This window comes from Acidovorax sp. SRB_24, assembly GCF_012931925.1.
In genome coordinates this window covers 1-51,807 of the sequence record NZ_MWOM01000028.1, presented here as the reverse complement: position 1 = coordinate 51,807, position 51,807 = coordinate 1, and the positions used below count along the sequence as shown (strand labels likewise).

Sequence of the window (51,807 nt, the reverse complement as noted above, 5' to 3'; positions counted from 1 at the left end):
CTGCCTACATTCAGACTTGGCGCGGCTATGGCCGCTGCCACCACTACCGGTCACTGAACATCTTGCGGTCTGAACGTCCGTTGCACTGCCAGGACCGGCGACCCTGTAGAGCTCTTTCTTAGAGCGATCAAGGGCCGAGGCACCGCGCCGGTCAAAGTCAGCTTTCATAGACTGCAAACTGGCGGCGCCGACCCATAGCTGACTTTCGCTTCTTGGGCGGAACAGGTAGGCGGTTCAGGGCGGTTCAGCTTGGTGAACAGATTAAAACAATAGCTACAGTTTCGGCAGTTTGACTTGAGATAAAGTCTGCCTCAGATTCGCTCGCACTCTGAATACTGGCCCTGATTTACTAAAGTACTGACGCAACTTCGTTGACTAGATTAAGGTCACCTACCTGAGATGTCGCAGATGCCCAGTCTCCAGTGTCTCTTCTGCCAGCATCTCAATCCGTCGGATGCAGTATTTTGCAATAATTGTGGCGGACAGTTAAACCTGCAATCCTGTGACCGGTGTGGCGCGGTTGACCTCCGAACTGCTACCAACTGCTACAAATGTGGCGCCGAATTCTCTCTGCCTATAGCACCGGGAGTTGACTTCCCGTTCACGCCAGCGATCGCTGACAAAGAATTCACCTACCCAACATCAACAGATCCTGGAGTTGCGGATTCTGAGGCTGAGCACCTCAATGCTGGTCTGACTTACTCGCACCCTGAACGGCAACCGGTCGACGAAGCCCTTCCGCCGGAAACGTCTGCTACCGCGACCAGTTGGCGACGCGGCACACCTTTTGCGATCCCGGCAATATTGCTCCTGTTGATAACAACTGCTGTGTCAGTGTATTTATACCTTGGTCATACTGCACAACCCGCGCAGACGCAGGGCCAAAAGCAGGAAGTCACTGACGTATCCGGCGCGCGTAAGCCCGGCGACTCTGCACCATCAAATGGGGCAGCAGGAATGGATGCTGCTTTGAAACCAATAGACACGGTTAAAACACCCCCAGCCAGTGCGAATAACCCTGAAAAAACGCCCTCGCTTACGCCACCTAGTGCTGACGCCGCGCTGGCTGCTCGCCCATTGCCGGCGACTGATGCCGAAACAAAGACCCTACAAGACCCATCGGTAGTTGAAAAATGTCCACCAGCCGTCGCAACGCTAGGGCTCTGCAATATGAATACTCAACAGGAGAAGCCCTAAAATGAAAAAATTCATACTGAGCACGCTGCTGATGGCGGGGATGCTCTTCCATATCTCGGCGCTCGCGGCGGTGGAATACAAAATAGTCACGGCTTCCGAGCGGGGAACCTATATCAAGATCGGGCACGATCTCGCCCAGTTTGTTGCGCCTTCTGCGGACATCAAACTCCACGTCTTGCCTTCAGCCGGATCGGCGGAAAATGTTCGGCGCTTGCGTTACGAGTCGGGCGTCAAACTGGCCTTGGTGCAATCGGATGTCTATCAGGCCTTTCTCGACATTGCCGCTGGCGGAAATGTGGAAGCCCGCGACATGATCCGGCCATTGCGGGTGGTCATGCCGCTCTATAACGAGGAAATCTATTTTATCGTTCGGGCTGACTCGGAGCTGAACTATATCCACGAGATCAAGAATGCAAAGATCAGTGCAGGCGAGTCAGGGAGCGGAACAGCGCTTACCTCGGCAACGCTCTACCGCTTGATGTTTGGCGAACCCATGCCGCAGGCAGGCACAAGTTACTTGTCCAACGAGGAGGCGCTGAGCAAGTTGGTGACTGATAAGACTATTGACGTGGTCGCGGTCGTCGCCGGTCAGCCCGCCAAACTGCTCGTTGACATGAAACCTGAATCGCGCAAACTCATCAAACTGCTCAAGTTTGACCCCCATCATTCGACCAGTGCAGCGGTTCTCAAGACCTATTTTGCAGCCAGTGTTCTGGCCAGCAATTATCCCAACCTGCTTACAACAGATATCCCGGCAGTGGCGGTCAAGGCGTTTCTTGTTACCTATGATTTTCAACTCAAGGATACCGAGAACCACCTGCGCAATATGACGCGTTCGCTGTGTCAGAACTTCTCGACGCTTCAAGAAAAAGGACACCCGAAGTGGCGAGAGGTTGAGATAGCGCTTCCGGATCTCGGTCGCGGTTGGTTCTACTATCCACCGACGACGCGTGAGATCCGCTCCTGTATCGCCGGAAAGGCGAAGCTGGGAACGCCTGTGAAATCAAAACCTGCGAAGGACTGCTCGCAGCAGGAACAGATCCTTGGTCTGTGCAGTCCTGTCTAGCCGCAGTAGCGTGGACAAACCGCTTCAGCCGAAAAAAATCGCGCCCGGACTTTCCGCGTCACTGCGCTTTTATTCGTTAGCCATCCGCAGCCACGGATACAGCCTTGTCCAACGAGGTATGAGCCTGAACGACTCCTGTATTTCCACCCAGAAATGAGCCTGAAGGGTCGAATTTGAGATTGAAATGCGGCCGGCTTGACCATCGCAAGGATGTTGATCAACAAGGACGAGACAAAGCTGCGTACCATTGCGCAACTGTAGGAGTTTCTAGACGCAACTCCCGAGGTAAGTTTCTCAAGCCCTGCAGGCAATGGAGACACCCAGCGCTACGAGCACATCAGCCGCGTACTGAGGCGCTGTGACTCCCCCCAGCACAGCAAGCAAGAGCGTGGCGTGGTGCTGGTCGCACCAGCGACTACAGCCGCCGCCAGTACACCAAGCCGCCCTCCATAAGCGCCTGCTTCTCCTGGCCGAGAACGCAAGTTCGCCGCTGCCCCAGGAAGCCGCCAACCGGCGAGCGAACCATTAGTTACCCAATGTCAGTTTCGGGGACAACGCTGAAATCACACTACCGGCCATAACCGGACCTAGACCTTTTTCCTTCGCAGAGCGCCGCGCCATCGAGACGTGAGCAGCTTGGTGATAATCAATGCATCGGCCCGCCGAGCCGTTTGCTCGCCCTTGATATCGCGTAGTTCACCAGGCAGTAAAGCAGCGCTACAACGAGGTACACCGGCACCAGCGCGTGGTAGTTGGCGATGAGCACCTTGGCGTTCTGCATGAGCTCACCGTAGGTGACGACGTAGCCGAAGGTGGTGTCCTTGACCACGATGACCAGTTGCGCGACCAGCGCCGGGACAATGTAGCGAAGGGCCTGGGGGAAGACGACGAGGAAGAACACCTGGGCTTCGGACATCCCGAGGCTTCGCGCAGCATCGGTCTGGCCGCGGGGAACAGCGAGCACGCCCGCGCGGTAAACCTCGGCCACCACCGCGGCCGTGCTCAGGCCGACGGGCAAGGTCAGCATCCAGTAGGTGCTCAGCTTGATCCCGGCCTGCGGAAGAACCAGAAAACACACATAGATGAGCAGCAACGTCGGCGTGCCACGCAGAAACTCGATGACCGCGATGCTCGGCCAACGCACGAACGGCAGCCGCGCCAGGCGCCCCACCAACAGCACCAGCCCGAGGGTCAACGCGATGACGGCGGCCATCGCCGCCGATGCAAGCGTGCCTAGGAAGCCTGCAGCCAGGAAGGCCCAGGTCGTCGGCCAGGCGAAGAATTCCCAGAATCGGGCGTCGAGCTGCCCTGCGGTATGGAACCGGAACACGACACCTGCAGCCAGCAGGAGCAGCAAGGCCGCTGCGACCACACTAACCGCCCGCATGACGGTTTGGGCCTGGGGGCCCGGATTACGAAACAGAATCTCTTCCAAAGGGCGGCTCATCGCAGTATCCGCACCTTCTTTTCCAAGGTGGCACCAGCCCACGCGATGAGCAACCCAGTCACCACGTACATCGCAGCTGCCACCGCGAAGGCGGGAATGCCGGCGGCGGAGTCGTTGGCGATCTTGGACACGAGCGCGGTGAGCTCCCGGCCCGGAGACGGCACCTGCGACGCCAGCGAGGTCGATAACATCAGCGCAATGAGCAGGGAGGTCATCGGCTGCACCACCGCACGCAGTGCCTGCGGCAATACCACCGCAGTGATGACGCGCATCGGCCGCATGCCCAGGCTGAGTGCGGCCTCAATCTGGCCACCGGGGATGGTGTTGATGCCTGAGCGCAGGTAGTCCGCCGTGAACGCGGAGCAGACCAGCGCCAAGGTCAGGATCACGCTGGGCTCATAGTCGATCAGGACGTTGAGATCGGGCAGCGCAAACACGATGAAGATCAGCAGCGCTACGCTGGGAATGTTGCGGAAGATCTCGACGTAGCCGGTCAGGACGAAGCGCAGAGGTGGCAGCGGGAGGAGCCGAAGCACCGACACGACCATGCCCAGCAAGAAGCCGGGCACGAACGACACCACTGTGAGCTTCCATGTCAGCAAAAGGGCCTGCCCGAAGGCAGGCCGATAGTCGGCCAGGAGCCTTGAAACCTCGCCCATCCGTTATGGGAGAGCGGGCGGTGTCGGAACGGCTGTGCTGCCGGTGCGCTGTCCGATGGATATGGTCCAAAGTTTGGCCCAGGTGCCGTCGGCTTCCACCTTCTTCAGGAAGGCATTGACGAAGGCCACGCCGTCCGAGCCCTTGGGCAGTCCGACGCCGTAGGGGTCCTGCGCACCAAAGGGCGCGCCCGCCAGCTTCGCGTCGCCGGTTCCGAGGCTCAGGGCGTTGAGCAGCAGCGTGTGGTCGGTTACGTAGGCATCCACGCGTCCCTGGCGCAGTGCGTCAAGGGCTTCCTGGTGCGTCTGGAACTCTTGTACGACCGCCTTGGGCGCGTACTGCGCCAGTATCGCGGGTCCCGTGGAGCCAGCCTGCGTGGCGACCTTCTTGCCGGCCAGATCGTTGTACGACTGGATCGTCTTGTTGTTCGCCTTAACCAGTACCGCGGCCTGCGAGGTGTAATAGGGACCGGCGAACGAGATCTTCTCGGTGCGGGCGGGGGTGATGGAGTAGGTGGCGAACACCATGTCCACCTGGTCGTTGATGAGCACCTGCTCGCGCGTGGACGAGGTCACCTGCGTGAACTGGACCTTGGCCCCATCGCCCAGGATGTAGCGCGTGATGAGTTGGGCCAGACCTGCGTCGAAGCCGCGGATCTTGCCGTCTTTCTCGTTGAGCAGCGAGAAAAGATTCGAGGTTTGCGTGCCGCCGAGGCGCAGCGTGCCGGCCTGCTTGATCTTGCTGGCCCAGGTGCTCGATGCGATGGTCGCAGCGTCGGCGACGGGGCCCTGCGCGACCAGCGCGTCAAACGCCGCTGTATTGATGGGCGTGCCCTGGGCGAAAAGCGGCCCACCGGTCACAATCGCCAGTGACACCACGGTGGATTTCAGAATGGTTTTGATCGACATGCATTACTTTTGGAGGGTGTGACACAAACCAATATATAGCAGTTATGGAGTGCGCAGACTGCTCGTCCGGTTCGTCCACCGTTGTGCACGCGATGCACCATCCTCTCATTCATGGCCGCCCTGCCGCCACGGCTCGACGTGTTGGAGCTGTTCCGCGTATTCCCCTCCATCGCGCCAGTTAGCAGCGGCCTTGCCAAAGCTTGCCCGCAGCTCACCATAGGCCAGGAGCGGGTATTGGCGAGCTGCGGCCTCGGGGCGCACCATGAACGATGGCACTTCTCGCTTGTACAGCCGGTTTGCGCAAATGTGGCCATTCGACCGCTGAAGCTGAATGGCTGCATGCAGCTTCAGAGCTGCTGGTCGGGCTCACGAACCGGAGGACCGCAACCGCTGGAGGCTGTGTGAAAACCCTCTCACAGCTTGACGCATGAGCCGGTAGAGTTCTCTGGCTCAAGCAGGTATCCAACACGCAGATCGGCCGGGGGCTTTTTGACTCCCAAGTGGTGCAGTGGCGCGGCACGCTGGACGCCTCATCCAGCCCAGCCATACGCGAGGCATGGACCCATCTTGAGGAGTGGGGCACGGGGTGACACAAGAACGCATGCTGGCTTGCCTGGATCGCCTGTAGGCGTGTCTCGTGGTTCAATCGTCACTGGCTGACGGTATTTATTGGCTAATCCCGCTGGCTGAAGCCGAGGCAATCTATATCGGAAATTCGCCGGCCATGCCATTCGGGCCTGACTCGCACCAACCAGCCTTCGTGAAAGCCGGGACGATTCACTCCGACAACGGGTTCATCTAGTGTGAGTGCGTGCGGTCGAGAAAGATGCGGCGCTCGAATGAGTCAGTAAAAATCATCTTGGTGGTGTCGCCGATGTCGAGTTTGTCATCGCTTCGCGGTGATGCTGAGGGTTGCGATTAAGTGTTTACGACTTTAGCTAGATGCTGTTTCAGTTGACCACCCCAAAAACCCGCATGAATAATCCTAGGCCGACGTTTACGACTTTATTTGCCCAGAATAGCAAGGGCTGTTTGCGTGATTAAAGTCATAAGCCTGCAGATAAAGTTGTAAATCCGCTTCAGGCCCTGGCGTGGGGTTACAGCGAGAGGCGTTGTAAGTTCCAAGTCATCACCCTGATGACGTGGCGAAATTGGCGTGCACGCCAGGTTGGTTTGAGCGCACTATCTTGATGGGCGGCCTGGACTGTGCGCTGCCGGCTGAAAGCGGTCGCCTGGCTGTCCGGTTCTGCACCCGTAAATTCGGATTCGCCTGCTGCGGATGGGGTTGGGCGAAGTTCCGTTGACCGGGAGGGGTACATCAGGGTCGGGGTTCGTGTGCGCGAACGCGACCGTGCGCTGGAGGCATGGAAAGGCTCATCCGGATGAACCACCAGCGCCTGCGGCGACGGGTGAGGATGGGGAGATTTATCCCAAGGCCTGTGCGAGCGAGACACCTGCCCGCCGGAGCCAACCGACCTCCTTCGACCCATGCGGCCAGCAAGCCCGAGATGGTGCCTTTTGAGACTGCCCTTGCGCGGGCAGCGTATTCGCCGAAAGGATCGCAATCAGTGATCGACTGCCGGTACCACCTCTCAACACGATCCACCTGAGTGAAGCACGCAGCACCGCGCACGATGCAGGCCTGCCCGGGCGACCCTCGCCGCCGAGGGAAGTGGGGCGCGTTACGGCCAAGGGGCACAGCTTCTGGGGATGAATGGAGAACGCCATGAATACTACGCACCGCAAGGCACGGGAAGCCTCCACCAGGCTCTGCCGTGCGATCACGGTCCGGTGCTCGCCGGCGATGAAGGTCGCAACCGCAGCGCTGATCGTCACCGGCGTGGCAGGCGGTTCTGCGCCGAGCCGCGCGCAAGCAACCATCGACGTCGAATTGCGTCTGGATGAGCTCGAGAAGGCCTTCTGGGTCTGCGACTACGCGGCGACGATCGACCTTGTCGACATTGGCAACGCGATCGCCTGCGGCAGCCTCACCGAGGCGCTGCGGCAGCGCAAATTCGGTGGCGATTTCAATGCCATGCTGGCTTGGTGGCAGCAGCACAAGGAGGCCGAGCACCTGGAATTTTCCAAGGGGGGCGGCACACCGTTTCCGCGCTTGGTGCCGAGCCTACCACCCTGACCGGACACTTCGCGACTTCTGGCCTGCCGCCGTCCACGAGAGGGCTCGGTGGCGTGGTCGATGCGCCCCGCGTGGATGCCGGAACAGTGGAGCCGACGGGCCAGTGACCCCGCTGGCGGTTTTTTCCAAGACGGCAGGGTTTCCGCCGGGATCCGTTGCCTTGGAGAAAGAGAAGGGGAGCTGCCGGGCCGCTGCAAGTCTGCACCGCAGTAGGCTTGGATTTGCGCCTTATTTACCGAGAGTAATAGCGCCGTCCTACAACGCGGCAGGCACGAAACCGACATGGGTCCACGGCCGACAGCCGCACCATGCAATCTCCTCTGTGGGAGTCATAGCATGAATGAAAACATAGTGCCTGGTCCAAGGAGCGCTGGCCCAGGGTCCACGGTTCCATATCTGCCAAATCCGGTGCCCCCGGCCAGTGCGGTTTCTTGGGCGGCCATCCTTGCAGGTGCCGCTGGCGCTGCAGCGCTGTCGCTGATTCTGCTTATCCTGGGGGTGGGTCTGGGCTTGTCGGCCGTATCGCCCTGGTCGGGACAAGGCGCGGCGGCCGACACTTTTGGCGTCGCCACGATTGTGTGGATTTCATTCACTCAGCTTGCAGCGGCAGGCTTGGGCGGCTATCTGGCCGGGCGCCTGCGCACACGCTGGGCAGGACTCGATACGGACGAGGTCTACTTTCGGGACACGGCCCACGGGTTTCTTGCCTGGGCAGTTGCCACGTTGGTGACGGCAGGCCTGTTGACATCGGCCATCGGAGGCATCGTCCATGGCAGTGTGCAAGCCGGCGCGCAAATGACGTCTGGCGCCGCAAGCGCCGCATCCAGCGCAGCCATGCCGGCTGTGGCCGCAGGCGCCATGAAGGACGGTGCCTTGCCAGACCAGGGCTATTTTGTTGACGCACTCTTTCGGAAGAATGCCGAGGCTTCCTCGTCCGCGCCGGATGTGGTGGCGACTGTTCCCACCGTTGAGGGTTCCAATAACACCCCATCTGCAACTGCAAGCGCACCGGTGTCCGCATCCGTGTCCGCGCCTGGGTCTCCATCTGCATCGGCAGAAGCTGGACGCATCTTCGCCAATGCGATGGGCAAGGGGACCTTGCCGAGCGGCGATGCAAAGTACCTGGGTCAGCTGGTCGCCCAGCGCACCGGGATGCCCCAGGCAGATGCAGAAAAGCGGGTCACCCAAGTGTTTGGACAATTGCAGGCGAGTGCCAAGGAGGCAGAAACGGCCGCGCGCAATGCCGCCGACAAAGCAAGAAAAGCCTCTGCCTACAGTGCCTTGTGGTTGTTCGTGTCCCTGTTGATTGGCGCCTTCTTTGCCAGCCTGGCGGCGACTTTTGGCGGACGCCAGCGCGACCTGTTTTAACACCAGCCAAGGAGAAATCGTATGCGTTCGCTGCTGTTGTTCTTTCTGGGAGTTCCCATTCCCATCATCATTCTGCTGGCCCTTTTCTTGCATTGACCGGCCTATTGCTTCACTGCCTATTGCTTCACTGAAGAAAACCACTGGAGGAATCACACCATGGCGACCCCACCCAAGGCGAAAACCACAACGGCCCCTTCGAAACACCCAGAGGCGACTGCCATGCTGCGAGCCGATCACCAGCGTGTCAGCGGGCTGTTCGAACAATATGAAAAAACCCGTTCACCGGCCAAGAAGAAGGATCTGGTCACCACGATCTGTAACGAGTTGAGCGTTCACGCGCAGATCGAGGAAGAGATTTTTTATCCTGCGGTCAAAAAGGCCCTGCGCGATAAAGAGCTCGTCCCCGAAGCCACGGTGGAGCATGCGACGTTGAAAAGCCTGATCGCCCAAGTGGAAGGGGCCGAGCCCGATGGTGAAATGTTCGATGCCAAAATCAAAGTGCTGTCTGAATATGTCAAGCACCATGTGAAGGAGGAGCAGACACAAATGTTCCCTCAAGCAAAGAAGACCGCCCTGGACATGCGCGCATTGGGAGCTCAGATGGCGTTGCGCAAGGATGAGTTGTTGGCTTCCCGGCATACGCTCTGAACCACACCGGCCGTATCACGGGCAGCGCACAGAGACCGCCAACCGACAGCGGAAAGGGCCTGCTTACACGGCCTGGCCAACAGGGCCGATGCGTACTCAGACCATGAAGGTTTGGCAAGTGCGTGCATGTTGTTGTCTCAAACGGCAGGGGTTTCGTTCCAAAGAGCGACAACCCGTGTTGCCGGGTGGTTGGAAGCGTGGCCCAGCACGCTCACAGACGCGGGAAACAGCGCGAAATGTTGGCCTGTATCCAATGGCAGCCCTATCCAACGGACCGCCAGCGCAGCGCCAAATTGGGCATGGGAGAACAGCGCGACCCTGCCCTGCAGGGTGCACAGCCGCGCAATGAGCCGGTTGGCACGGATAGAGACGTGGGCAGGCATTTCGCCGTGCGGACATCCGTCGCGCCACACGTTCCAGTCAGGGCGTGCCTTGCGAATGTCTTCGGAGCGCAGGCCCTCGTAATCGCCGTAGTCCCATTCGGCCAAGTCCGGTTCTATTTCGCTCGCTGCCGCGCAGCCTGCCAGAGCGCAGGTCTGGCGCGCACGCAGGCGGGGACTCACCAGGATGTGCGTGAACACAGTTTCACCCAGGCGCTGCGCCAGTGCCCGCGCCTGGGACTCGCCATGCTCGGTCAGAGGCACTTCGGTGTGGCCGGTGTGTTGGCCGCTGAGCGACCAAGCCGTTTCGCCATGTCGGACGAGGTAGATTTCTAGCAAGGCAGTCACTGGTTTTCCATGCCAGGGTCGTACGCACCCCGCAGGGCAGCGCCATTGCAGCGGGCACGGTGCAGCAGCGCTTGCTGGGCCGCCGCGCGGTTCGCGGGCGCGCTGGCCCAGAGGTGCAGTGCCGGCTGCTGCAGCGCGCGAGCGAACGAGAAGGTCAGCGGCCAAGGGGGCAGTGCCGATCCGCTCCGTCGAAGATGCATGGCGTTGAGCCGTGCCGAAGCCAGCTCGCTCGATTGCCCGCCCGACAGAAAGGCGATGCCGGCCACTGCAGCCGGCACGGCACGGCGCAGACACGCCACCGTGGCCTCGGCCACTTCGTCCACCGAGGAGGGCGTGGAGCACTCCAAACCCGGCAACACCATGTTGGGCTTCAGTACCAGCGCCTCCAGCACCACGCCCTGGGTGTGCAGTTGGTCGAAGACTTGGTGCAATACCGTGTCGGTGACCGCCTGGCAGCGCGCCAAAGTGTGGCTGCCCTCCATGAGCACCTCTGGCTCAACAATGGGCACCAGTTCCGCTTCTTGGCACAGGGCCGCATAGCGCGCCAAGTCATGCGCGTTGGCTTCGATGCAAGCTGCAGTGGGCAAGCCTGCGCCGATGGTGAATACCGCGCGCCATTTGGCGAAACGCGCGCCCGCAGCGGCGTAATCCTTCAGGCGTTCGCGCAGGCCATCAAGCCCCTCCGTCGCGCGCTCAGCAGGGAGGCCTGCCAGGTCCACGGTGCCTTGATCGACCTTGATCCCTGGAAGGATGCCTGCCGCCATAAGCACCTGCACCAAAGGCGTTCCGTTCTGCGTCTTTTGGACCAAGGTCTCTTCATGAAGGATCGCGCCGCTGATGTAGTCGCCTAGACCAGGCGTTGTGACAAGCAGCTCGCGGTAGGCGCGGCGCGTTTCGCTGCTGGGCGCCAAGCCGACACTGGCAAAGCGCTTCGTGCAGGTGCCAATGCTCTCGTCCATGGCGAGCAAGCCCTTGCCGGCGGCCACGAGGGCCTGCGCTGTGGCGTGCAGGCTGGTCATGGCAAGGGCGCGCCCGGCAGAGCGGGCTCGATGCGGCCCGGGGTCGTCTGGCGAAGCACCAGCACCATCAGCGGGCCTGCCATGTCTGCGTCCACGTCGGGTACACGCCGCTTGAAGGCGGCGCGGTATTTGTCGACATCCGCCCGGTGCGCACCCAATTTACACCGTTCCATTTGTGCCATGGCATACCTCCTTCAAGGCGCGGGAGCGTTCGGCCTTCCAACCGCAATCTTTGGCAGAGCTTGGCCGTGTTGCTCGATCGGTTTGTAGTGTGCCTTCTGCGCACGGTGGCATGTCGGCCGACGCACCAGCCACGAATGGTCATCAAAACCGAAATTGAGGGGCTTGTCCAGTGTGAGCGGCATGTTGCAGTCCTTGTCGCTCGGACCCGGGGTCCAGGGTGGAACTCCTTCGCATAGAAATGCGCGCAACAGGCTGTATTTTTATATCGCCAGAAGGTACTTTTGCAAAAGCAGTATCGGGTGTAGTCTGTGTTACCGCACCCACATGGCGATCAGCCTTGGTCCGTGCGCGGCGCAGTGGTGCGTGAAATAGCGTGCAGACCCGACAACGCACCACTCTGGGCTCAGGTAGCCACGCCCTTTTGCCAGCCGGTCTGCTCCTGGAACCGCACACATGGTTGCCTTTCATACCGCGCGGTCGTTTCACACGGCCCCCTTGCCGGAGGTGCAGTTGCTGTCGAATGGTCGCTACCACGCAGTAGTTTCGCGGGCGGGCGGCGGATACAGCCACTGGAAGGGTGTGGCGCTGACGCGCTGGCGCGAAGACGCGACCTGTGACCCTTGGGGAAGTTTTTGTTATCTCCGCGACCGCACGAGCGGCCACATCTGGTCGGCGACCCTCCAGCCCACACTGCAGCAGGCCGACGTCTCTGAAGCCACCTTCTCGGTGGGACAAGCAACATTTCGCCGCCGCGACCATGGCATCGAGGTGGAAACCGAGATCGCCGTGGCTGGCGACGACGATGTGGAGGTGCGCCGAATCCGCATCACCAACCATTCGCGCCAGCAGCGGTTGCTGGACGTCACCAGCTATGCAGAGGTCGTGTTGGCGACTGCCGCGGCCGATGTGGCGCATCCAGCGTTTGAAAAGCTCTTCGTCGAAACCGAGATCCTGCCCGCATCGCGGGCCATTGTGTGCACCCGCCGTGCGCGCGCGCCGGGCGAAGCGACGCCATGCCTGTTCCACCTGCTGGCCCTGTCCAGGCCCAGCGCAGCAGCCGTGTCTTACGAGACCGACCGGGCCCGCTTTATCGGGCGTGGCCGCAGCACCGCCGATCCACAGGCGTTGGACAACCATGCGCCGCTGTCGGGCAGCGCTGGTGCCGTGCTCGATCCTGTGGTGGCGATCCGTTGCCCCATTTTTCTGGGCCCTGGCGCAAGCACCACCATCGCCTGGGTCAGCGGCGTTGCAGACACCCGCGACGCTTGCGCAAGTCTGGTTCAAAGGTACCAGGATCAGCGCATGGCCGACCATGCCCTGGCTTCTGCGCCAACACATGCGCAGGCGCTTCTGGACGGGCTGCATGTGAGCGCTGCCGACGCGCGACGTTATGCCGCCCTGGCCGCTGCGGTGCTGTATGCCAACGCCGTTCTGAGGGCCCGGCCCGCCGTGCTCTCCAGTAACCGACAAGGCCAGTCCAGCCTGTGGCGCTATGGCATTTCAGGCGATTGGCCCATCGTGCTGCTGCAGATCTGTGACCCGGGCCATCTGGAACTCGTGCGCCAGCTCGTGCAGGCACATGCGTACTGGCGCATGTCGGGCTTGCGTGTGGATTTGGTGGTGCTGGCGGAAAATCCGCAGCTGGAGAGCTCTGACCTGGCGCAGCAGGTGGTGGCGCTGGTCGCCGCCGAGGATGCAGCGGCCGCCATCGACAGGCCGGGCGGCATTTTTGTGCGTGCCAGCGCCGCCCTCCCGGAGGCAGATGCCGTTTTGCTGAAAACGGTGGCGCGCATCGTGCTCGATGGCCGTGGCGGGGCACTGGCGCAGCAACTTGCACAGCGCCTCCCGAGATCACCTGTCCCGCAGAGCACACACCATTTTCCCACCCTGAAACCTCCCCTATCCCAGCCGCAGGATGCGGCGTCAGAACAGGCGCTGATTTTTCCCAATGGCCTGGGGGGTTTCACAGCGGACGGGAACGAGTACGTCGTCACGCTCACGCCAGAGCGTATGGCGCCCATGCCCTGGATCAACATTCTGGCCAACCCCTTTTTTGGCAGTTTTGTCTCCGAGAGCGGCAGTGCACACACTTGGAGCGAAAACGCCCAGACATTTCGCCTGACACCCTGGTCCAACGACCCGGTCATCGATCCCAATACCGAGGCGTTCTATTTGCGCGACGAAGACAGCGGCCATTACTGGTCCCCCACCGTGCTGCCCAGCCCCATCCCGGGCGCGTCGTACGTGGCGCGCCACGGCTTTGGCTACAGCGTTTTCGAGCACAGCCAAGGTGACATCCACTCTGAGCTGACGGTGTTTGTCGCCCAAGACGCGCCGGTCAAGTTCGCACGGTTGCAGCTGTGCAATCGCTCGGAGCATGAGCGGCGTCTCTCGGTCACCGGCTATGTCGAATGGGTTCTGGGCGAGGAGCGCACCAAGACCGCCATGCACATTGGTACCGAGCGGGATGCGGACAGCGGCGCACTGTTGGCCTGCAACCCATACCACACGGATTTCACGGGCCGCACCGCGTTCTTTGATGTCGATGGCGCCGCTGATGCAGCTGCCAGCGCGTGTGGTGATCGCCGTGCGTTTCTGGGAATGCACGGCAACCTGCGGCGCCCGGCGGCAATGCAGCAGCTTCGGCTCTGCGGCAGCGTTGGGGTGGCGCTGGACCCGTGCGCCGCCCTGCGCGTCCCGTTCGTGCTGGCACCAGGGCAAACGCACGAAATCATTTTTCGCCTGGGGGCGGGCGCAACGCCCGAAGAAGCGCGCAGCCTGGTGCAACGCTGGCGCGGCCCGGCTTCAGCGCACGCAGCGCTGGATTCGGTACGGCAGTACTGGCGACACACGCTCGGTGCGGTGCAAATTCAAACACCAGACCGCGCGCTGGACCTTCTGGCCAATGGCTGGCTGCTGTACCAGACCCTGGCGTGCAGGCTCTGGGCACGCACCGCGTTCTACCAGGCCAGCGGCGCCTTCGGCTTTCGTGACCAGCTGCAGGATGCGATGGCCCTGGTGCATGCGACACCCGCTCGCGTGCGTGCGCACCTGCTGCTTTGCGCGTCGCGCCAGTTTCCGGAAGGCGATGTGCAGCACTGGTGGCATCCGCCCTCGGGCCGCGGTGTGCGCACGCGCTGTTCGGACGACTACTTGTGGCTGCCGCTGGCGGTGTGCCGGTATGTCGCAGTCACGGGCGACATGGGCGTGCTCACGGAACAGGTGGCCTTTCTGGAGGGCAGGGCACTGCAAGAGCACGAAGGTTCTTACTACGATCTGCCCACGCGCTCCGAGACCACCGCCAGCCTATACCGACACTGCATGTGCGCGCTCGAGCACGGCCTGCGTTTCGGCGCGCACGGCCTGCCCTTGATGGGCACCGGCGATTGGAACGATGGCATGAACCTTGTTGGCGCCGAGGGCAAAGGCGAGAGCGTCTGGCTGGGGTTCTTTCTGTGCCAGGTGCTGGCGCAGTTCGCGGCCCTGGCGCGGCGGCACGGCGATGCGGCATTCGCGCAGCGCTGCCAGGCCGAGGCGGCGCAGCTGCGTGGAGCGATCGAGCACAGTGCGTGGGACGGCGTTTGGTACCAGCGCGGCTGGTTCGACGATGGTTCGCCCCTGGGCACTGCAGGCAACGCGGAGTGCCGCATCGACTCGATCGCGCAAAGCTGGGCGGTGCTGTCTGGCGCAGCAGACGCCCAGCGCGCGCGCCAGGCGATGGACGCCGTCGATGCGCAGCTCGTGCACCGCGGCGCGGCGCTGGTCCAATTGCTCGATCCGCCGTTCAACCATTCGGCCCCCAGCCCCGGCTACATCCAGGGCTATGTGCCCGGCGTGCGCGAGAACGGCGGCCAGTACACCCACGCCGCGGTCTGGGCAGGCATGGCCTTTGCGGCACTGGGCGATGCAAAGCGCGCGTGGGAGCTGTGCACGATGCTCAACCCCCTCCACCATGCGGACTCCCCCCAAGCGCTTGCGGTCTACCAGACCGAACCCTACGTGATCGCCTCGGACGTGTATGCGCTGCCACCGCACACCGGGCGCGGCGGCTGGACCTGGTACACGGGCTCGGCCGGATGGATGTGGCGCTTCATTCTGGAGTCGCTGTTGGGCTTGCGCGTGGAATCGGACACGCTGCGCATCGTGCCGTGCCTGCCAGCGCACTGGGGCGCGTTCCAGGTGAACTATCGCTACCGCGCAACGCTCTACCTGATCGAGGTGCGGCAGACGCCCAAGCTACAGACCGGGCCGGCAGTCACTTTGGACGGCGCCGAGCTCCCTGGCCCGGCGGTCCCTTTGGTGGACGATGGCCGTGAACACGCAGTGGTTGTGCAAGTCCACACGACAGGAGACTCGCAATGCAAATCGGCATGATTGGATTGGGGCGCATGGGGGCCAGCATGGCCACCCGGCTGCTGCGCGGCGGCCACGATTGCGTCGTCCACGACCAGAATCCGCAGGCCGTCCAGAGCCTGGAGGCGCTGGGTGCGACCGGCGCCGCCTCTCTGCAGCAACTGGTTTCCACGCTGTCGCAGCCGCGCGCCCTCTGGCTGATGGTGCCAGCGGCTGTCGTCGATGCCCTGCTGGCGCAGTTGACGCCGCTGCTGGACGCTGGCGACAGCGTTATTGATGGAGGCAATTCGCACTACCACGACGATCTGCGCCGAGCCGCCGCCTTGCAGCCCCTCGGCATCCATTACGTGGACGTGGGGACGAGCGGCGGCATTGCCGGCCTGGAGCGCGGTTACTGCCTGATGGTCGGTGGCGACGAGGCCGTGCAGCAGCTTGCCCCGGTGTTCGAGACGCTGGCACCGGGCGCGGGAGTTTCGGCACCGACACCGGGGCGCGCCTCGGCTGCCAGCACGGCAGACCGGGGCTGGCTGCATTGCGGGCCGCACGGTGCGGGGCACTTTGTCAAGATGGTGCACAACGGGATCGAGTACGGCCTCATGGCCGCGTATGCCGAGGGCTTGAACATCCTGCACCACGCCGATGTTGGCAAGCACGCCCAGTCTTCGGACGCCGAAACGGCGCCGCTGCGGCACCCGGAGCGCTACCAGTATGAGATGGACCTGCCCGAGATCGCCGAAGTCTGGCGGCGTGGCAGCGTGATCGGCTCCTGGCTGCTCGACCTGACAGCGGTGGCACTGGCCGCCGATTCCACGCTTGCCGGTTTTGAGGGCCGCGTGTCCGATTCCGGCGAGGGCCGCTGGACGGTCCAGGCCGCCATCGACGAAGCCGTGCCGGTGCCGGTGCTGAGCGCGGCGCTCTATGCACGCTTTGCGTCACGCGGCGCATCCGACTTTGCCAACCGTTTGCAGTCGGCCATGCGGCATGAATTCGGCGGCCATGTCGAAAAACCGGTCGCCGATCCACCACCCAAGGATTGACATGGCACCCGACCTGACGCACCCGGCAGCACCCTGCGACGCGCTGGTGCTGTTTGGCGCCACAGGCGACCTGGCCCACAAGAAGGTCTTGCCAGCGCTCTATGCCATGCACCAGCACGGCACGCTGACCGTGCCAGTGATCGGCGTAGCGTCATCCCCGTGGACCCTGGAGCAGCTTCGCGCGCACGCCAAGAACAGCATTGAAGAGTCCGGTGCGGATGGCCATCCGGACCGGCTCGATTCGTTTCTTTCGCTGTTGCGTTACGTGAGCGGCGACTACCAGGACAGCGCCACCTTCGAAGCGCTCAAGCAGGCGCTGGGCACTGCGCGGCGACCGGCCCACTACCTGGCCATTCCGCCGGCCCTGTTTCCGACGGTCATTCGGGGTCTGGGCGCGACCGCTTTGGCGGCAGATGCCCGCGTCATCGTCGAAAAGCCGTTCGGCCGCGACCTCGCCTCGGCGCGCGCACTCAACCGTGTCGCGCTGGAGGTGTTTCCTGAGAGCGCCATCTTCCGCATCGATCACTTTCTGGGCAAGGAAGCGATCATGAATTTGCTTTATTTCCGCTTCGCCAACTCATTCCTGGAGCCGATCTGGAACCGCAACCACGTCGCGAGCGTGCAGATCACGCTGGCCGAGCAATTCGGCGTGCAGGGCCGGGGCAGCTTCTACGAAACGGCAGGCTGCCTGCGCGATGTGGTGCAGAACCACCTGTTCCAGATCGTTGCATTGCTGGCCATGGAGCCACCCGCTGGCCGGCATTTTTCCGCCGTCGATGCCGAAAAGCTCAAGGTGTTCCATGCGATGCGGCCGCTGTGCTCCAGCGCCCTGGTGCGCGGGCAGTACGCGGGCTACCGGCGCGAACCCCAGGTCAGCGATTGCTCGGAAGTGGAAACCTACTGTGCGCTGCGGCTGCACATCGACTCCTGGCGCTGGTCCGGCGTGCCCTGGTATCTGCGCGCGGGCAAGTGCCTGCCGGCCACGGCGTGTGAAGTGCTGGTGCGCCTGGAGTCCCCTCCGTTGCGGCTCTTCGCAGATGCCGTGGCCCCAGGAGAAGAGGGCAACTACCTGCGCTTTCGCCTGTCACCACACTCGCTGATTGCGCTGGCCGCGCGCGTCAAGCAGGCCGGCAAGGCCTTCGTGGGCGAACAACATGAGCTGGTGCTGATCGAGGAAGAAGCGGGTGAGCAGGCGCCCTACGAGCGCCTGCTCACCGATGCCATGGGGGGCGACCCGGCGCTGTTCGCGCGTGAAGACGCCGTGGAGGCTGCGTGGCGCGTGGTGGATCCGGTGCTCATCGCGCATGCACCGGCTCTTCCTTATGCGCCCGGCAGCTGGGGACCACCGGCCGCCGATGCGCTGATCGCCGAGCACGGCGGTTGGCACAACGCCATGGGGTGAAGCCACATACGGACCCGTTGAATTCAAGGAGCCATCATGAACAAAGCACAGGCATTGCACGATCTTGGCCAAAGTCTTTGGCTCGACAACATCACCCGCCCGATGCTCGACAGCGGCACCCTGGAGCGCTACATCCGCGAATTCGCGATCACCGGGCTGACCTCGAACCCGACGATCTTCGAGCATGCGATCGGCCAATCCGACGCCTATGACGAAGCCATTCGCAAAAAAACGCAGCAAGGCCACTCGGGCGAGGCACTGTTTTTTGAACTTGCGCTGGAGGATCTCAGGCGCGCGGCCGACCTGTTCAGGCCGGTGTTCGATGCCACCGATGGCGTCGACGGCTGGGTCTCGCTGGAGGTTTCGCCCTTGCTGGCCCACGATGCAGTCCAGACCATTGCGGCGGTAACGCACCTGCATGCGCTTGCCGAGCGCCCGAACGTGTACATCAAGATTCCCGGCACGCCCGAGGGCGTGGTGGCGATCGAGGAGTCGATCTTCGCGGGCATCCCCATCAACGTCACGCTGTTGTTTTCGCCAGCGCAATACCAGGCTGCGGTCGAGGCCTACCTGCGCGGCATCGCTCGCCGCATCGCGGCTGGGCTGAACCCGCGCGTCCATTCGGTGGCCTCGCTGTTTGTCAGCCGCTGGGACGTGGCGGCCAATCAAACGCTGCCCGCGCATCTGCACAACCGGCTGGGCATTGCCGTGGCGGCGCAGACATACCAGGCCTACCGGACGCTGTTGGATTCGGCGCGCTGGCACAAAATGGCTGCTGCCGGCGCCTGTACGCAGCGCTTGCTGTGGGCGAGCACCGGCACCAAGGACCCATCGGCCCCCGATACGCTCTACATCGATGCGCTGGCCGCTCCCGACACCATCAACACCATGCCCGAGAAGACGCTGCTCGCTTTTGCAGAGCACGGCCGGGCACAGCAGGCCCTGGCGGGCGACGGCAACGGCGCGGATGCCGTGATGGCTGCGTGCCGCCAGGCAGGTATCGACCCCGACGCGCTCGCCGAGCGATTGCAAGATGACGGTGCGCAAGCGTTCTCGTCCTCATGGAGCAGCTTGCTGGAGCACATCGCACACAAGGCACTTGCATTCACGCAAGCGGCTGTGCGATGAGCCGCATCGCTGTGCGGGGGGGCGCCGCCCTGCCGCCCTTGACCAGCCGGCCGGCCTGGCAGGCGCTGGTGGAACACCACCAGCTCATCGGCCATCGGCACCTGCGGCAGTTTTTTGCCGAAGATGCCCGGCGTGGCGAACGCCTCCATGCCGATGCGGCTGGCTGGTACCTCGACTATTCCAAGCAGCGCATCAACGACCAGACCCTGCGCCTGTTGCTCGGCCTGGCGGAGAGCAGCGGTCTGCGCGAACGCATCGACGCGATGTTCCGCGGCGACCCGATCAATGCGACCGAAAAGCGCGCATCGCTGCACACCGCATTGCGTGCGCCGGCGGGCGCACACCTGCTGGTGCAGGGGGTCGATGTGATTCCGGAAGTGCATGCTGTGCTGGACCGCATGGCCGCGTTCGCCGACGCACTGCGCAGCGGCCAATGGAGGGGCTACAGCGGCAAGCCCATGCGCAACATCGTCAACATCGGTATCGGTGGCTCCGATCTCGGCCCTGTCATGGCCTATGAGGCGCTGCGCCACTACAGCCAGCGCGACCTGCGCTGTCGTTTTGTCTCCAATGTCGATGCCACTGCGCTGGTCGAGGCTACCCGCGACCTCGATGCCGCTGAGACGCTGTTCATCGTCTGCTCCAAAACCTTTACGACGTTGGAGACCCTCACCAATGCCCACGCGGCGCGTGCCTGGTGCGTGGCGCAGTTGGGCGACGAGCGGGCGGTTGCCCGGCATTTTGTCGCGGTGTCCACGAACGCCGAGGGCGTGGCAGAGTTCGGCATTTCCCCGGCCCACATGTTTGGCTTCTGGGACTGGGTCGGCGGACGTTATTCGATGGATTCGGCAATCGGCCTGTCGTTGATGGTTGCCATTGGCGCCGAGCACTTTCGCGCGATGCTGGTCGGCTTTCATGCCATGGACGGGCATTTCCAAAGCGCGCCGTTTGGTAAGAATTTGCCGCTGCTGATGGGGCTGCTGGCGGTCTGGAACATCGATTTTCACCATGCCCAGACGCAGGCCGTGCTGCCCTACGAGCAGTACCTGACGCGCTTTCCGGCCTACCTGCAGCAGTTGACCATGGAGAGCAATGGCAAACATGTCACGCTCGCTGGCACGCGTGTGAACTACGCCACCTCCCCGATTGTCTGGGGCGAGCCCGGCACGAACGGACAGCACTCGTTCTACCAACTGCTGCACCAGGGCACGCCTCTGGTGCCGTGCGACTTCATCGGCTTCTGCCAGAGCCTGAACCCGCTCGGACACGACGCCAGCCAAACCGATGGGCAGCACAACCTGTTAATGGCCAGTTTTTTCGCGCAGACCGAGGCGCTGGCCTTTGGCAAGACGGCCGAAGAAGTGCGCACCGAAGGCACGGCAGAGACGCTGGTGCCGCACCGCGTGTTCGAAGGCAACCGCCCCAGCAACACCCTGCTGGCGCAGCGCTTGACGCCGCATGCGCTGGGCGCGCTGGTGGCGTTGTACGAGCACAGTGTATTTACCCAGGGCGCGATCTGGAACATCGATTCTTTCGACCAATGGGGGGTCGAGCTGGGCAAGGCCCTGGCGGGAAAGACAGCCGCTGAACTTTCCAGCGCCGACGCGCCTGTGTTAGCCCACGACAGCTCCACCAACACACTGATGCGCCGCTACCGGCAACTGCGCAAGGATCCGCCATGACCTCTGGTGATGAGAACACCCTCGACCTGCTGTGCATCAATACCTTGCGCACCCTCGCCATGGACATGGTGCAGAAGGCGAGCTCCGGCCACCCGGGTACGCCCATGGGGGCGGCGCCGACCGCCTACTGCCTGTGGCAACGCTTCTTGCGCTACGACCCGGGCGCCCCCGCGTGGCCGAACCGCGACCGCTTCGTGCTGTCGGCAGGCCACGCCTGCGCCTTGCTTTACGGGCTGCTTTATCTGGCTGGGGTGAGGGCGGCCTCGGGCAACGCCGGCAACACCACCGCTGCGCAGCCTGTTTCCATGGACGATCTGCAGAGCTTTCGCCAGGCGGGCAGCCGCTGCACCGGCCACCCCGAGCATGGCTGGACCGTAGGGGTCGAGACCACCACCGGGCCGCTGGGCCAGGGCGTGGCGACCAGTGTGGGCATGGCGATGGCGCAAGCCTGGCTGGCCGCCACCTACAACCGCCCCGGCTTCACGCTTTTCGACCACAAGGTCTACGCGCTGGCCAGCGACGGCGACATGATGGAGGGCGTCAGCGCCGAAGCCGCTTCACTCGCGGGCCATCTGGGTCTGGGCAAGCTGTGCTGGATCTATGACTGCAACCACATCAGCATCGAAGGCTCCACGGCCATCACCTTCACCGAAGACGTGGGCGCGCGCTTTGAGGCCTATGGGTGGCGGGTGCTGCATGTCGAGGATGCCAATGACATCGAACAGCTCACGGGCTGCTTGCAGCGGTTCTGCGAGGCCCAGGACCTGCCCACGTTGATCATCGTGCAAAGCCACATCGGCTACGGCGCACCGCACAAGCAGGACACCAAGGAAGCGCACGGCGAGCCGCTTGGCGCCGAAGAAGTGCGTCTGGCCAAGGAGTTCTATGGCTTCGACCCGAATGCACAATTCGCCGTGCCGCCCGGCGTGCAGGCGCATTTCAGCGCCCACCTGGGACAGCGCGGCGCCGACGCGCACGCTGCATGGCAAGCGCTTTACGCTGCGTACCAGGTGCAATACCCGGACCTGGCCGAGCAACTCGCTGCCATGCAGCAGGGCCGCCTGCCCGAAGGCTGGGACGCTGCGCTGCCCCGTTTCATGACCGATGCCAAAGGCATGGCCTCAAGGGACGCGGCCGGGCAAGTGCTCAATGCCATTGCCGCACGGATGCCCTGGCTGTTGGGAGGCGCCGCCGACCTGTCTCCGTCCACCAAAACGCACTTGGGCTTTGAATTTGCTGGCGCTTTCGAGGCGCCCGGCATCGCAGGCGATGCCAGCCCTGTGGGCAGCTATGCGGGAAGAAACTTCCATTTCGGTATCCGTGAGCATGCCATGTGCGCCGCCGCCAGCGGGATGGCGCTGGCGGGGCTGCGCCCATTTGCCGCCAGCTTTCTGGTCTTCACCGACTATGCCCGCGGCGCGATCCGGCTGGCCGCCATGATGGGTCTGCCCGTCATCTATGTCTGGACCCACGACTCGATCGCCATGGGGGAAGACGGGCCCACGCACCAGCCGATCGAACAGCTGGCATCGCTGCGCGCCATGCCCGGCATGGTGCTGCTGCGCCCCGCCGACGCCAACGAGGTGGTCGAGGCCTGGCGTGTGGCCATGCAGCTCACCGACCGCCCGGCCAGCCTGGTGCTCTCGCGCCAAGCCCTGCCTACGCTGGACCGCAGCCGCTATGCCAGTGCCGCCGGCGTGGCGCGCGGCGCCTACGTGCTCGCTGACACCACGGACGGCCCGCCCGAGGTGCTGTTGCTTGCCAGCGGCAGCGAGGTGGCGTTGTGCATCGCCGCGTACGAGCAGCTGCGCAGCGAAGGCATCCGGGCGCGCGTGGTCAGCATGCCGTCGTGGGAGCTGTTCGAGCGCCAGGACGGGGCCTACCGCGAGAGCGTTCTTCCCGAGGCGGTGCGGGCGCGTGTCTCGGTCGAGGCGGCGGCGGCGCTGGGCTGGGAGCGCTATGTCGGACGCCATGGCGCCATCCTGGCCATGCGCTCGTTCGGCGTGTCTGCCCCTGGCGCGGTGGCGCAAGCCCATTTTGGCTTCAATGCCGCGCATGTCGTCGCTGCTGCCCGGGAGCAGCTGGCCCGGCATGCGACTGCCACTTGAGAGGGAGCATCACTATGGGCACCCACCTCAGTCCTTTGGCCGGACAGCCGGCCCCGCCGGCCTCGTTGGTCGACGTGGACAAGCTCGTCGCAGCGTATTTTTCGGAACAACCCGACCCCACGGTGGCGGCGCAGCGCGTCGCTTTCGGTACCTCGGGCCACCGGGGGTCGGCGTTCGACGCGACGTTCAACGAAGCGCATGTGCTGGCCATCACACAGGCGATCTGCGACCACCGCCGGGCCCAAGGCACCACGGGGCCGCTGTTCCTTGGCATCGACACGCACGCCCTGTCGCCGCCCGCTTGCGCCAGTGCCCTCGAAGTGCTCGCCGCCAATGGCGTGGACGTGATGCTGGCTCCCCGCGGCGAATTCACACCGACACCGGCGATTTCGCATGCGATCCTGCGGCACAACGGCGTCGGCCGGGCGGCGCGGGCCGACGGCATCGTCATCACGCCCTCGCACAACCCGCCGCGCGACGGCGGCTTCAAATACAACCCCCCCCACGGCGGCCCGGCCGGCGAAGACATCACCCGGCTCATTCAGGCGGCGGCCAACCATTACCTGGAGCGGCGCCTGGAGGGTGTGCGGCGAACGCCCCACGCCCAGGCACTGAATGCGCCCACCACGCACCGCCACGACTACCTGGCCTGCTATGTCAGCGACCTGGGGCAGGTGATCGACATGGATGCCATCCGCAACGCCCAAATACGCATGGGCGTGGACCCGCTGGGCGGCGCTGGCGTGCACTACTGGGCCGCCATCGCCGAGCGCTGGAAACTGGACCTGAGCGTGGTTAGCCAAGTCGTCGATCCCACCTTTGCCTTCATGCCGCTCGATTGGGACGGGCAGATTCGGATGGACCCGTCGTCGCACTACGCCATGCAGCGGCTGATTGCCCTCAAAGACCGTTTCGACATTGCCTTCGCATGCGACACCGACCACGACCGCCATGGCATCGTCACGCCCGGCTGCGGGCTGCTGGCGCCCAACCACTATTTGTCGGTCGCCATCGACTACCTGTTCCGCCACCGGCCGCAGTGGGGGGCGCAGACCGCCGTCGGCAAGACCGTGGTCAGCACCCAGCTGATCGAGCGTGTCGCAGCCCGGTTGCAGCGCACGCTGTTTGACGTGCCGGTCGGATTCAAGTGGTTCTCGCAAGGCTTGCTCGATGGCCGCCTGGGGTTTGGCGGTGAGGAAAGCGCCGGCGCGGCGTTTCTCCGCCGCGACGGAAAGGTCTGGACCACCGACAAGGACGGCATCACCGCCTCCCTGCTGGCCGCCGAAATCACGGCCCGCACCGGTCGCGATCCTGGCGCGCTCTACCTTGCGCTGGCGCAGGAGCTGGGCAGCCCGGTCGCCGACCGCGTCGAAGCGCCGGCGAGCGCGCAGCAAAAGCAGCAACTGGCGGCGCTGTCACCGGCCCAGATCACGGCGACCGATCTGGCCGGAGAAAAAATCACGGCGGTTTTAAGCCAGGCCCCCGGCAATGGGGCACCGATCGACGGTATCAAGGTCTGCGCTCCCAGCGGCTGGTATGCCGCCCGCCCTTCGGGCACCGAAGACATTTACAAGATCTACGCGGAGAGCTTCCAAGGCGCCGACCACCTGCAACAGATCCTGCGCGAGGCGCAAGCGACCGTCGATGCGGCGTTGGCGCCCGCGCCGCGGTGAAGGAGCAAACGTGAAGGCGGATCGGCCCTGGGTGGACGTCACCCCTGACGACGAAGCGATGCTCGATCGCCTGCAGCGACACGCCTTCGGCTACTTTCTGCAGCACGGCAACCCGGTCAACGGCCTGGTGGCTGATACCTCGCGCCCCAACTCGCCCTCGAGCATCGCCACCGTCGGTTTTGCGCTGTCGGCCTACCCGGTTGGGGTGGAGCGCGGCTGGATTCCGCGCGCCGAAGCCGTGCAGCGCTGCCTGGTGGCACTGCGTTTTTTCTGGCACAGCGACCAAGGTGGCACGCCCGAGTCGACCGGCTGGCACGGCTTTTATTACCATTTCCTGGACATGGACAGCGGCCTCCGCGTTTGGGCCTGCGAGGTGTCGCTGATAGACAGCGCGCTGCTGCTCGCAGGCATGCTCGCTGCGGCAGCGTATTTCACGGACAGCACCCCGGCCGAGACCGAGCTGCGCGAACTGGCCCATGCGCTGTACGGCAGGGTCGACTGGCACTGGGCGCAACACCATGGCGCCGCCGTGGTGCACGGGTGGAAACCTGAAGGGGGGTTTTTGCATTACGGCTGGGAGGGCTACAGCGAGGCCATCCTGCTGTATGTGCTGGGACTGGGCTCGCCGACCCGTCCATTGAACACAGCAAGCTTTGAGGCCTGGAGCGCCACCTACCAATGGGAGAACCTGTATGGCTACGACTTCCTGTATGCCGGGCCGCTGTTCATCCACCAGTTCTCGCACGCATGGATCGATTTTCGTGGCATCCGCGACCGCTTCATGCGCGAGAAGCGCTGCGACTATTTTGAAAACAGCCGCCGCGCCACCTATGTGCAGCGCGAGTACGCCATCCGCAACCCGCGCAGCTTTGTCGGCTACAACGCGCAGTGCTGGGGTCTGACGGCCGGCGACGGGCCCAGCGTGGCACCGCAAAATGTTGCCGGCCGCCGCCAGGCGTTTTATGGCTACGCCGCGCGCGGCGTGCCCTATGGGCCCGACGATGGCACGATTTCCGTGCCTGGCATCGTGTCGTCGCTGGTGTTCGCCCCCGAAATCGTGTTGCCGACCCTGCGTACGCTGCTGGCGCGCAGCGGCGCAGCTGCCACCCGAGCGGTGCAGGCCAGCGGCTTCAACGCCACCGCGCGCAGTCCAGACACCCCGGCCGAGTCCGGCCCCTGGATATCGGAGGGGGAGTTTGGCCTGGACCAGGGCATGGTCGTGTTGATGGTCGAGAACTTCCGCTCGGGCCTGCTGTGGCGCCTGCTGCGTGCCTGCCCCTTCATGCAGACCGGTTTGCGCCGCGCCGGCTTTCGGGGTGGCTGGCTGGATACGGCCGCGCAGCCCTGAGCGCTGCGATACACCGCATGGCCATGCTGCCCGCCTCCGCTGTCCACCGCACGCGTGCGAGCGCTGCGCTGCAGCGCGAGTCCCTGCCCAACATGCGGCCCGCAGACTGGCGCAACCCGCCTGTGCGTGGCCACTACGACCTGCTGGTGATTGGCGCAGGCCCGGGCGGCCTGGCGGCAGCGCGCACGGCCGCGGCCGCTGGCGCCAAGGTGGCACTGGTCGAGCGCCAGCAGATCGGTGGCAATTGCATCAACGAAGGCTGCATCCCTTCCAAAACCCTGCTGCGCAGTGCGCAGCTATATGCCGAGATGCGCAGCGCAGAGCGCTATGGCGTGGCGCTGCCGCCCGCCGTGCCCGTGGATTTTGCCCAGGCCATGGCGCGCATGCGGCGCGTGCGCGACCGCCTGGGGCGCACCGACGCACCGGCGCAGCTGAGCGAAGCCGGGATTGAGCTCTACTTTGGCTGCGCCCGCTTTGTGGCCCCCGATGCGGTGGACGTCGAAGGCACACGCCTGCCGTTCAAAAAGGCGGTGATTGCCACGGGGTCGCGCGCGGTGCTGCCCCAGATCGAGGGACTGAACGAGGCGGGCTTTCTGAACAACGAGTCGGTGTTCGACCTCACGGCCCTTCCGGCCAGCCTGTTGGTCATTGGCGGCGGGCCGCTGGGCTGCGAGCTGGCCCAGGCCTTCGCGCGCTTTGGCACGCGCACCGTCATGGTCCATAGCGAACCGCTGTTTTTGCCCAAGGAAGAGCGCGACGCTGCGCAGATGGTGTCGGATGCCCTGGCGCAAGACGGTGTGGAAACCCATCTCAACTGCCGGGTCGTCAGCGTGCGGGCCGAGGACGGCGCCAAGCGCGTGCAGATGCTCAGTGCCGGCAACCTCTCAAGCACCGTGGTGCACGCCATCTTGACCGGCATTGGCCGCCGGCCCGCCGTGCAGGCGCTGGACCTGGAGCGCGCTGGCGTGGCTTACGACGCCAGCGCGGGCATCCACGTCGATGATTTTTTGCGCACCAGCAACCCGCGCATCTACGCGGTCGGCGACGTCTGCCTCGAGCACCGGTTCACCAACACGGCCGAGGCGTCTGCCCAACTGGTGGTGCGCAATGCGCTGTTTCTCGGGCGCCGGCGCATGAGCGCGCTGACGATCCCCTGGTGCACCTACACCGACCCGCAGGTGGCGCATGTCGGCCTGTATGTCCGGCACGCGCGCGAGCGCCACATCCCGGTCAAGACCTTCACGGTGCCGATGCACGACGTCGACCGTGCTGTCACCGACAGCGAAGAAGACGGTTTCGTGAAAATCCATGTCCGCGAAGGCAGCGACCATATCCTGGGCGCCACCATCGTGGGCCGCTACGCCGGGGAAATGATCAACACCGTGTCCCTGGCGATGGTGGCCGGCATCGGCCTGCGCCGGCTGGCCGAAGTGGTCCATGCCTACCCGACGCAGGGCGACGCCATCCGGCAGGCCGCCCGTGCCTGCGCCTGCGCGCACGCGTCCCCGCTGCTGGCCTGGCTCCAACGCAAGTGGCTGCAGCGATGAGAGGGTGCGGCGTGGGCACGCAAGGGGCCGCGAGTGCGAACATCGGCTGCGCTGCGATGGCTGTCCCGGCACGTTGGTTCACTGCGCGGACTGGGGTGAGAAACGGTGGCGGATGTGTCTGGAGCTGTCCGCACGGTGCGGCCGGCAAGAGGAGCGAGCCCATGGACCCCAATGTCCCGACCTTCAGGCCATGGCACGGCGCGTGGCCGGGCATCCCCGCCTTCGGCGTTGAGCCATGCGCTGTCTGCTGATCCTTGCCCACCCTCGCCGCGACAGTTTTTGCGGTGCACTTTTCGACGCCTACGCTGCGGGCGCACGCCAAGCGGGCGTGGAATGCCGGGAGCTGATCCTCAGCGCGTTGAAGTTCGACCCGAATGTCCATGCGGTCTCTCCCGAGCTGCAGCCACTGGAGCCGGACCTCGTGCGCGCGCAGCACGACATCGCCTGGGCCGAGCACGTGGTGTTCGTCTACCCCACGTGGTGGGGCACCTTCCCGGCACTGCTCAAGGGCTTCCTCGACCGCGTCCTGGTCCCAGGGTTCGCTTTTCGCCATGTCACGCACGACCGGTGGGACAAGCTGCTCGCGGGCCGAACGGCCGACCTGCTCACGACAATGGACACACCGCCGCCCATCTATCGGTTCATTTACCGGGCGCCAGGGCGCCAGGCGCTGGCGCGTGCCACGCTCGGCTACTGCGGACTGCGCACGGTGCGCGCTGACAGCTTCGGTCCGGTCATCGCCTCCGACGCTGCGCAGCGCAGCCGCTGGCTGGAGCGTGCGCGCGCGAGCGGTGCGCGCCTGGTGCACGGCGCCCTCTCGCCCGCGCAGCGCCGTGCGCAGCGGCTTCTGGCATGGCTTGCCGCGTTGCGCCTGCAGTTCTACCCGATGACGTGGATCGCCTACACCGTCGGGGCACTTGCCGCGGGCGCGGGCCCGCCGCTGGCGATGGCGCCGTACCTGCTCGGCTATGTGGCCCTGTTTTTCCTCGAAGCCGCGACCGTCTTCCTCAACGAATGGTTCGATTTCGACAGCGATCGGCGGAACCGCAACGCCGGGCCGTTCACAGGCGGCTCGCGCGTGCTGGTCGACGGCCGGCTCGACCGTGCAGCGATGCGCAAGGGCATCGCCCTGGCGCTCCTGGCAGCAGTGGCGGCGCTGGTCGCCCTGATCGCGGCGGCTCCGGCGGGTTCGGCGCTGCCGGTGGCCTTGCTGTATGCCGTGTTTGCCGCGTTCGCACTGTTCTACACGGTTCCGCCGCTCAAGCTCTCGCACCGGGGGCTTGGCGAACTCGATGTCGCGCTGACCCACAGCGTCGGCGCCATCCTGGCCGGTTATGTGGCGCAGGGCGGTGGCTGGAGCCACCGCGTCCCGTGGCTGCTGGCGCTTCCCCTCGGAATCGCCGTGCTGCCCTCGATCCTGCTTGCCGGTTGCCCCGACCGCGCGGCCGACCAGGCCGCGGCCAAGCGCACGCTCGTGGTCCTGCTCGGCAAGCGCAACACCGCGCGCCTGGCGATGGCGGCGACCGTCGCTGCGCCCGCCACGGCGGCGCTGCTGGCGCTGGCGCGGCCCGACATGGCGGCACTTCTGGGCTGGGGCGCCCTCGGCGGCGCTGTCCATGGCGCCTGGCTGTGCCAGCACCTGCGCAGGTTCACCGTGCAGGAGATGCCCGAGCGCATCGACGGCGCCATCGTGCTGGCACTCACGTTCATCCTCTGGTTCTGCATTCCGCCGCTGCTCGTGCTCGCGTGAGGAAGCCGCACCAGGCAGTACCCCGCATTCAGGCCAAGCGTCGCCATGGCAGCCTGGCCAGCGCGGCGCCTGCCGCCAGGCCCACGGCGTCGGCCAGCCAGTCGTGCCAGTCGCCATCACGCCACCAGGTGGCGGCCTGGGCCAGCTCAATCGCGCCGCCAAAGGCCAGCAGGCCGATCAGCACGCGCCCCGGATGGCGCGGGTAGACGCACAGGCCCCAGGTGCCCAGCGCGGCAAAGGCGCCCGCGTGCTGGGCCTTGTCCCAGATGTTCACGGTCTGGGGCGGCAGGTACTGCCCCGGCAGCAAGGACATTACCGCCACGCCCAGCAGCAGCACCCAAAAGCCGGCCACGGGCGCCCAGCGCAACGGGCCCTGGAGCACCGCGCGCCGCGTCATGCCGCCCCGCCTTCGTGGGGCGTGGGCTGCTGCTCGCGCAGGCGCACCAATGTGTGCAGCAGGCGGTTGACCGGCGTGGCAAGGCCCAGCGCCTCGCCGCGGCGCACGACGAAGCCGTTGAGGTGGTCGATCTCGGTGCGCTTGCCGCGCGCCAGGTCCTGTGCGGTGGACGACATCTGCCCCGGCATCGTGCGCGCCAGGCCCAGCGTGGACGCCAGGATGTCGTGCGGCAGCGCCACACCGCTGGCCTGGGCCACGGCCTGGCATTCGCGCACGATGTCGGCCATCACCTGGGCCACGGGCAGGTCGGGGCTCTGCACGGTCGCCCCGTAGGGCAGGCCCGAGAGGGCCGAGAGCGCGTTGTAGGCGCAGTTGAGCACCAGCTTGGCCCACAGGGCTTCGGTGGCGTTGCCGGACACCTGCACGGGCACGCCGGCGGCGCTGCAGACGGCCGCGATCGATGCACTGGCGGGCAATGGCGCAATCACCAGCTCGCCGCGCCCGTGGTGCCGGACGTGGCCGGGCGCCACCATTTCGGTGGCGACGTAGACCACCGCCGGGACGACCGCCCGCCCCAGCACCACCTCCAGGCGCTCGGCATTGTCCACGCCGTTTTGCAGGCTCAGCACCACGGCGCCATCGGCCAGGTGCGAGGCCATGGCGCGGCCTGCGCTCTCGGTGTCGGTGGATTTGACGCAAAAAAGCACCCACTGCGCGCCGCGCACGGCACTGGCGTCGGTGCTGGCCTGCACCGGAACGCGTTCCTGGAACGCCTGTGTCTCCAGCCACAGACCCCCCTGGCGGAGGGCCTCGGCATGGGCGGGGCGGGCGATGAGAGTGACTTCGTGGCCCGCGCGCGCGAGCATGCCGCCGTAATAGCAGCCCACGGCGCCCGCGCCCATCACAGCGATCTTCATGGCAGTCCTTTCGTTCGAGTTCGGTTGGCCCACACAGGGGTGGCCGGCGACGCCATTGTGCGGCGCCATCGTCCGGAGTCCATATACGCCCCGGGTGGCGCAGGTTGCCATGGTCGGTCCAAAATCGGGGCCTGCCGCAATGGCCGCGCCGTGCAGTTCCTGCAGGCAGCCTGGCGCCCACCCCCCTATTCAGAAAGCACTATGCAACTGCCTTCCATTTTCCACTTCGCGTTCAACGTCACCGATCTGGCGCAGGCACGCAGCTTTTACGGCCAGACGCTGGGCTGCCGCGAAGGGCGCAGCACAGACACCTGGGTCGACTTCGATTTCTTTGGGCACCAGATTTCGCTGCACCTGGGCGAGCCATTTGCGACGGCGCGCACCGGCCGGGTCGGCGATGCGATGGTGCCCATGCCGCACTTCGGCGCCATCCTGGAGCTGCCGGCGTGGCGGGCACTGGCCGATCGGCTGGCCGCCGCAGGCTGCGCGTTTGTGCTGCCGCCGCAGGTGCGCTTCAAGGGCCAGCCCGGCGAGCAATGGACCATGTTCTTCCTCGACCCGTTCGGCAACCCGATCGAGTTCAAGGCCTTTGCCACCGAGGATGCCATCTACGCCCACCAGTGAGGGATAGAGCGGCCTGCGGTGCAGGGGCGCGGCAGAGCCCTGCGGTGGTATTCTGGTGTGCGCACCCGGCGTACCTGACTGACTTGGACCGCCGCACACCTGGCGCTGCAGCGCCCATGCCCGTGGCAGGCACCCGGGCCCGAAGAAAGGCCGCCCCATGCGTCTTTTTGCCCTGGAACACAGCAAGGCCGCCTACCTGGCGGACTTCGCCCTGTATGGGGCAGCCGTCCTCGCACTGGCCGTGGCCCTGGGGTTTTTCGGGCCTGAGGGCCGGGGCGCGGAGTTGGCGGCCACGGCGCTGCTCGGGCTGGGGGCATGGACCCTGGTGGAATACGGTCTGCACCGCTTCGTGTTGCACGGCCTGCAGCCGTTTCGGCGTTGGCATGCGCTGCACCACGCGCATCCTGCCGCTCTGATCTGCACGCCGACGCTGCTGAGTGCCGCCCTCATCGCCTTGCTCGTGTTTCTGCCCGCCCTGCTGCTGAGCGACCTGTGGCGCGCCTGTGCGCTGACGCTGGGCCTGCTCACAGGCTACCTGGCCTATGCGGTGGTGCACCATGCGCTGCACCATGGGATGGCCCCGGGCCGGTGGCTGCAGCGGCGACGGCACTGGCACGCGCTGCACCACCGCGCGGGCGACCCCGGAGACTGCTATGGCGTGACCACGGCACTCTGGGACCGTGTCTTTGGCACTGGCCACCGGCCGGATGCCGACCGCAAGGCATGAAGTAAAACCACCCTGCGCGCTGTGGGGCCGCGGCGGTCGCCGCACAGGCGCCGTACCATGGGCACACCCTTTGCCACGCCCTTGCCGCCATGACGCCCGCTGCCGCTCCCACCACCTTGAAGATCGACTTTGTCTCCGACATCTCCTGCCCCTGGTGCGCCATCGGGCTGCATGCGCTGGAGCAGGCGGCCGAGCGCCTGCGCGGCGAGGTGTCGCTGGCACTGCATTTCCAGCCGTTCGAACTCAACCCGCAGATGGCACCCGAAGGCCAGGACATCGCCGAGCACCTGCAGCAGAAATACGGCGCCTCGCCTGCGCAGTCGCAGCAGACGCGCGACGCGATCACCGCGCGCGGCGCAGAGCTGGGCTTCGAGTTCCGCATGGACCAGCGCGCGCGCATTTACAACACCTTTGACGCGCACCGCCTGCTGCACTGGGCCGGTGAAGAGGGGCCGGCCGGAGCCCAGGCGGCGCTCAAGCATGCCTTGTTCACGGCCTATTTCACCGAGGGGCAGGATCCGAGCGACGCCGAGGTCTTGCTGCGTGCCGCAGCCAGCGCGGGCCTGGACACGCAGCGCGCGCGCGAGGTGCTGGCGTCGGACGCATTTGCCGGCGCGGTGCGCGAGCGCGAGCGCTTCTACCAAAGCCAGGGCATCCATTCGGTGCCGGCGGTCATCGTCAACGACCGCCACCTGATCCAGGGCGGCCAGCCGGTGGAGGTGTTCGAGCAGGCGCTGCGCCAGATTGCTGCTGCAAGCTGATGCATTTGCTATCCAATAAATAGCTATCAGCCCTTGTTCAGTAAGCGTTAGAGGGCGATTTGAGGCTATTTCTACCTCCCGGCCCGTCCGGGGAGACTTTCTTGCCCGCGTCTTGGGCGACCAATTCAAGGAAACCAATCGGTCGCTCGTGGCACAAGCCCCCGCGATGAGCCTCCAACGTACGCTGCCTGGCGCTGGGTTGGCGGTGTGCCGCCGCCGTGCGCCAGAACAATTTTTGCACCGCGGTCGCAGGGCCGCGCGTCACCGAGGCGTGGCATTCGTCCAATGCGCTGGATCAGAGGCCCGGGATTTGTCGGGTTACTTAACACTCCGTTGAAGCCGGTCCGACGGATTCAAAAAAAACTTTGCTAAATCAATGTCTTATGGCCATTTTCTAATCTGGCATGGATAGTGCTTGATCACAGTGCAAGTCCTTTTTGATTCCTAACGTAGGAGGTTCCATGTTCAAACGCACCTTTCTAGCGGCCGCTGTTGGTGCCGCACTGCTGATCGGACCGGTTGTATCCGCCAACGCCATTGAACTCACGGCGGGCAATTACAAGATCACGTTCGACAACTACGACTCTGGCACGCTGGGCTATGGGGATACGGCGGGTGTCAAGTGCACGACGGTGGCCGGATGCAATGCAGCAGCAGCCAGACCAGCGCCCGGAACTACCAGCGATACGGCGGGCATCTTGTCGATAGCCGCTATCGAAAACCTGAGCACTGGCCAGACTGAATACGTACGCGGTACTTCCAGCACGCTGGGCGGTATCACGTTCGGCCCCTATCTGACCGGGGTTTTTGGCGGGCTCAACGATTACTTCGTCGAAGTGGGGACTCTGGGGGGTTCGCCAACAACGCTGGCCAATTCCGTAGGAGGATTTTTCAGAATTTATAGCAACGCGACAGATTACAACCCGACCCTCGGTCCGACGGGCGCCGGTGTGAGTTTGGATGCAGGAACGTACCCTGGCATCACGGGCGGAAGTCTTCTCTTGGGAGGCGTCTTTGCAGGCGGTGCCGTGATTGCGGGTGACTCGACCACCAGTTACACATCGCTCTTCAATAACGCCTCTGTCGCTGGCAATGGGCAAGGTTTTCTTGATTTCACGAGCGGCTCCGCGCTGGCATTCTTTGACACGAATTCTCTGACCAACAGAAATGGTGGCAAAAATGACGCCTTTTTGACAGTGGCTTATGACGACGTGAATGGGGTGGCCAGCAGCATTGGCTGGACAGTCAAGTCGGTGGCCCAAGTCACTGGCCAAATTCCGGAGCCTGGCTCCATCGCACTGTTGTCCATGGCCCTTTTCGGTCTGGGTGCAGTGACACGCCGGCGCAACAAACAAGGCTGAGCGATGGCGCGGCGCCTCGGAGCGCAGCGGCGAAGCGGGGCATGAAGCCCCGCTTTTTTTGGTCGGTGCGGCAGCCGTTGCGTGCTGTGCAAGAGCGCTGGCGCACAGGTGCGCCGCTATTTTTTCAGCGGAATCGGCGTGGCGCGGTCCACCGGCACGGCGGTGACGCTGTTCTGCGGCGAGCCGTCGATCAGCTTGTCGGAATAGGTCAGGTACACCAGCGTGTTGCGCGGCGCATCCACCATGCGCACGATGCGCAGGCGCTTGAACAGCAGGGACATGCGTTCGCTGAACACTTCCTCCTGCTGGCGCAGGGGCTTGGGGAAGGTGACGGGGCCGGTCTGGCGGCAGGCGATCGAGGCTTCGGCCCGGTCTTCGGCCAGGCCCAGCGTGCCCTTGATGCCGCCGGTGCGCGCGCGCGAGACATAGCAGGTCACGCCCGGGGCGCCGGGGTCGTCGTAGGCTTCCACGAGGATGTCGTGGTCGCGGCCTATCCACTGGAAGGCCGTGTCCACGCTGCCGATCTTCTCGGCCTGGGCGCTGGCGCAGGCGGCCGCGGCCAGGCAGACGGCGCCAAGGCGCAGCGAAAGAAGGGCGGGGCGGGGCAGTGCGTGCATGGTCCAGCGATTGTGCCGCAGGGCCCTGCGTCGCGCGGTCCGGCTGCGGCGCACCCGGAAATGGATGGCCCGGTTTCCAAGCCAAATTGGCCTCTAGCGCTGATGCAGCAAGGGTATGCAGCTACTGAACTGGTAGTGAAACGCAAAAGGCCCTGGCGAGCGCACCAGGGCCTTGTCGCAGGCGTTGGCGTGCGCTGGCTTCAGCCTTCGCTGCAGCGCCGCGCCAGGTGGGCCAGCGCCTCTTCGACCTGGTCGACCAGCACCAGGCACAGGTCGCCCGGTGCCAGGCGCGCCAGGGCGGTGTCGATGGCCGTGAATTCGCCGTGGATCTCTTCGGTGTGCGTTGTGCGCACGGCGCCCTGCAGGCCCTGGCGCAGCAGGGCCATCACCTCGCCGTCGCCGCGCCCGCGCTGGGCCGCGTCCTGGTAGAGCAAAACGTCGTCGAACGCCGCGCCCAGGATCACGGTCTGCGCGCGGATGTCCTCGTCGCGCCGGTCGCCGGCGCCGCTGATGACCACGCTGCGGCGCTGGGCCGGCAGCGCGTCCACGGCGGCCACCAGGGCGCGCATGGCGTCGGGGTTGTGGCCGTAGTCGGCGATCACGGTGGCGCCCCTGTAGTCCATCAGGTTGAAACGGCCGGGGGCGTTGTCGCTGTCGTTGACAAAGCCCGAGAGGCCGCGCCGGATGGTCTGCCATGGCAGGCCCGCGCCCCAGGCGGCGGCCACGGCGGCCATCACGTTCTCGACCTGGAAGCCGATCTTGCCATTGCGCGTGATGGGCACGTCGCGCAGGTGGATGTTCTCGCGCCACGAGCCTTCGGCGGCGACGATGGAGTCGCCATCGACGTACACCGAGCGGTGGCCCTGCGCGCGGTGCGTGGCCATCACGGGGTGGTGGCGGTCGGCGGCAAAGAAGATGATCTTGCCGGGGCAGGCGGGCGCCATTGCGGCGGTGATGGGGTCGGCGGCGTTGAGCACGCCGTAGCCATCGTGCGCCACGTTCTGCACGATCACGCGCTTGAGCACGGCCAGGTCTTCGACCGTGGAGATGAAGTTCATGCCCAGGTGATCGCCCTCGCCGATGTTGGTGACCACGGCCACCTGGCAGCGGTCAAAGCCCAGGCCCTCGCGCAGGATGCCGCCGCGCGCCGTTTCGAACACGGCCGCGTCCACTTCCGGGTGCAGCAGCACGTTGCGCGCGCTTTTGGGGCCGGAACAGTCGCCGCTGTCGATCTGGCGGCCGTTGACGTACACGCCATCGGTGTTGGTCATGCCCACGCGCAGGCCCTGGGCCGCAAACAGGTGGGCGATCAGCCGCGCCGTCGTGGTCTTGCCGTTGGTGCCGGTGACGGCGACCACGGGAATGCGGCCGTCGTTGCCGTGGGCAAACACCTCGCCCACCATGGCCTGGCCAATGGCGCGCGGTTTGCCATACGACGGCGCCAGGTGCATGCGCAGTCCGGGCGCGGCGTTGACCTCGACGATGCCGCCGTTCTGTTCCTCGATCGGGTGCAGCACGCTCTCGCACACCAGGTCGACTCCGCAGATGTGCAGGCCCACCATGCGCGCCGCCGCCACGGCGCGCGCGGCCACGTCGGGGTGCACGTCGTCGGTCACATCGGTGGCGGTGCCCCCGGTGGACAGGTTGGCGTTGTTGCGCAGCACCACGCGCTGGCCCTTGGGCGGCACGGAGTCGGGCCCAAGGCCCTGCGCGGCCAGGCGCGCGATGGCAATGTCGTCCAGCCGGATCTTGGTGAGTGATGTGGCGTGCCCCTCGCCGCGGCGTGGGTCGAGGTTGACCAGGTCGACCAGCTCACGCACGGTGTGTATGGCGTCGCCGAGCACCTGCGGCGGCTCGCGGCGCGCGGCGGCCACCAGCTGGTCGCCGACGACCAGCAGGCGAAAGTCATGGCCGGGCAGGAAGCGCTCGACCATCACCGTGCCGTATTCGGCGGCGGTGGCGTAGGCCTCTTCGAGCGCGGCGCGCTCGGTGATGTTCACCGTCACGCCCTTGCCCTGGTTGCCGTCCTGGGGTTTGACGACCACGGGCAGGCCCACTTCGCGCGCCACGGCCCAGGCCTCTTCCATGGTCTCGACCGGGCGGCCCAGCGGCACGGGCACGCCGGCGGCGTGCAGCAGGCGCTTGGTCAGATCCTTGTCTTGCGCAATCGATTCGGCCACGGCGCTGGTGGAGTCGATCTCGGCCGCCTGAATGCGGCGCTGTTTGGAGCCCCAGCCAAACTGCACGAGGCTGCCCTGGGTCAGGCGCCGCCACGGAATGCCGCGTGCCGCGGCGGCTTCGACGATGGCGCCGGTGCTCGGGCCCAGGCGTTCTTCCTCGTCGAGTTCGCGCAGTCGGGCCACCACGGCGTCGCCGTCGAAGCTGCCGCTGCCCAGCGCGGCCTCGATCAGGGCCTGGGCATCGTCAAAGGCCTGGCGGCCCACGGCCTCTTCGGTATATTCAACGATGACCTGGTAGACACCCGATTCGGCGGTGGCGGCGGTGCGGCTGAAGGTGACCGGGCAGCCGGCCTGCGCCTGCAGTGCCAGCGCTGCGGACTGCAGCACATGGGCCAGCGAGATGTCGCTGTCGCTGCCCTCGGGGTGCAGGGTGCCGATGGCCGGGAACAGCGCGCGCAACCGGGCTTCAAAGCCGGCGATCTGCGCCATCGCGCGTTCGTGGTCGGCGCAGGACACGACGGCCTCGATGGCGGTGTTGCGGCTCCAAAGGTTGGGGCCGCGCAGGGCCCGAATGCGGGATACGTCCATGGGGTTCTTTCGATGCTGCGGCGGGGCCCGGGGCCCCACGCATGGGCAAAGTCGGGCGGCTCAGAGAGGAAGAAGGGTGCGCGGGCTGCCGCTGGCGGACAGTCCGGGCTCGAAGGTCTTGATGCCGGCGGCAATCAGGTCGGGCGCAATGTCCAGCGCCCAGGCGGCGGCGATGGCAGCCAGCAGTGTGGGGGTGTCGTGGCCGAACCCCAGGCGCTCGGGCGCACCGAGCGACTTCTCGCTGCTGCCGCTGGCCAGCACGACGTGGCCACCGTGCAGCAGCACGGCGCGGCCCTGGTCGGCGGCGCGGTGCGCGGCGATGGCCGGGTTCTGCGCATCCGTGGAATACAGGATGACTGCGCCGTCGCACAGGCGCGCCAGGGCAGCCACCTGCGGCTCGTCGGCATTGAGCACGGCGGCGCCGCTGGGCAGCACCACATCGACCTGGGTGCGCAGCACCCGGGCCATCTGCTCCGGTTCCTGGATGTCGAACATGCCCAGGTCGTGCGCGCCGTCCATGTCGGTCACCACGCCCACGGTGCAGCGGTCGTAGGCGAGGCCGTCGCGCAAGATGGTGCGTGCGTCGTTCTCGATCACGGCGGCCTGCACCATCTGGCTCATCAGCAGGCGGTGCGCGCCTTCCCAGTCGGCGCAGTCGCGCGTGTCCACGCGGCGCTCGTTCATGAACATGCCGTCTTTGCAGGCCAGGCCCGTGTAGCGCCCGCTCAGGTGCACGAGCCAGGCCACCAGGCGGGCCAGGGTCGAGGTGTCGCGCGAGCCCGCCACGCCCACCACGGGAATGCGGCCGGCGTCGCTCTCGCTCTTGCCTTCCTCGATAGGAAACAGGTGCTCGGCAATCGCCTGGCCCACCGGGCGCGGCGCGCCGACGGCGGGCTTGAGGTGCATCAGGAGGCCCGGGCCGGCATTGACTTCGACGATGGCACCGCTTTGCGCGTGCAGCGGGCGCGAGATGTCTTGCGCCACCATGTCGATGCCGGCAATGTCCAGGCCGACGACGCGCGCGGCGAGCTGGGCGATGTAGGCCACCTCGGGGTGGACCTCGTCGGTGCAGTCCACGGCCACGTTGCCGTTGCGCTGCACCACCACCTGGCGGCCGGCGGCGGGCACGGCGTCGGCATCGAGCTCCTGGCGCTTGAGTTCAAGCTGTACCTTGGAATCGGTCGCCAGGTCGATGATTTCGAGCGGGTACTCTTCCTCGTAGCCGCGGCGCGGATCGGAGTTGAGCTGGCTGTCCACGAGTTCGCGCACGGTGGAGCGGCCGTTGCCGGTGATGCTGACGAGCTCGCCGCGCGCCGCCGCCACCACCTTGCCGCCCACCACCAGCAAGCGGTGCTCGTCGCCGGGGATGAAGCGCTCGACCATGACTTCGCTGCCTTCAGGCTCGGCCACGTGCCAAGCCGCTTCGATGTCTTCGCGCCGGCGCAGGTCGAGCGTCACACCGCGGCCGTGATTGCCGTTGGATGGCTTGACCACCACCGGCAGGCCGATGTCCTGCGCGGCCTCCCAGGCCGCCTCGGGGCTGTCGACCACCTGGCCCTCGGGCACGGGCACGCCGCAGGCCTTGAGCAGGCCCTTGGTCAGGTCCTTGTCGCTGGCAATGCCCTCGGCGATGGCGCTGGTGAATTCGCTTTCGGCCGTCCAGATGCGGCGCTGCGCGGCGCCATAGCCGAGCTGCACCAGGTTGCCGTCGTTCAGGCGGATGTGCGGAATGCCGCGGTCGGCCGCGGCGGTGACGATGCAGGCCGTGCTCGGGCCGAGATACCGGTCGTCGACCTCGGTGCGCACGCGCGCCACGGCGGCGGCGACATCGAAGGGCTCGTCGTTGATGGCCGCCATGATGAGGCGGTGGCCTTGCTGCAGCGCCATGCGCGCCACCTGCTCTTCGCGGGCACGGAACACCATGCGGTAGACGCCGCGCTGCGAGGTGCTGCGCGTCTGGCCAAAACCCGTGGGCATACCGGCGAGGTTGAGCAGCTCAATCACGACGTGTTCGAGCACATGGCCGCACCAAGTGCCCTCCTGCAGGCGCTGCAGAAAACCGCCGCGCTCGCCGACGCCGCAGTGATGCTCGACCAGGGCCGGCAGCCAGGTGGTCAGGCGGTCGTTGAAGCCGGGCAGTTTGTGGGAGGGGCAGTCCTCGAGCGCGCCGAGGTCCAGCCAGACTTCCAGCACGGGGCGGTAGGTCCAGATGTTGGGTCCGCGCAGGTAGTTGATGCGCAGCAGTTCGATGTCTTTGATTTTTTCCATGGGTCGCAACGGGTCAGTGGAGGCCGGTCGTGCCGAAGATGACGGGAGATTGTGCGCCGAGTTTGGCACGGGTCCGTGCAGTGCGGCGGCGTGGGCAGGCACACGGTGTTGCGTGCTGCCAGCGGGTTTCGGTCAGAATTCGGGCTCTTGCACGCACCGCCGCCGTGCAGCGTTTTCCGCGCAAAGCCGAATCAAAATGCAACATCTCCCTCCTGTGGACGCCTCGGGTGTCTTTCTTGGCCCCCTCGGGACCGCATTGCGAGCACAGCTCGCACCTCACGAAAACGTGCTGGCCTCGCTGGAGGTTGACCTGAGCGCCCGAATGCAGTTTGGCGCCGGGGCCGTGGCACTGACCGAGGACCGGCTGCTGGCCTGCGAGCCCGGCACCAGCGACTGGCGCGACTGGCCGCTGGCACCCGGCCTCGCACTGCGCCTGGTGGACCATGGCGGCGTGGGCACGCTGGAGCTGCACGACCCGGCGCAGCGCCTCGCGCTGTGGCGCTTTCGCCTGGCCCACCACGCGCAGGCGCTGCGCCTGGTGCAGCGCTTTGAGCTGCAGAGCGCGCGCCTGGGTGCCGCCACGGCGGCCGCGCCGGCCGACGCGCAGGACGCCACCTGCCCGGTCTGCCACGCCGTGCTGCCGCCCGATACCGAAGAATGCCCGGCCTGCGCGCGCGCGCAGCCGCCGCAGCCATCGACCTGGGTGCTGCTGCGGCTGTGGCGCTTTGCCCGGCCCTACCGCATGCAGTTGGCCGCCGGCTTCGGGCTGACGCTGGCCTCCACGGCCGCCACGCTGGTGCCGCCGTACCTGACGATTCCGCTGATGGACGATATCCTGATCCCGTTCCAGAACGGCCAGCAGATCGAGCCCGGCCTGGTGCTGCTGTACCTGTCGGGCCTGCTGGCCTCGGCGCTCGCCGCCTGGGGCCTGGGCTGGGCGCGCACCTACATCCTGGCACTGGTGTCCGAGCGCATCGGCGCCGACCTGCGCACGACCACCTACGAGCACCTGCTGCGCCTGTCGCTCGATTACTTCGGCGGCAAGCGCACCGGCGACCTGATGGCGCGCATTGGCTCGGAGACCGACCGCATCAACGTCTTCCTGTCGCTGCACGCGCTGGATTTCGTCACCGACGTGCTGATGATCGGCATGACGGCGGCCATCCTGTTCTCGATCAACCCCTGGCTGGCGCTGGTCACGCTGGTGCCGCTGCCCTTCATCGGCTGGATGATCCACACGGTGCGCGACCGCCTGCGCACGGGCTTCGAGAAGATCGATCGCGTTTGGAGCGAGGTGACCAACGTGCTCGCCGACACCATTCCCGGCATCCGCGTGGTCAAGGCGTTTGCCCAGGAAAGGCGCGAGGCGCAGCGCTTCCACGAGGCCAACCAGCACAACCTGGAGGTCAACGACAAGCTCAACAAGACTTGGTCGCTGTTCACGCCCACGGTGTCGCTGCTGACCGAGATCGGCCTGCTCGTGGTCTGGGGCTTCGGCATCTGGCTGGTCTCGCGCAGCCAGATCACGGTCGGTGTGCTGACGGCGTTCATCGCCTACATCGGGCGCTTCTATGGCCGGCTCGATTCAATGAGCCGCATCGTCTCGGTCACGCAGAAGGCCGCTGCCGGTGCCAAGCGCATCTTCGACATCCTCGACCATGTGAGCAACGTTCCCGATCCGGTCCAGCCGGTGAAGCTGGAGCGGGTCCAGGGATCCATCGCCATGCACCGGGTCGGATTTCGCTATGGCAGCCGCGCCGTCATCAAGAGCCTGAACCTCGTGATCCGCCCTGGCGAGATGATCGGCCTGGTGGGTCAGAGCGGCTCCGGCAAGAGCACCCTGGTCAACCTGATCTGCCGCTTCTACGACGTCAGCAGCGGCTCCATCCGGGTCGATGGCGTCGATGTGCGCCGGCTCAAGGTGGCCGATTACCGGCGCCACATTGGTCTGGTGCTGCAGGACCCGTTTCTGTTCTTCGGCACCATTGCCGAGAACATCGCCTACGGCAAGCCGGACGCCACGCGCGCCGAGATCATTGCCGCGGCGCGCGCCGCGCATGCGCACGAGTTCATTCTGCGCCTGCCGCACGGCTACGACTCGCTCGTGGGCGAACGCGGACAGGGGCTCTCGGGCGGAGAACGCCAGCGCATCAGCATTGCGCGCGCGCTATTGATCGACCCGCGCATCCTGATCCTCGACGAGGCGACCTCGGCCGTGGACACCGAGACCGAGCGCGAGATCCAGACCGCGCTCGACAACCTCGTGCAGGGCCGCACCACCATCGCCATTGCGCACCGCCTGTCCACGCTGCGCAAGGCCGACCGCCTGGTCGTGATGGAGCGCGGCGAGATCGTCGAAGTAGGTCCGCACGACGAACTCATGGCCCGCGAGGGCGCCTACTGGCGGCTGTACGAGGCCCAGGCGCGGCGTGCCGAGGAGGATGCGCAGGCCGCCGGCGTCGTGCTCGACAGCGGCCTGCTGCACCCGGCCCATCCTGCCGGCAACTCCTGAAACGACACGCCATGCTCCTGTCTACATCCCCTTCTCTGCAACTGCACCGCAACGCCCATGGCCGCCTGGTGCTGACCCTGCCCGACGGCAGCGAACACGCGGGCGTGCTGCCCGTGCGCGCCTTTCCGATCGCCGCTCCCGACGAGGGTCTGTCGCTGGTCGGCAGCGACGGCCACGAACTGCTGTGGATCGAGCGCCTGGGCGACCTGCCCGCGTCCGTGCGCCCGCTGATCGAGGAGGAGCTGGCGGTGCGCGAGTTCGTGCCCGCCATCCAGAAGATCCACAGCGTGTCGAGCTTTTCGACGCCCAGCACCTGGGAGGTGGACACCGATCGCGGACCGACCCAGCTGGTGCTCAAGGCCGAGGAGGACATCCGCCGCCTGGGCGGCCGCACACGGCTGTTGATCGCCGGCAACGACGGCGTGCAGTATTCGGTGGCCGATACCACGGCGCTCGACCGGGCTTCGCGCCGGCTGCTGGAGCGCTTCCTGTAGCGTGCCCACCGGGTCCAAGTGCCTAGGTGAAAACCCGGTTTTTGCACCAAAGGCGCAAAAAGGGCTCAACTTCCCCGGCTTTTTGCCGTAATGGGTGCACGAGGAGGCCGTAAAGCCTTTTTTGTTTCTCTCAACCGTGGGCCACTGCCATGCCACTGCCACCTGTAGACCGATCGCCGCCCTGGCGTCCCCAGGGCGCTGACTTGTATTCGACCGGAGCGTCGGGTGCGGTGCCTGTGCGCCCCGTCCAGGTCGCCAACCCGGTCGAGTCCATGGACCGGCTGGGCGGGGGCGCCATCGTGACGACGCCGGACACCCCGTCGTCGCCCGAGGCGCCCAACCGCGACTGGACCGAGGTCAAGAAGAAGGAAACGGTCGAGGAGCCCCCCGAGCCGCCGAAAGAGCCCATCTCCAAGCAGCTGCTGGAGTTCATCCAGGCCATGTGGCGCGCCAGCGGCAGCGCCATCGAGATGGCGCAGGAGATCAACAAGACCACGCTGGCCGAGCGCATGGCGCAGCAGGCCAAGAACGAGCCGCTGACCTACGCCGACCCCAAGGCCAAGCGCACCGGCGGTCTCTGAAGCGCGCGCTCTGCGCGCACCGCCCTCGCCACGGTTGTGCAGGCCGCGGCGCGCCGCCGCCGATCAGTCCGCGGACGGCGGCGGCTGGTTGGCGATGCCGCTGCTGACATGGCCGGCCGGCACATGCAGGGCGGCGCTGCTGACATGACCGGTCTGGTCGTCGAAGAAGAAGTCCGGCTCGAACTCGCGCAGGAACTCCCCCTTGGACAGCCCGCCGAGGAACATCGCCTCGTCCACGGCGATCCTCCAGTTCATCAGCGTCTGGATGGCGCGCTCGTGGGCGGGCGCGCCGCGCGCCGTGACCAGCGCGGTGCGGATGCGCATGCCGTGCGCGCCGCTTTGCTGCAGCCGGTGCAGCGCCGACAGGAAGGGCTTGAACGGGCCGGGGGGCAGAGGCAGCAGCGCCTTTTCGACCTCGTGGGCCTGGAAGGCATCGAGCCCCGACGACTGGTACACGCGCTCGGCCTCGTCCGAGAACAGCACGGCATCCCCGTCGAACGCGATGCGCACCTCCTGCGGGTGCGTGGCGCTGGCCTGTACCGACTGGGTCGCCACACGGGCGGCCGGAAAGCCCATCGCCAGCGCCTCGTTCACATCGGCGCCGTTGGCCGACAGGAAGAGGTGCGCGCCCAGCGGGCGCAGGTAGCGAAACGGCTCCGCGCCCTGCGTGAACACGCCGCGCTGCACGCTCGCGAGGCCGTGTGCCCGCGCCGAGCGGAACACGCGCATGCCGCTGACCGGGTCGTTGCGCGAGAGCACCACGACCTCCACGCGCTGCTGCCCGGGTTCGTTGAAGGCCAGCAGCTTCTTGACCAGCGAGAAGGCTACGCCCGGGCGCGCCGTGACATCGAGGCGCTCGAGCTGCAGCTGCATGTAGTCCTGCGCCCGCCCCTGGTCGAACAGGCGGTTTTCCTCTTCGAAGTCGAACAGCGCGCGCGAGGAAATCGCGACCACGAGTCGGTCGCCCAGGCCCACGGACATGGCACTGCCTTTCTGCGCCGGTGCGGCGTCATTTGACGAACTGGTTGAGCTGGATGATGGGCAGCAGCACGGCCAGCACGATCAGCATCACGACCAGGCCCATGCCCACGATGAGCAGAGGCTCCAGAATGGTGGCCAGCTGCAGGGCGCGGCGCTGCACTTCGGTCGAGAGCTGCGTGGCCGCGCGCTGCAGCATCACGGGCAGCTGGCCGGTCTGCTCGCCCAGGCGCGCGAACATGGCCAGCAGCCCCGGGAAGCGTTTTTTCTGCGCCAGCGCGGTGGCCAGCGGTGCGCCCTCGCGCACGGCCACCAGCGCGTCGAGCGCGTCGGCGCGCATGGCGCGGTTGTTCAGCGTTTGTGCCGCCGCCTGCAGCGCCTTGAGGATGGGCACGCCGGCGCCCGCCAGCATGGCCAGCGTGCTCGCAAAGCGCGCTGCGTTGTAGCCGCGCGCGAGCTTGCCGACCAGCGGCAGGTTCAGCCATGCGGCATCGAATTTTTCACGAAAAACGGGCCTGGCTAAAGCCCAGCGTCCGCTGAATGCTATTAATACAAGAGCGCCCAGCAGCCACAGCCCGTGGTTGCGCACCAGGGCGCTGAGGCCCAGCATGGCCACGGTGAGGAACGGCAGGGCGCGCTTGGTGCCGGCAAACACGCTGGCCACCTGCGGCACCACGTAGCTGACCAGGAACAGCACGATGGCGATGGCGATCAGGGTCACGATGGCCGGGTAGAGCGCCGCGCCCAGCAGCTTGGCCTGCAGCGCCTGGCGCTCCTCGAGGTCGTCGGCCAGGCGCTCGAGCACCAGGCCGAGGTTGCCGCTGTGTTCGCCCGCGCCGATCACGGCGCAGTAAATATCGGAAAACTCGCGCGGGTGCTGCTCGAGCGCGCGGGCAAAGGTCGCGCCGGCGTTGACTTCGGCGCGCAGCATGGCCACCAGGTGGTGCTGGCGCTCGTCGTCGGCCTCCTCGGCCAGCGCGGTGAGCGCGCGCTCCAGCGGCAGGCCGGACGACACCAGGCCGGCGATCTGGCGCGTCCAGATGGCCAGCCCCGTGGCGTTGAACACCGGGCGCGTGAACAGGCTACGGCCCAGCGCGCCGGCGCTGCCCGGCGCGGCGTCCGGGCCCACGATCTGGACGTTCAGGGGCACCAGCGCCTGTGCGCGCAGCTGGCTGCGCGCGGCCTTGGCCGTGTCGGCCTCCATCACGCCCTTGCGGGTCTGGCCCTGGGCGTCGAGGGCTTCATAGGAATAGGCGGGCATGGAACGGTGGTGCGGCGCAGTGGTGGGGGCAGCTTGCGATGGTAGCCGCTGCGCGGCCAGCGCCGGGCGCGCGCCTGCGGTGGCAGTGGGGCGGATGGTTTTAGGTCAAAAGTGCCTCAAACGCTTGCCAGATAAGCGCTGTCAGCTCACTTTTCTATAGTCCTTGCTGTGCCGTGCCCGACAGCGCCGCGCAGGCCGCGGCCGCGATGTCGAGCGAGCGCAGGCGGAGCTGGGGGTCGAACACGTCGCTCACCAGCATCAGTTCGTCGGCGCGCGTGGCCTGCAGCAGGGCCGCGAGGCCGCGCTGCACGGTCTCGGGCCCGCCGATCACGGCGGCGGCCAGGAAGTCGTCGATCGCGATGCGCGCCTGCGGGTCGAGCTGCGCGGCAAAGTTCTCGACGGGCGGCAGCAGCAGGCGCCGGTCGCCGGTCAGGATGCCCAACACGCGCTGGTAGGTGCTGCTGGCCAGGAATTCGGCTTCCTCGTCGGTCGGCGCGGCGATCAGCGGCACGCCCATTACCACATAGGGCTTGGCGAGCTGGGCCGAGGGCTTGAACAGCCGGCGGTACAGCTCGATGGCCTGCAGCAGCAGGCGCGGCGCAAAGTGCGAAGCAAACGCGTACGGCAGGCCGCGCTCGGCCGCCAGCTGCGCCGAAAACAGGCTCGAGCCCAGCAGCCAGATCGGCACGTTGGTGCCGGCGCCCGGCGTGGCCACCAGGCGCTGGCCCGGCTGCGCGGGCCCCAGCAGGCGCTGCAGCTCGGCCACGTCGCGCGGAAAGTCGTCGGCGGTCTCGAGCCGGTCGCGGCGCAGCGCGCGCATGGTCAGCGGGTCGGTGCCGGGCGCGCGGCCCAGGCCCAGGTCGATGCGGCCGGGGTAGAGCTCGGCCAGCGTGCCAAAGGCCTCGGCCACCACCAGCGGCGCATGGTTGGGCAGCATCACGCCGCCCGAACCCACGCGCATGCTGCGCGTGCCGCCGGCGATGTGGCCCACCAGCACGGCCGTGGCCGAGCTGGCGATGCCGGCCATGTTGTGGTGCTCGGCCAGCCAGTAGCGCTTGAAGCCGAGCGACTCGGCGTGCTGGGCGGTGCGCAGGGCGATCTGCAGCGCCTCGGCCACGGTGCCGCCTTCGCGCACGGCCACCAAGTCCAGCATCGACAGCGCAGGGGAGGAGAGGGGGGTTGTCATGGCCCCATTGTCCCGCGCTCTTCAAGCCCTTGTGCCAGTGCGTGCGGCGCAGCTGTGGTATCGGCGCTGAAAGCGGTGCCCACGGCGCCCCGATATCAAACAAAATGTATCCAATCGTTGTCTCCGGCGTTTGTGTCGCGGGAGGGGGTGCCGGAGGTGCAGCATGGGATTTTTCAACCGCTTGTTCAAGATTCGCCCACAGGGCCCAGACAGCCTGGAAAGCGCCTGGGCCAGCGAGGACAACGCCAGCGAGCTGGTGCTCGACGAGGAGTACGCCTCCACGCTGATGACCGAGATCGACATCGACACCGCGATCACGGCGCACGAGGCGCTGCGGGGCCGCTTGAAGCGCATGCTCGATGGCGCGCCCGACCCCGCGCTGCAGCCCGACACGCTGTGCCGCGCAGAACATTGCTTTCTGGGCCGCTGGCTGCACGGCGACGGGCGCGATGCGCTGGGGCGCTTTCCGGCCTTCGACATGCTGGTCGCGCGCCACCGCTACTTCCATGTGCAGGCGGCGGCGGTGCTGGCGCATCTGCGCGCGGGCGAGCTGGACAAGGCGCAGCGCACGCTGCAGGGCAGCTACCGGCAGTCGTCGACGCAGGTGGTGGTGCTGCTCAAGGAGCTCAAGCGCGGGATGGGGCGCTGAGACGGGTTGGCCTTTCACCGTACACGTTGTGGGCTCGCCTTGGCGTGCTGCAGCACTGTCTGCGGCTCTCCGCCCAGTGATCCGATGGAAGGCAACCCCGGATAGGGCCGCGCGGCGCGGCCTTCAGTCGCGCGTCACGCGCAGCACCTCTTCGCGGCTGGTGACACCGGCCTCAATCAGGCGCTCGCCGTCGTCGCGCATCAGCGCCATGCCGCCGCCCAGCGCGGCGGCGCGGATGTCGGCCTCGGACGCCCGGTTGTGGATCTGCGCGCGGATGGCATCGGTGGTCACCAGCAGCTCGAACAGGCCGGTGCGGCCCTGGTAGCCCGTCTGGCCGCAGGCGTCGCAGCCGGCGCCATGGCAGGCGGGGCAGTACTTGCGCACCAGGCGCTGGGCCAGCACACCGAGCAGCGACGAACTCAGCAGAAACGGCTCCACGCCCATGTCGGTCAGGCGCGTGACGGCGCTGGCCGCGTCGTTGGTGTGCAGCGTGGCCAGCACCAGGTGGCCGGTCAGGCTGGCCTGGATGGCGATCTGCGCGGTCTCGAAGTCGCGGATCTCGCCGATCATGATGATGTCCGGGTCCTGGCGCAGGATGGCGCGCAGGGCCTTGGCGAACGTCAGGTCGATCTTGCTGTTGACCTGGGTCTGGCCCACGCCGGGCAGCTCGTACTCGATCGGGTCTTCGACCGTCATGATGTTGTTGCGCGTGGCGTCCAGGCGCCCGAGGCCCGCGTACAAGGTGGTGGTCTTGCCCGAGCCCGTGGGGCCGGTGACGAGCACGATGCCGTGCGGCTGGGCGATCAGGCCCTCGAAGCGGCGCAGGGTCTCGCCCTGCATGCCGACGGCCTCCAGGCTCAGCTTGCTCTCGCTCTTGTCGAGCAGGCGCAGCACGGCGCGCTCGCCGTGCGCGCTGGGCAGCGTGGAGACGCGCACGTCGATGGCGCGGGTGCCCAGGCGCAGGCTGATGCGGCCGTCCTGGGGCAGGCGCTTCTCGGAAATGTCGAGGTCGGCCATGATCTTCAGGCGCGAGATCAGCGCCGCGTGCAGCGCGCGGTTGGGCTGCACCACTTCGCGCAGCGCGCCGTCGACGCGAAAGCGCACGCTGCTGAGGCGCTCGTAGGGTTCGATGTGGATGTCGCTGGCGCCGTCGCGCGCGGCCTGCGTGAGCAGCGCGTTGAGCATGCGGATGATGGGCGCGTCGTCGGCGGCTTCGAGCAGGTCTTCGACCGCGGGCAGCTCCTGCATCATGCGCGAGAGGTCGGTGTCGGACTCCACCTCGCTGACCACGGTCGCGGCGCTCGATTCGCCCTGCGAATAGGCTGCGCTGATGCGCTGCGCCAGGCCGTGCGCGTCGAGCGCCTGCAGCTGCTGCACCGGGTGCTTGCGCAGGACTTCGCTCAGCGCCGTAGTGTTGGGCGCGGGGCCGTGCCAGAGCACGAGCCGCTGGCCGTCGTCTTCCAGCAGCAGCTGGGCGGTGCGCGCAAACGCGTAGGGCAGCGGGTGGCGCATCACTGGGGCGAGGGCAGCGGCTCGGACACCGGGGCGGTCGGCACATTGCCCAGCGGCGCGGGCACGGCGGCCGCGGGCGCCGCACCGGGGCGGCCGGCCAGGGCCGGCAGCAGAGGCGCTTCGTTGACCGGAACGGTGCCGCTGGGCACGGGCTGGGCGGCCTGCTGCACGCCGCGCATGATGTCGTAGCGGTCCAGCGACAACTGGCTGCTCTCGTTCGCGTCGCGCACCACCACGGGGCGCAGGAAGACCATCAGGTTGGTCTTGGTGCGCGCCCGCGTGTCGCTGCGAAACAGCGCCCCGACGCCGGGGATGTCGCCCAGGTAGGGGACTTTTTGCTGGCTGCCGGTGTACTGGTCCTGCAGCAGGCCGCCGAGCACGACGATGGCGCCGTCTTCGACCAGCACCGTGGATTCGATCGAGCGCTTGGTGGTGCTGGGGCCGTTGGCGGAGTTTTCGGTGCCGGCCTTGACGGCGGAAGTTTCCTGGTAGATCACCAGCTTGACGGTGCCGTTCTCGTTGATCTGCGGCTTCACGCGCAGCGTCAGGCCGACGTCCTTGCGCTCCACGGTCGTGAACGGGTTGACGGTGCTGGTGTTGCCGGTGGTGGAGTACGAACCGGTGACGAAGGGCACGTTCTCGCCGATCAGGATCTTTGCTTCTTCGTTGTCGAGCGTCAGCAGGTTGGGCGTGGACAGCACATTGCCGTCGCCCGAGGTCTGCAGCAGGTTGGCCAGCGCGCCCAGCACGAACTTGCCGTTGTGCTTGGCCGCCACGCCGAAGTTGAAGCCCGGCGACGGCACTGGCGAGGTGGCCGTGACCCCACCCGAGAGCCCGGCCGCGAGCGAGAACAGGTTGATGCCGCCCACGGTGAAGTTGCTGCCCGCCACGCCGACGACGTTGTTGCCCTGGCCCAGCAGGCTCTGCCACTGCACGCCGAACTGCGCCGCCTTGTCCATGTTGACCTCGGCGATCAGGCTCTCGACCAGCACCTGGGCGCGGCGCCCGTCGAGCTGGTCGATGACCGCGCGCAGCTGGCGGTATTGCGGCTCGGGCGCGGTGATGATGAGCGAGTTGGTCGACGGGTCGGCCTGGATCTGGCCGCCGGTGGACGGCTGGTTGCTGCTGGCGCTGCTGCCCAGGCTGGCGCCCATGCCGGTGCTCAGCCCGGCGTTGCTGCTGCCCGTGCTGCTCGGCGGCGGCGACAGGCCGGGCGACTGCGGACCGGGGCCCGAGCCCGCGCTCGCAGCGTTGCCGCTGCCGGCCGACATGGCGGCGCGCAAAGTGGTAGCCAGTTGCGTGGCGTCGGCATTCTTCAGGTAGACCACATGGATGTTGCCGTGGGCCGCCGAGCTGCCGGGCACGGGCGCCTGGTCGAGCTTCTCGACCAGGGCGCGCACCTGGGCCACGCGCGCCGGGTTGGCGGCGCGCAGGACCAGGGCGTTGCTGCGCGGCTCGGCCAGCAGCGTGGTCTTGAACGAGGTGTCGGCCTGGCCCGGCGTGGCACCGCCGGCCGCGCCCGGGGCTGCACCGGAATCGATGAGGCGTGCGACCAGCGGTGCCAGGTCGGTGGCCAGGGCGTTCTTGAGAGGAATGATCTCCACGTCGCTCGCGTTCGACACGTCCATCGCCGCAATGATCTTGCCCAGGCGCTGCAGGTTGTCGGCATAGTCGGTGATGACCAGCGCGTTGGTGCCGGGGTTGACGTTGATGGTGTTGTTCGGGCTGATCAGCGGGCGCAGCACGGGCACCAGGTTGCTGGCGCTTTCGTAGTTGAGCTTGAAGATCTGCGTCACGATCTGCCCGCCCGCGGGGCCGCTGCTGCCGGCGCGGGCCACGCTCACGCTGCCGCTTTGCAGTTTGGCATCGGCCTCGGGCACGACCTTGTACAGGCCGGCGGACTCGACCACGGTGAAACCCTGCAGGCGCAGCGCCGCCAGGAACTGCTGGAAGGCCGCCGCCGGGCTCACGGCGCGCTCGGTGACCAGGTTCAGCGTGCCCTTGACGCGCGGGTCGACCACCACATTGCGCCCCGTGATGGTGGCCATGGTGCGGGCCACGGCCTCGATCTCGGCGTTGGCGAAGTTCAGCGTGACCGGCTCGCCCGGGCGCACGCTGGTGCTGCCCGTGTCCACCGCGGTTTGGGCATGAATTGGGCCTGTAGCGCTTGCCAGTAAAGCGCTGGAGGCTATGATTTGAATAGCGGTCCGCAGGGGGTGCTTGGGGGGAAAATGCATTCGGTACTCCAGGTTCAACCCAGGGTGATGATGGAGCGCGCACCGCTGCGCCGCCCGATGATGTTGAGCAGGTTGGCCAGGGCCGCCTCGCGCTCGGGCGCGGCGCTGGCTTCGCCCGCGAAGCGCAGGCGCTGGCCAACCCATTGGCCGCTGCCGCTCAACTGCAGGCTGCCTTCGAGCGTTTGCAGCGTCAGCGTGGGCACCTCGCCGCCCTGCAAGGCAAAGCGGTAGCTGCCCATGGGCCGCAGCGTCGACAGGCGCGACGACATGGCCAGCGCATCGAGCTGCGCCTGGCCTGCCAGCACCAGGCGCCCGGCAGCCCAGTCGGCCTGCAGGCCCGTGGTGCGCAGCAGCAGCTGGCCCTGCGGCTGCAGGGTGTTCCAGGGCGTGCCCAGACCGGCCAGCACGGCCGCGGGCCACTGGCTCTGGCCGTCGGCCAGCGCCAGGTGTGCGCCACCCCAGCGCGGCCGTGCCCGCAGCTGCAGGGGCACGGCGGTGCAGCAGGCGGCGTGGACGTCGGCGCGCAGCCCGGTCCACGTGGGGCGCACGCGCCAGCCGACGCGGCCGGGCA

Annotated in this window: 40 protein-coding genes; 23 read left to right on the top strand and 17 right to left on the bottom strand. The window is 66.3% G+C overall.

Translation table 11 applies throughout. The features are described from left to right. The first annotated feature begins 399 nt into the window (after positions 1–399). Entirely contained in the window at positions 400–1,197 is a 798-nt protein-coding gene (locus tag B2J89_RS23210) for a zinc ribbon domain-containing protein (RefSeq protein WP_169169255.1), read from the top strand. Position 1,198: 1 nt separating this feature from the next. Further along, on the top strand, positions 1,199–2,263 hold the full coding sequence (locus B2J89_RS11675) for a TAXI family TRAP transporter solute-binding subunit (RefSeq protein ID WP_169169254.1): 1,065 nt from the start codon (positions 1,199–1,201) through the stop codon (positions 2,261–2,263). A gap of 646 nt (positions 2,264–2,909) precedes the next feature. Here the strand turns inward: B2J89_RS11675 and B2J89_RS11670 are convergent. From B2J89_RS11670 to B2J89_RS11660, 3 genes are read right to left on the bottom strand one after another with little or no spacing between them, the layout of a single operon-like run. Then, complete coding sequence (locus B2J89_RS11670) at positions 2,910–3,710, bottom strand: amino acid ABC transporter permease (RefSeq protein ID WP_169169253.1); 801 nt, start codon at positions 3,708–3,710, stop codon at positions 2,910–2,912. After that, a complete protein-coding gene (locus B2J89_RS11665; protein ID WP_169169252.1) occupies positions 3,707–4,369 on the bottom strand; it encodes an amino acid ABC transporter permease in 663 nt (220 codons plus the stop codon). The genes B2J89_RS11670 and B2J89_RS11665 overlap by 4 nt, the downstream gene beginning before the upstream one ends. Positions 4,370–4,372: 3 nt before the next feature. Further along, the gene (locus tag B2J89_RS11660; protein WP_169169251.1) at positions 4,373–5,275 is read right to left on the bottom strand and encodes a glutamate ABC transporter substrate-binding protein; all 903 of its coding nucleotides are present in this window, start codon (positions 5,273–5,275) and stop codon (positions 4,373–4,375) included. 1,726 nt (positions 5,276–7,001) lie between these two features. On the opposite strand from B2J89_RS11660, the gene B2J89_RS11655 reads away from it, so the two are divergent. From B2J89_RS11655 to B2J89_RS11645, 3 genes are all read left to right on the top strand, one after another. Further along, positions 7,002–7,412, top strand: a complete 411-nt coding sequence (locus B2J89_RS11655; RefSeq protein WP_169169250.1) for a hypothetical protein — start codon at positions 7,002–7,004, stop codon at positions 7,410–7,412. Positions 7,413–7,820: 408 nt separating this feature from the next. Continuing rightward, the gene (locus tag B2J89_RS11650) at positions 7,821–8,780 is read left to right on the top strand and encodes a hypothetical protein (RefSeq protein ID WP_240964976.1); all 960 of its coding nucleotides are present in this window, start codon (positions 7,821–7,823) and stop codon (positions 8,778–8,780) included. Between the two features lie 156 nt (positions 8,781–8,936). Next, a complete protein-coding gene (locus tag B2J89_RS11645; RefSeq protein WP_169169249.1) occupies positions 8,937–9,428 on the top strand; it encodes a hemerythrin domain-containing protein in 492 nt (163 codons plus the stop codon). Between the two features lie 137 nt (positions 9,429–9,565). Here B2J89_RS11645 and B2J89_RS11640 read toward each other — a convergent pair whose 3' ends face one another. From B2J89_RS11640 to B2J89_RS11630, 3 genes are read right to left on the bottom strand one after another with little or no spacing between them, the layout of a single operon-like run. Continuing rightward, positions 9,566–10,156 carry a histidine phosphatase family protein gene (locus tag B2J89_RS11640; protein ID WP_169169248.1) on the bottom strand — a complete coding sequence of 197 codons (591 nt, stop codon included), beginning with the start codon at positions 10,154–10,156 and terminating at the stop codon, positions 9,566–9,568. Next, complete coding sequence (locus B2J89_RS11635) at positions 10,153–11,175, bottom strand: class I fructose-bisphosphate aldolase (protein ID WP_169169247.1); 1,023 nt, start codon at positions 11,173–11,175, stop codon at positions 10,153–10,155. The genes B2J89_RS11640 and B2J89_RS11635 overlap by 4 nt, the downstream gene beginning before the upstream one ends. Beyond that, positions 11,172–11,357 (bottom strand): hypothetical protein, encoded by a 186-nt coding sequence (locus B2J89_RS11630; RefSeq protein WP_169169246.1) that lies wholly within the window; start codon positions 11,355–11,357, stop codon positions 11,172–11,174. The genes B2J89_RS11635 and B2J89_RS11630 overlap by 4 nt, the downstream gene beginning before the upstream one ends. Positions 11,358–11,811: 454 nt before the next feature. On the opposite strand from B2J89_RS11630, the gene B2J89_RS11625 reads away from it, so the two are divergent. From B2J89_RS11625 to B2J89_RS23205, 10 genes are all read left to right on the top strand, one after another. Further along, a complete protein-coding gene (locus B2J89_RS11625; protein ID WP_169169245.1) occupies positions 11,812–15,732 on the top strand; it encodes a GH36-type glycosyl hydrolase domain-containing protein in 3,921 nt (1,306 codons plus the stop codon). Further along, on the top strand, positions 15,717–16,748 hold the full coding sequence (gene gnd / locus B2J89_RS11620; protein ID WP_169169244.1) for a phosphogluconate dehydrogenase (NAD(+)-dependent, decarboxylating): 1,032 nt from the start codon (positions 15,717–15,719) through the stop codon (positions 16,746–16,748). Before B2J89_RS11625 ends, gnd begins: the two co-directional genes overlap by 16 nt. A gap of 1 nt (position 16,749) precedes the next feature. Next, complete coding sequence (gene zwf, locus B2J89_RS11615; RefSeq protein WP_169169243.1) at positions 16,750–18,150, top strand: glucose-6-phosphate dehydrogenase; 1,401 nt, start codon at positions 16,750–16,752, stop codon at positions 18,148–18,150. A 36-nt stretch (positions 18,151–18,186) separates the two neighbouring features. Continuing rightward, positions 18,187–19,278: a transaldolase gene (gene tal, locus B2J89_RS11610; protein WP_169169242.1), complete on the top strand. Its 1,092-nt coding sequence runs from the start codon at positions 18,187–18,189 to the stop codon at positions 19,276–19,278. Next, positions 19,275–20,960: a glucose-6-phosphate isomerase gene (gene pgi, locus B2J89_RS11605; RefSeq protein WP_169169241.1), complete on the top strand. Its 1,686-nt coding sequence runs from the start codon at positions 19,275–19,277 to the stop codon at positions 20,958–20,960. The genes tal and pgi overlap by 4 nt, the downstream gene beginning before the upstream one ends. Next, positions 20,957–23,068 (top strand): transketolase, encoded by a 2,112-nt coding sequence (tkt, locus tag B2J89_RS11600; protein ID WP_169169240.1) that lies wholly within the window; start codon positions 20,957–20,959, stop codon positions 23,066–23,068. Before pgi ends, tkt begins: the two co-directional genes overlap by 4 nt. A 14-nt stretch (positions 23,069–23,082) precedes the next feature. After that, a complete protein-coding gene (gene pgm, locus B2J89_RS11595; RefSeq protein ID WP_169169239.1) occupies positions 23,083–24,741 on the top strand; it encodes a phosphoglucomutase (alpha-D-glucose-1,6-bisphosphate-dependent) in 1,659 nt (552 codons plus the stop codon). A 10-nt stretch (positions 24,742–24,751) separates the two neighbouring features. Then, complete coding sequence (locus tag B2J89_RS11590; RefSeq protein ID WP_206042633.1) at positions 24,752–26,089, top strand: glucoamylase family protein; 1,338 nt, start codon at positions 24,752–24,754, stop codon at positions 26,087–26,089. 17 nt (positions 26,090–26,106) lie between these two features. Further along, positions 26,107–27,636, top strand: coding sequence for a mercuric reductase (locus tag B2J89_RS11585; protein ID WP_206042634.1), 1,530 nt, complete (start codon positions 26,107–26,109; stop codon positions 27,634–27,636). Positions 27,637–27,871: 235 nt separating this feature from the next. Continuing rightward, the gene (locus tag B2J89_RS23205) at positions 27,872–29,386 is read left to right on the top strand and encodes an NAD(P)H-dependent oxidoreductase (RefSeq protein ID WP_169169236.1); all 1,515 of its coding nucleotides are present in this window, start codon (positions 27,872–27,874) and stop codon (positions 29,384–29,386) included. Positions 29,387–29,414: 28 nt separating this feature from the next. On the opposite strand, the gene B2J89_RS11575 is transcribed toward B2J89_RS23205, so the two are convergent. Both B2J89_RS11575 and B2J89_RS11570 read right to left on the bottom strand, forming a co-directional pair. Then, positions 29,415–29,783: a VanZ family protein gene (locus tag B2J89_RS11575; RefSeq protein ID WP_205763793.1), complete on the bottom strand. Its 369-nt coding sequence runs from the start codon at positions 29,781–29,783 to the stop codon at positions 29,415–29,417. Next, positions 29,780–30,700, bottom strand: a complete 921-nt coding sequence (locus B2J89_RS11570) for a ketopantoate reductase family protein (protein WP_169169235.1) — start codon at positions 30,698–30,700, stop codon at positions 29,780–29,782. Before B2J89_RS11570 ends, B2J89_RS11575 begins: the two co-directional genes overlap by 4 nt. Positions 30,701–30,907: 207 nt before the next feature. Here B2J89_RS11570 and B2J89_RS11565 point away from each other — a divergent pair, with 207 nt between their 5' ends. From B2J89_RS11565 to B2J89_RS11550, 4 genes are all read left to right on the top strand, one after another. Then, positions 30,908–31,324: a VOC family protein gene (locus tag B2J89_RS11565; protein ID WP_169169257.1), complete on the top strand. Its 417-nt coding sequence runs from the start codon at positions 30,908–30,910 to the stop codon at positions 31,322–31,324. A gap of 157 nt (positions 31,325–31,481) precedes the next feature. Continuing rightward, complete coding sequence (locus B2J89_RS11560) at positions 31,482–32,051, top strand: sterol desaturase family protein (protein ID WP_169169234.1); 570 nt, start codon at positions 31,482–31,484, stop codon at positions 32,049–32,051. A gap of 89 nt (positions 32,052–32,140) precedes the next feature. Next, complete coding sequence (locus B2J89_RS11555) at positions 32,141–32,812, top strand: DsbA family oxidoreductase (RefSeq protein ID WP_169169233.1); 672 nt, start codon at positions 32,141–32,143, stop codon at positions 32,810–32,812. A 461-nt stretch (positions 32,813–33,273) separates the two neighbouring features. Then, positions 33,274–34,173, top strand: coding sequence for a PEP-CTERM sorting domain-containing protein (locus tag B2J89_RS11550; protein WP_169169232.1), 900 nt, complete (start codon positions 33,274–33,276; stop codon positions 34,171–34,173). 116 nt (positions 34,174–34,289) lie between these two features. Here the strand turns inward: B2J89_RS11550 and B2J89_RS11545 are convergent, their stop codons facing one another. The 3 genes from B2J89_RS11545 to cphA (B2J89_RS11535) form a co-directional block, all read right to left on the bottom strand. Continuing rightward, positions 34,290–34,790 (bottom strand): CreA family protein, encoded by a 501-nt coding sequence (locus B2J89_RS11545; protein WP_169169231.1) that lies wholly within the window; start codon positions 34,788–34,790, stop codon positions 34,290–34,292. A 200-nt stretch (positions 34,791–34,990) separates the two neighbouring features. Beyond that, complete coding sequence (gene cphA / locus B2J89_RS11540) at positions 34,991–37,558, bottom strand: cyanophycin synthetase (protein ID WP_169169230.1); 2,568 nt, start codon at positions 37,556–37,558, stop codon at positions 34,991–34,993. A 60-nt stretch (positions 37,559–37,618) separates the two neighbouring features. Next, positions 37,619–39,826, bottom strand: a complete 2,208-nt coding sequence (cphA, locus tag B2J89_RS11535) for a cyanophycin synthetase (RefSeq protein WP_169169229.1) — start codon at positions 39,824–39,826, stop codon at positions 37,619–37,621. A 196-nt stretch (positions 39,827–40,022) separates the two neighbouring features. Here cphA (B2J89_RS11535) and B2J89_RS11530 point away from each other — a divergent pair, with 196 nt between their 5' ends. The 3 genes from B2J89_RS11530 to B2J89_RS11520 all read left to right on the top strand — a co-directional run bounded on the left by B2J89_RS11530 (position 40,023) and on the right by B2J89_RS11520 (position 43,413). Next, positions 40,023–42,338 (top strand): ABC transporter ATP-binding protein, encoded by a 2,316-nt coding sequence (locus B2J89_RS11530; RefSeq protein ID WP_169169228.1) that lies wholly within the window; start codon positions 40,023–40,025, stop codon positions 42,336–42,338. 11 nt (positions 42,339–42,349) lie between these two features. Further along, complete coding sequence (locus B2J89_RS11525; protein ID WP_169169227.1) at positions 42,350–42,832, top strand: DUF1854 domain-containing protein; 483 nt, start codon at positions 42,350–42,352, stop codon at positions 42,830–42,832. A 149-nt stretch (positions 42,833–42,981) separates the two neighbouring features. Then, positions 42,982–43,413: a hypothetical protein gene (locus tag B2J89_RS11520; RefSeq protein WP_169169226.1), complete on the top strand. Its 432-nt coding sequence runs from the start codon at positions 42,982–42,984 to the stop codon at positions 43,411–43,413. A gap of 63 nt (positions 43,414–43,476) precedes the next feature. Here the strand turns inward: B2J89_RS11520 and B2J89_RS11515 are convergent, their stop codons facing one another. From B2J89_RS11515 to B2J89_RS11505, 3 genes are all read right to left on the bottom strand, one after another. After that, the gene (locus B2J89_RS11515; protein WP_169169225.1) at positions 43,477–44,394 is read right to left on the bottom strand and encodes a 5'-nucleotidase; all 918 of its coding nucleotides are present in this window, start codon (positions 44,392–44,394) and stop codon (positions 43,477–43,479) included. 28 nt (positions 44,395–44,422) lie between these two features. Next, entirely contained in the window at positions 44,423–45,652 is a 1,230-nt protein-coding gene (gspF, locus tag B2J89_RS11510; protein ID WP_169169224.1) for a type II secretion system inner membrane protein GspF, read from the bottom strand. Between the two features lie 154 nt (positions 45,653–45,806). After that, on the bottom strand, positions 45,807–46,838 hold the full coding sequence (locus B2J89_RS11505) for an LLM class flavin-dependent oxidoreductase (protein ID WP_205763792.1): 1,032 nt from the start codon (positions 46,836–46,838) through the stop codon (positions 45,807–45,809). Positions 46,839–47,001: 163 nt separating this feature from the next. Here B2J89_RS11505 and B2J89_RS11500 point away from each other — a divergent pair, with 163 nt between their 5' ends. Next, positions 47,002–47,487, top strand: a complete 486-nt coding sequence (locus B2J89_RS11500) for a CZB domain-containing protein (protein ID WP_169169223.1) — start codon at positions 47,002–47,004, stop codon at positions 47,485–47,487. A 123-nt stretch (positions 47,488–47,610) separates the two neighbouring features. Here B2J89_RS11500 and B2J89_RS11495 read toward each other — a convergent pair whose 3' ends face one another. The 3 genes from B2J89_RS11495 to gspN all read right to left on the bottom strand — a co-directional run. Continuing rightward, positions 47,611–48,999: a GspE/PulE family protein gene (locus tag B2J89_RS11495; protein WP_169169222.1), complete on the bottom strand. Its 1,389-nt coding sequence runs from the start codon at positions 48,997–48,999 to the stop codon at positions 47,611–47,613. Then, the gene (gene gspD, locus B2J89_RS11490) at positions 48,999–51,236 is read right to left on the bottom strand and encodes a type II secretion system secretin GspD (protein ID WP_169169221.1); all 2,238 of its coding nucleotides are present in this window, start codon (positions 51,234–51,236) and stop codon (positions 48,999–49,001) included. The genes B2J89_RS11495 and gspD overlap by 1 nt, the downstream gene beginning before the upstream one ends. 14 nt (positions 51,237–51,250) lie before the next feature. Beyond that, positions 51,251–51,807: type II secretion system protein N (gene gspN / locus B2J89_RS11485; RefSeq protein WP_169169220.1), on the bottom strand; the 557-nt coding region annotated here is incomplete at its 5' end.

Coding starts and splice junctions, on each gene's coding strand:
- B2J89_RS23210 (WP_169169255.1), top strand. CDS start 400: ATGTCGCAGATGCCCAGTCTCCAGTGTCTCTTCTGCCAGCATCTCAAT.
- B2J89_RS11675 (WP_169169254.1), top strand. CDS start 1,199: ATGAAAAAATTCATACTGAGCACGCTGCTGATGGCGGGGATGCTCTTC.
- B2J89_RS11670 (WP_169169253.1), bottom strand. CDS start 3,710: ATGAGCCGCCCTTTGGAAGAGATTCTGTTTCGTAATCCGGGCCCCCAG.
- B2J89_RS11665 (WP_169169252.1), bottom strand. CDS start 4,369: ATGGGCGAGGTTTCAAGGCTCCTGGCCGACTATCGGCCTGCCTTCGGG.
- B2J89_RS11660 (WP_169169251.1), bottom strand. CDS start 5,275: ATGTCGATCAAAACCATTCTGAAATCCACCGTGGTGTCACTGGCGATT.
- B2J89_RS11655 (WP_169169250.1), top strand. CDS start 7,002: ATGAATACTACGCACCGCAAGGCACGGGAAGCCTCCACCAGGCTCTGC.
- B2J89_RS11645 (WP_169169249.1), top strand. CDS start 8,937: ATGGCGACCCCACCCAAGGCGAAAACCACAACGGCCCCTTCGAAACAC.
- B2J89_RS11635 (WP_169169247.1), bottom strand. CDS start 11,175: ATGACCAGCCTGCACGCCACAGCGCAGGCCCTCGTGGCCGCCGGCAAG.
- B2J89_RS11630 (WP_169169246.1), bottom strand. CDS start 11,357: ATGGCACAAATGGAACGGTGTAAATTGGGTGCGCACCGGGCGGATGTC.
- B2J89_RS11625 (WP_169169245.1), top strand. CDS start 11,812: ATGGTTGCCTTTCATACCGCGCGGTCGTTTCACACGGCCCCCTTGCCG.
- gnd (WP_169169244.1), top strand. CDS start 15,717: ATGCAAATCGGCATGATTGGATTGGGGCGCATGGGGGCCAGCATGGCC.
- zwf (WP_169169243.1), top strand. CDS start 16,750: ATGGCACCCGACCTGACGCACCCGGCAGCACCCTGCGACGCGCTGGTG.
- tal (WP_169169242.1), top strand. CDS start 18,187: ATGAACAAAGCACAGGCATTGCACGATCTTGGCCAAAGTCTTTGGCTC.
- pgi (WP_169169241.1), top strand. CDS start 19,275: ATGAGCCGCATCGCTGTGCGGGGGGGCGCCGCCCTGCCGCCCTTGACC.
- tkt (WP_169169240.1), top strand. CDS start 20,957: ATGACCTCTGGTGATGAGAACACCCTCGACCTGCTGTGCATCAATACC.
- pgm (WP_169169239.1), top strand. CDS start 23,083: ATGGGCACCCACCTCAGTCCTTTGGCCGGACAGCCGGCCCCGCCGGCC.
- B2J89_RS11585 (WP_206042634.1), top strand. CDS start 26,107: ATGGCCATGCTGCCCGCCTCCGCTGTCCACCGCACGCGTGCGAGCGCT.
- B2J89_RS23205 (WP_169169236.1), top strand. CDS start 27,872: ATGCGCTGTCTGCTGATCCTTGCCCACCCTCGCCGCGACAGTTTTTGC.
- B2J89_RS11575 (WP_205763793.1), bottom strand. CDS start 29,783: ATGACGCGGCGCGCGGTGCTCCAGGGCCCGTTGCGCTGGGCGCCCGTG.
- B2J89_RS11570 (WP_169169235.1), bottom strand. CDS start 30,700: ATGAAGATCGCTGTGATGGGCGCGGGCGCCGTGGGCTGCTATTACGGC.
- B2J89_RS11560 (WP_169169234.1), top strand. CDS start 31,482: ATGCGTCTTTTTGCCCTGGAACACAGCAAGGCCGCCTACCTGGCGGAC.
- B2J89_RS11555 (WP_169169233.1), top strand. CDS start 32,141: ATGACGCCCGCTGCCGCTCCCACCACCTTGAAGATCGACTTTGTCTCC.
- B2J89_RS11550 (WP_169169232.1), top strand. CDS start 33,274: ATGTTCAAACGCACCTTTCTAGCGGCCGCTGTTGGTGCCGCACTGCTG.
- B2J89_RS11545 (WP_169169231.1), bottom strand. CDS start 34,790: ATGCACGCACTGCCCCGCCCCGCCCTTCTTTCGCTGCGCCTTGGCGCC.
- cphA (WP_169169230.1), bottom strand. CDS start 37,558: ATGGACGTATCCCGCATTCGGGCCCTGCGCGGCCCCAACCTTTGGAGC.
- cphA (WP_169169229.1), bottom strand. CDS start 39,826: ATGGAAAAAATCAAAGACATCGAACTGCTGCGCATCAACTACCTGCGC.
- B2J89_RS11530 (WP_169169228.1), top strand. CDS start 40,023: ATGCAACATCTCCCTCCTGTGGACGCCTCGGGTGTCTTTCTTGGCCCC.
- B2J89_RS11525 (WP_169169227.1), top strand. CDS start 42,350: ATGCTCCTGTCTACATCCCCTTCTCTGCAACTGCACCGCAACGCCCAT.
- B2J89_RS11520 (WP_169169226.1), top strand. CDS start 42,982: ATGCCACTGCCACCTGTAGACCGATCGCCGCCCTGGCGTCCCCAGGGC.
- B2J89_RS11515 (WP_169169225.1), bottom strand. CDS start 44,394: ATGTCCGTGGGCCTGGGCGACCGACTCGTGGTCGCGATTTCCTCGCGC.
- gspF (WP_169169224.1), bottom strand. CDS start 45,652: ATGCCCGCCTATTCCTATGAAGCCCTCGACGCCCAGGGCCAGACCCGC.
- B2J89_RS11505 (WP_205763792.1), bottom strand. CDS start 46,838: ATGACAACCCCCCTCTCCTCCCCTGCGCTGTCGATGCTGGACTTGGTG.
- B2J89_RS11500 (WP_169169223.1), top strand. CDS start 47,002: ATGGGATTTTTCAACCGCTTGTTCAAGATTCGCCCACAGGGCCCAGAC.
- B2J89_RS11495 (WP_169169222.1), bottom strand. CDS start 48,999: ATGCGCCACCCGCTGCCCTACGCGTTTGCGCGCACCGCCCAGCTGCTG.
- gspD (WP_169169221.1), bottom strand. CDS start 51,236: ATGCATTTTCCCCCCAAGCACCCCCTGCGGACCGCTATTCAAATCATA.